Below are 44,536 nucleotides of genomic sequence, written 5' to 3' on the forward strand. Positions count from 1 at the left end.
ACCGCCGCGCCCGCCCCGGCCGCAGCGGCCAGCCGCCAGGCCGGGGACAGGGAGGGCGAGGCGCGCCACAGCACGCCGGGGCCCTGTACGAGCAGCCCGCCGGCGGTGACCGCGGCGCAGAGAACCACGTAGACCGGCAGCATCGGCGTCCCCCGGTCGTCGAGGTAGCGGCTGTGCACGGCCCCCGCCAGATTCAGCGCGGCGAGCGCGCACAGGCCCAGCCCCATCAGCAGGTACAGCCGCAGGTCAGGGGTAAGGGTGAGGGGCATCGTGGTGGAAGCCTCCGTAGGCGGCGAACCGGGGGTGGGCGGCCGGCGGCGCCGCGGGCAGCGGCAGCACCAGGGTGTCGGGCGAGAAGACCCGCACGACGGTGAAACCCAGCGCCCGGACGTCGGTGGTGGTCAGGTCGGCGAAGAACAGGTCCTTGCCGCTGCCCCGGTACGCGTCGACCAGCGCGGCGATCTGTTCCCTGCGCGGCCGGTCGTCGTCCGCCGGCAGGTCGCCCGCCGCGGCCTCGTCGCAGGCGGCGAAGCGGTCCTCGACCACTTTGGCGCCGTCCGCGGCCGCGTAGGTGCCGACGTTGGCCTCCAGGTCGTAGAACTCGTCGCCGCTTGGCCGGTGTTCGCCGGGCCCGTGGTCGATCCGCCGCTCCACGGCCAGCCAGCCGGCCAGCCACCGCACGCCGGCTGCCTCCAGCAGCGCCCGGTACATGGTGTTGACCAGTCTGGTGCCGCTGCCGAGGCCCACCGCGATCTGCGGCACCAGTCCCGGCGGGCGGCGCAGCAGGCAGGCCACCGTGAATCCGGGCAGATCGGGGTTGGTCAGCAGGTGGAACTCCGGGGCGAGGTCGCCGCGCGGGAACACCTCACGCACCAGGTTGTCGATGATGCTCGTGCGGCGGTCGCCGGTGATGCGCACGCTGGGGCGGGTGCCGTGCCAGTGGCCGATGGCCGAGTCGATCTGCACCGCCTCCGACAGCGCGGCGGCCAGGGCTGCGTCGGGGTCGGTGTGCGCGGCGGCGCCGGTGGTGACGGCCGGCGCGATCCACGGCTCGCGGTCGGGCGGCGCGTAACCGAGGAAGTACCACTGCGCCGGTATCCACCCGCTGAACCGGCCGAGCAGCGAAGGCAGTTGGACCCAGCCGAGTTCCGCTTCCGGGTCGAACCGGTCGAACCAGAAGTCGCCGCTGCCGTGCTGGGCGGCGCTGAACAGCGTCAGCTGCGCCTCGGTGGGGACGTTCTCGCCGGCTGCGGCCAGCTCCCGGTGAGTGGCGTAGCGCACCGGGAAGCGCCCCTCCAGGGGTGCGACGTTGCAGGCGTAGCGTTCGAGGGACTCGGCGAGCACACGGATCTGCGCCTCGAACGGCTCGGTGCCGAAGCCCCCGAGGTGGAAGCTGCCGGCCTTCGGCGCGGGCAGGTCCTGGAGCAGGTGCACCCCGGCCAGGTCGGCGCTTGCGATGAGCATGCGCGCGTCGCTCCTGCTGCGGGTGAGGTGGTCGAGCACCGGCACCACTCCGCACAGCCGGCCGTGCATGCGGCGCCTGAGGGCCTCGGCGCGCTGCATCTCGTCCTGCCGTACCGACAGGGCCATCGGCTCAGACATCCAGCCACGCCCTCGGGTCGTAGTAGAGCGGCGAGTCGTCGCGTTCGACCACGATGCCGCAGCCCGCGCAGCCGGGCAGCCGAAGCACCTCGTTGTAGGCGATCTCCATGGTCGGCAGGTGAATGCCCAGTGCCTTGTCGATGGTGAAAGCCGTCCCGGTGTGGAGGTAGTTGACGGCCTCCAGGGCCAGGTGCGAGCCGAGCAGCGCGGTGACGGGAGCGGCCGAAGGGCGGCTGCCGAGCCGGGCGGCGCCGCGGGCCAGCGCCTCCTTGTAACGCACGTAGGAGGACTTCTCGCGCAGGTTCATCACCACGCGGGTCTCGAAGCACTCGTAGCAGGCGGACCGGCCCGGCAGCACGGTGGGACCGGCGAAGACGTACGGCCCGTCGACGGCGCCGTGCAGCCAGGTGATGCCCAGCCGGGCGGCGAGCCGGTTGAAGACCTGGAAGCGCTGAGGGTCGATCACCGAGGCGGCCACCACCGCGAACGCTCCTCGCCAGGGCTCGAACTCCGCCTCCAGGGTGCGCAGTTGGAGCCCGTCGTGAAGCACGGCCGGATCGACGGTCGCCAGCCGCCTCACCAACGGGTCGTCGGAGCCGGGGCGCAGCACCGGCAGTCCGTGCCCGTTTCCCATGGCGGCGTGCACGGAATCGGTCAGTGCCGGATCGCCGAGCAGCAGCACCTGCGTGGCCTGCTCGGCCGGTTCCGCGCGGCCGAGCCCGGACACCTCGTCGAGGTAGGCGTCGAGCGCGCTCTCCGGGCCGTCCTGGAGCACCCCCAGGTCCGCGAGGTGGCCGGTCAGGGCCGCTACCTCCTCCGGTGCGACGCCGTGCCGATCGGCGAGTTCCCCGGGGGTGGTGGTGCCGTCCAGGGCCGATACGAGGGCGAACATCTTTCCGCCGCCGCTGTCGTCGGTGACCGTGTACGACTGCATATTCCAAATGCCCGTTCGGAACTCAACGATGTCCGGGCTGTGCCCGATCACCGTGACCGATTGACGCACTCGGGGATTTCTGCCCGTCACCGAGAAACCTCCGTCCCGGAAAGTGGAGTGAGCTCTGAATTGAATTCCGTGCAGCCCGGCCGCGGTGTCATGCGGGAAGTCCGACGAGGACCGTGTGCAGCAGGGCCTCGAGAACGCCGTCGATGCCGAGTGCGGCGTTCGCCTCGTCGTCGTAGAAACCCGAGAAGTCGGTGGCCGCGAGACGGGCGCCGGTCACCGCGAGATGAATGTTCTGGGACAGCGCGCCGCACTCGTGGAGCACGAAGCGCATGCCGCGCGGCCCGTACTTGCGCATGGCCCGCCACGGGCGCGCCACCAGCAGGACGACAGCGGCGGCCTGCCGGGGGTGCGGTCCGTCCGGGGAGTCCTGCAGCGCGTCGAGCAGTGCGGCCAGTCCCTCGGGGCCCGAGTGCGCTGCCAGCGCGTCACGTTCGGGGAGGTAGCGGTGCACTCCGGCCGGCACGCCTGCCACCCGGGAGGCGGCCACCCACACCTGGACGGGCCGCAGTCCGCCGGCGCTGGGCACCGCGTGGAAGGAGCCGGTCAGCGTCACGCCGTCGGCGGTCTCGACCTCGCCTTCGGCGGTGGGGCCCGCGGCGTGCCGCAGCAGCGCGGCCAGCCGGTCGGCGCCGAGCGGCGCGTCGGCGAAGACACGCTCGCTGCGCCTGCGGTTGATGACCTCGGTCAGCGGTTCGGTGACCGGCTCGGACGGCGGCAGCGCCGTCAGCATGCCGTCCGGCACCTGTTCGGCGCCGTTGTACGCCCAGCACATCGCCAGCGGGTCGGACGAGTAGGCGGAGATGGACAGTTGTGTCTGACGGTCCCACCGCTTGAGGCGGGAGGAGACCAGGAACTCCTCGGCGACCCGGGGCAGCCTGGGGTCGCCGGCGTTGTCGGCGCGGAAGGAGTGCGTACGCAGTCCCACGCCGTCCGCCTCGGGGGCGCGGGAGCGGCGCGCGGTTGCCAGCACAGCCGCGCGGGAGAGCTGGGGCGAGGCGGAGACCGGGTCGGTCACGGCTGCTCCTTCTTCGAAGGGCGGGCGAAGCCGGGTGCGGGCTGCGGCGTCGGGGCCGTGGGCCCGCACCCGGCGATCACTGGGCTACAGCTCAGCCGCGGCGGCGCACGACGGCGCCACAGCAGGAGGAACAGGCGCCCGGCACGACGACCTCACGGTCGTCGCGGTCCTCGGTGACGGTGGTGGTGGTGAGCTTCATGGTGAACCTCCTCGAATGGTGAACGCCTCGGTAATGGCGCTCGACGGGAAGAACCAGGAACCGCGAGATCGACCGGCCGGGAAATTAATTCCGGCGGGCCGGCAATCCCTGTCGTACTCGGCCGGAAAGGCCATCAGGCGATCCGGCCAAAGCCAGGCAACCACAGCAGGTACCGAAAGAACAACGCCCGTTGGTGCACCGAAAACTGCACCAATGAACAGTGTTAGCAGCGGTGGTGAAAGGATTGAATGTCGCTGCGATTACTCTCAAATTCGCCCGCCAGGACATCCCGGCCCGGCGCGCACTCAGGGGCTGTGGCCGGCCGGTGTGCCGCCGGAAGGAGGATTGATGACAAGCAGCGTGAACAGCCCGCCCGCGGACCTTCCCGACGCCCCCTTCGGGCCCGCGTGGGCGGCCGACCCGTACCCCGCCTACGCCCGACTGCGCGAGGAGGGGCCGGTGCGGCGCGTGCACATCCGCGAGGGTCTCGATCCCTGGGTGGTCAGCCGGTACGCGGAGGTCAAGTCGATGCTGGGCGATCCGCGGCTGAGCACCGACCCGGCCGTTGCGGCCGGTCCGGTCCGTGAGGCCATCGGCCGCGGCCGGCCCGAGGAGAAGGTGTCCCTCCTCGGCCGCCACCTGCTGAGCACAGACCCGCCGGAGCACACATCGATGCGCCGGCTGATGTCACGGGCGATGACCCCGCGCCACGCCGCCTCCCTCGATGAGCCGATGCGGCGGTGGGCGGCCGAACTGCTGGACGCGGCGGCGGGCCGGGAGCGTTTCGACCTGCTCGCCGACTACGCCGTACCCCTGGCGGTCGAGGTGGGGTGCAGGCTGCTGGGCGTGCCCCAGGAGCTGACAAAACCGTTCCACGCCTGCGCCCGCGCCTTCTCCCGCGCCGAGCTGGACGAAGGCGACGACTTCGCGGAGGCCGCCGACGAACTCGGTGGGCACCTGGTGCCCTGGGTCCTGGGCGCCCGCGAACGGGGCGGCGACGACGGCCTGGTGGCGCTGCTCGCGGCGGGCGAGGGCGAGGAGGAACTCGACCCGCACCAGCTTGTCGACGTCGTCTTCCACTTGTTCTTCTCCGGATACGAGTCCAGCGCCTACTTCGTGTGCAACACCGCCCTGCTGCTGCTCACCCACCCCGAGCAGCGTGAACAGGTGCGTGCCAGGCCCGAGTTGATGGAGGCGGTGATCGAGGAGGCGCTGCGCCTCGAGGGTTCGGTGAAGGTGCCGACCTGGCGCTTCGCCAACCAGGACTTCGACCTGGCGGGCGTTCAGGTACGCAGCGGCGACGCGGTGCTCGCGCTGCTGAACTCGGCCGGCCGCGACCCGGACATGGTGGACGACCCCGACAGCTTCCGTCTGGACCGGGGAGCCTGCCCCCATCTGGCGTTCAGCCACGGCATCCACCACTGCCTGGGCGCTGCCGTCGGCCGTCTGGAGGGCCGGGTCGCGCTGTCAGCCCTCTTCGAGCGCTTCCCGGCCGTGCGGCTGGCGGTCCCGGCGGAGGAACTGCAGTGGCGGGACAACCTGATGATGCGAGGCGTCACCGCGCTGCCGGTCGTGCCCGGCCCGGACACGAGCGGTGTGCGATGACCGCGCCCGTACTGCGCTCCACCTGGGTCAACCGGGGCCACGAGGCGTTCCCCGCGGCCATGGCCGACGAGGAGCATGCCGCGCTGACCGAACTGCTCGCGCTGTACAACCCGGTGGGCGGCCCGATCACGAAGGTGTTCACCGAACTCGCCGGGCCGGGGCCGCTGCACAGCAATGTGTCCACCGCCTCGTTCAGCAGCATCGACCGGCTGCTGCGGCGGCTGACGGGCGTGCCGTCGCTCGACCCCGGCACCCAGGACAGCATCAGCGCGGGCGGCAAGGGCTTCACGCTCTTCGACATGTTCGCCTCCAGCGCAGGCGAGACCGTGGAGCGGGTCATCGGATCGCTGCGCGGCACAGGCGGTGCGGAGCAGCGCTCGGGGACCTACGACGAACTGCGCAGGGCCGGTGTGCCGTGCATGCACCCGGACCGGATCCCCCTGTTCTCCGCCGCCCAGTACGCTCGCCCCGACTTCGTCTACGAGCCGTTCACCACCGGCACGCCGCTCAGCTGGACCCGCGGGTCGCATCTGGTCTCGGGCGAGGAGGTGTGGGTTCCCAGCCAGCTGGTGGAGCTGGTGCACCTGGCGGAACCGGGCGAGGCGTCCATCGGCTACGGCTCGTCCGGTGGCCTGAGCAGTCATGTCACGCGGGAGGCCGCGATCTACCACGGCGTGCGCGAGATCGTGGAGCGTGACGCGCTCAATCTCCGCTGGTACCTGCGGGTGCCGCCGGAGCGGGTCACGGTCACCACCGCGCCGCGCGGCCACCGGCTGCGTACGCTGCTGGCCGAACTGGCGGTACAGAACGAGCCGGTGGACCTGCTGTACCACTCGCTGGACATCACGGAGATCCCGGTCTTCACCGCGGTGCGGGTGGAGCCGTGGAGACACCGCTTCGGGTTCTGTGCCGGGGCAGGCGCCGACCTCGACGCGGAGACCGCGCTGAGCGAGGCGATCGGCGAGTTCGGACAGTCCGAGCGCATCCTGCGCTCCTCCTTCCTCGCCCCCGACCGTCCGGTCTCGCAGCTGTTCGCCCGCCAGTTCGATCTGGCCCCGGATGCCCCGCTGTCGGAGATGCTCACCTATGTCCAGTCCCTCGGCTACTACGGCAACCGCGAGCTGCGCGGACTGCTGACCGCACACCGTGGTGCCGGGGACGAGATCGCGCTCGCGGACATCAGCGGGGCGCCGCCGCGCCGTGAGGGCGGGCCGGCCGACGCCGCCAGGCTCGCCGCGCTGTGCGCCGTGCTCGACCGCCACGGCATCGACCCCGTCGTCTTCGACCGCACCCCCGAAGGACTGTCCCACCTGCGGCTGATGCGGGTCTTCGTACCCGAGTTGACGCAGCCGTTCCTGCAGTCCCGGCCCATGCTCGGTCACCCCCGGTTCGCGCGGGTGCGCGACTGGTTGGGGGAGCGCTCGCCGCTGACCGGCGAGCCACAGGCGGCTCCGCCGCTGCCGTACCCCTGACCGGTGCCACCACGCGGGTCCGTGGAATGGCCGTACGGACTCCGGCCGGCCCGTCCGGCCGGGGGCGCGTCCGCGCGCTGTCCCCTCACAAGGTTTGACCGACACGATTGGAGTCATGGTCACCATGGACCTGACCACCGAACACGTGCCCACGGAGAAGTGGAGCACCAACCCCGAGAGCCGGGCCATCCTGGCCGCTTCCTGCTGCAGCTCCTCAGTCCTGTGCTGCTGCTGCTGCGGTGTGGCGACCGGTATGAGTGCCGTACAGACCGACCAGGCGGAGCTTGTTCCTGCCGGCCGGTGAACCACCCGTGCGGGTCCCGTCCGGGGCCCGCACGGCTCCGCACCGGCGCATTCGCCGGACCACGCTCCGTCCCCGGCCCGGTATGCCGGGCCCGGACCCAGTCGGCCGACTCGCGGAAGGCACATATGACCCTCTATACGCTCAACCCCCATCTGCGTTTTGTCCGGCGCACCGACGACGAGGTGCTGATCAGCCGCGGCAGCCGCTCTGTCTACGCGGAACTGCTGCGTGACGACGCGGGCGGCGGCGTCCTCGCCGACCTGCTGGAGCGTCTGCGCACCTGCGCCGACGAGGACGAACTTGCCTCCTGGGCCCGGGAGTCGGCGCCCGGGGTGTCGCTGGACGTCCCCGCCGTACTCAGCCACCTCGCGCAGCGCGGCATCGTGGTCCCGGCCGGTTCCGACCCGGCCCACACCCATCTGCGCACCGTGTTCCCCGCCTCATCCGCCCCCGACGACGCACTGCGCGATTCGGTGGTCACCGTCATGGGGGACGGGACGCTCGCCGACACCCTGGCCGGCCAGTTGGCCACCTCCGGCGCCACCGAGGCCGGTGCCACGCTCCGCCGTGTACCGGCGCCTGCGCCCGACGACGTCCCCGAGGAGCTGTTCACCGGCGCCACCCTCGTGGTCGTCGCCCTCGACAGGCCCGACTCGACGCTGCTGCACGCCCTCAACGACACGGCGCTCCGTGGCAAGACCCCGTGGCTCCCGGTGTACTTCGACGGCGGCGAGGGTGTCATCGGCCCCACCCACGTCCCTGGCGAGAGCGCCTGCCATCTGGAGTTCGAGCTGCTGACCGACTCCTCCGTCGGCTTCACCGGTCACATGCTGGAGCTGCGGCACGCGCGTGACGCGCACGGCCCGGCCGCCACTCCCCCGCCGCACCAGGTGCAGATCGTCTCCGGCCTGGCCATCGAGGCGGTCGTGGCACACCTGGTCGGCAGCGACCGGATCACCTCCGGCCGCGCCGTGCGGTTCGACTTCGAACGCATGGAAATCGACTACCAGGACGTGATGAGACTGCCGCGCTGTCCTGCCTGCGGTCCGCAGCGGGCGCCCTACCGGAACCCGTTCCTGTGACGGGCCCGGCCCGCCGGCCCACCTCCTCGACGGGAGCGACCATGGAGACCGCCTTCCCCCCGACCGGCCGGGGCGGCGTACCGCTGGACGAGACCCCCGTGTCGGACCCGGCCAAGACGCTGGTACTGCGGCCGTCGCCGTCCGCCACGTACCAGGCCCGGCTGACCGCCCGCACCCCGGACCCCGCGGAGTTCTTCCACGTCAACTCGTCCCTGTCCCCGGCGGGTGCGCACAACGCGCCGCTGGACGACAGCGAGTTCCGCGAGATCCTGGCGTGGTTCCACGGCAGCGCGTTCGCACCGCACGACGACGAGTGGGACCCGCGCGAGGCCGAGGCGGAAGGTGCGGTGCTGCCGGCGGCGGCGGTACGCGACGCCTGGGGCGTGGACCTGCCGGGCTCGCTCGGAGACGACGGCGAAGAACTGCTGTACGGCACCGACCTGATGCTGCTGCTGCACGGGCGGCTCTACCGCTGGTTCCCCGGCAGGGACTGGCTGTTCACCGACTCCCGGCTCGCGGACGACACGGTGGCCGCGATCCACGGCTGCCTGCTGCCGGCCGCCCCGCAGGCCGACGCGCTGCTGTTCGTGGTCGGCGTCGCTCCGCGCTGGACCGCCCTGCAGGGCCCGCGCGGCTACCGCAGGCTGCTGCTGACCGCGGGGCGCCTCACCGACCGGCTGGTGCGCGCGATCGCCGACGCGACCGGCAGCGCCCCGCCCGTGCTGCTGGACTTCTACGACGACCGTATGCACGGGCTGCTCGGCCTCGACGGGCTGGAACGCGCCGTCCAGGCCGTCATCCCGCTGCCGTGGCAGGACCGGGCCGCACACGACGGAGGAAGCAGGCGATGAGTACCACCGACGAACTCGACACCCTGCTGGCCGGGCTCTCGGCCCGCGACCGCGACGCCCTCGCCGCGATGCTGCGCCCGGCTCTGCGCGTACGCGAACGCACCGGCGACCGCGCGGTGCTCGACCTCGTCACCGTGGCCCACCGGGCGCTCAACGACCCGGCGTCCATGGCGAGCAGGTCGGAGATGCAGGGCGCGCAGACCCCACAGGTGCTGCCGGACCGCGCCGGGCGGGCCGAGGTGTCCTTCCCCGGCGAACTGCCCAAGCTCACCCATCTGTTGCAGGATGTACTCGCGGCCCGCGCCTCCCGCCGTGACTTCGCGGGACGGCCGCTGGCCCTGGAGGACATCGCCGGGCTCCTCAGCCACTCCTACGGCATCCGGGGCACCACGGCCGCCTACAACAGCCCCTCGTTCCCCAGCCGTTACGCCCCGAGCGCCGGCGGGATCCAGTCCACCGACATCTATGTCGTCGTCCACGACGTGGAGGGCGTCGCACCCGGCGCGTATCTCTACGCACCGCAGGACGACGCGCTACGGCTGGTCAACCGCGGTGACATGCGCCGTCTGCTGGTCGACGCGTGTCCCGACACCGAGTGGATGTACAGCGCGGGGGCGGTGCTGGTGCTCGCGGGGGCGCTGACGCGGGGGCGGTGGAAGTACGGCAACCGAGCCTACTGTTTCGCCCACTTCGACGCTGGGTTCGTCGGCGAGAACCTGTACCTCTGCGCCACCTCGCTCGGTCTGCGGGTCTGCGCCGTGGCCGGCTTCGACTCGGACCGGGTGGCCGGGGTACTCGGCCTCGACGGCAAACAGGACATCCCGCTGCTGCTCATGCCGGTCGGCTCGCGCGCCTGACCGTCCGACCAGCCACGCGGCCCGTGTCTCCCCCGGACACCGGCCGCGTGGCTTCCGCGCGCCCGCTCAGGCCCCGTCCGGGGCGGCCTGCGTGTCCTGGTCCAGCCGGCCCCGCCTCACCAGCACCAGTGACAGCAGGCAGCCGAACAACAGCACCGCGGAGCCGCTGTACTCCGCCACATGCAGACCGCGCACGAACGACTCGTTGGCCGCGTGTGCCACCGCCGCCGGCAGGTCGCCGCCGCTGAGCCGCGTACCGCCGTTGAGCCGGTCCATGAGCCGGGCGCGCTCGTCAGCCGGCAGCCCGAGCGACGTCAGGCGGTGTCCGAGATCGCGGTGCATCGCCGCGGTCAGTGCCGAGCCCAGGGCAGCGACACCGATGACACCGCCCAGCTCCCGCAGTGTGTTGCTGGACGCGGACGCCATGCCCGCCCGGCGGGCCGGGACCCGGGCGAGCGCGGTCGCCGTGATGGGCGTGAGCACCAGACCCATGCCCAGACCGATCACCGGCAGCAGCCACCAGTAGGAGCGGAACGACGCGTCCGAGCCGAACTGCGCCATCGCCGCCATCGCGAAAGCCGAGACCAACAGCCCGGCAGTCATGGGGTACCCGGCGCCGATCCGCCCGGCGATCCAGCCCGCCACGGGTGTCACCGCCGCCACCACCACCATCGCCGGCATGACGACGAGGCCCGCGCCGGTGGCCGACCAGCCCAGCACCTCCTGCAGCCACAGGCTCAGGAAGTACAGCACCGAGAACATGCCCAGGTACAGGAAGAGACCGTTGAGCAGGGCGCCGGTGAACAGCCGGTCCCGGAACATCGCCAGGTCGAGCATCGGGCTCTTCACCTTGAGCTCGACCAGTACGAACAGCGGCAGCGCGACCACGGCCAGCACATAGCCGCCCAGCACGAAGTGGTCGCTCCAGCCGCGCAACGGGCCTTCGATCGTGGAGTAGACCGCCGCGCCGATCACCACCATGCCGAGCAACTGCCCGGCCGGGTCCAGGGTGCGGCCGTCGCGGTCCGACGACTCCGGGATGAGCAGGGCTCCGCCGACGAGCCCGATCAGCGCGATCGGCACATTGAGCCAGAAGACCCAGGTCCATCCGAAGTGGTCCACGATGGGACCGCCGACGATCGGCCCGACTCCGAGGCCGAGGCCGGAGACCCCGGCCCAGATACCGATGGCCATCGCCCGCTCGCGTTCGTCGGTGTAGATCTGCCGGATGATCGACAGCGTGCCGGGCATGAAGGCCGCGGCCCCCGCGCCCTGCAGCACCCGGCCCGCGATCAGGATGCCGACGTGCCCGGCCAGCGCGCACACGGCGGATCCCGCGCCGAACAGCAGCAGGCCGAACAGGAAGACCTTCCGGCGTCCGAAGAGGTCACCGACCGTGCCCGCGGTCAGCATCAGCGCGGCCAGGCTCAGGCTGTAGCCGTCGACGATCCACTGCAGATCGCTGATGTCGGCCCCCAGATGGTTCTGCATGCTGGGCAGCGCCACATTGACCACGGTATTGTCGAGCATCGCCATGAACAGGGACACGCACAACACGAGCAGCGCCGCCGTGCGGCGCCTGCGGCTCAACGCGGTGCCGGCGGCCGCCGGGGACGCGGCAGCGCTCACGTCGCGGGAGTCAGGATGAACGGTGGGCATGATCACTCCAATGCGTCGGGGAAGACCTGTGCGCGGCCGGCGCCCGGCCGGGCCCTGGTGAGGACGCCGTGGTGACGCGACAGACGTCGGGCGGCTCCACGCGCCGTGCGGTGCCGCTCTCGACGGCGGCGATCATCCGCTGTGCCCGCGAACTCATCGAGGACGACGGGCTGGAGTCGCTGTCGATGCGGCGGCTGGCCGAGCGCCTGGACACCCAGGCCGCCTCGCTGTACCGGCACGTGCACAACAAGGAGGAACTCGTCGACCTGGTGGCCGACTCGCTCTTCGGCGACTTCGAACCGTCTCTGGAATACGGCCCCGAGGACGACTGGCGCTCGTATCTGACCCGTGTGGCCACGACCTACCGCTCCTTCCTCCTGGGCCGCAGGGATGCCGAGCGTGTCCTGGCGGGCCGGTTCGCTGTCGGCAAGAACCTCGTACGGCTGATCGAGCCGGTCCTGCAGACGCTGCGGGACGTCGGCCTGAACCAGCGTGACTCCGCGTATGTGCTGTATCTGGTGATCGTCCATGTGCAGGGGTTCGTCCTGCACGAGAAGGCGCCGCTCTCCGCGTCCAACGCGGCGGGGCTCAGCCGGGAGCTGACGCTCACGTCCATCCGGAACATCCTGGAGCACTTCCCGGACGAGGACTTCCCACGGGTCCGCGAAGCGGCGCCCTTCCTGGCCGAACCGGGCCTGGACGCCCGGTTCCGCTACGGTCTCGAACTGCTGCTTGACGGTCTCGCGCTGCAGGTCGGCACGGGCTCCGCCACCAGCTGACGTACCCACGGGCCGGTCCGGCCAGCGCCGCGTCCCGGATGCCCGCGAGGCCGGCGCCGGTGGACGGCGGCGATGGTCAGCGGCGCCATCGCCGGTTCTCCTGCCTTTCACGCTGGGCCTGTTCACGGGCCTGCTGCCGTTCGCGCTGCGCCCGGTCGCGCTCCTCCTCCGCGACTCGGCGCCGTTCGTCGCGCAGGAATTCCTCCTGGCGACGGCGCCCGTCGCGCTCGTCCTGCTCCACCTCACGGCGGGCCCGCTCCTCCGGATCACCCTGCCACGGCCACCTCATGGCGTCCTCCCATGCCAGCGAGAAGGGGACTTTCGGTCCCTGTAGCGCCGAGGTTAGCATCTCTTGCGAACAGTGTTAGCACGTCTGACGCACCCACCGCGCGAATCTGCCCAGGAGGCAGCAATGACCCAGCTGACCGAGTCCTCACAGGCCCAACTCCCGCCTCATGTGCGGCTGATGACCATCGTGGCGGGTAAGTGGATGGCCCAGCCCATCGTCATACTCGCGGAGCTCGACGTCGCGGAGGCGCTCGCGGACGGCCCGCTGGACACCCCGGCCCTCGCCGCGCGGGTCGGCGCCGAAGCCGACGCCCTGGGCCGGATACTGCGCGCTGCCGCCTGCCTGGGCGTGGTGGCGCGCGACCCGGGCGGCGCGGGCTGGCGAATGACCGTGGTCGGGGAGAAACTCCGCGCGGGCGTGCCCAACAGCCTGCGCGACTTCACCCTCTTCATGGGTGATCCGGCGACCATGTCCTCCTTCGCCGCGCTCACCGGCACCATGCGCGGCGAAGGGCCCGCCTTCGACCTCGCACACGGGCGACCGCTGTTCGAACATCTCGCGCACGCCCCTGAGCTGGCCCGCCGCTACCAGGGCGCCTGGGGTCCGCTGACCGCGGAACTCGCCGAAGAGGCCGCCAGGGACTACGACTTCGCCCGCTTCCGGGTCCTGGCCGACATCGGCGGCGGCAACGGCGAACTCCTTTCCGGACTGCTCACCGCGCTCCCCGGCGCACGTGGTGTCCTCGTCGACCGCCCGGACGTGCTGGAGACCGCGCGCGCCCGGTTCGCCGACGGCCCCCTGGCGGACCGTGTCGATTTCAGCCCGATCGGCGAACTGCCGACCGATGCCGACGCGTACGTGCTCAAGAACGTCCTGCACTGCTTCACCGACGACGCGTGCGCCGACCTGCTCGCCGACGTCGCCGCCGCGATGAAGGGCCGGCCGCACACCAGGCTGATCCTCGTCGAGGCGGTCATCGCCGAGGACGACCGGTTCGACTGGGCGAAGTTCATCGACATCGAGGTCATGGCGAACAACGGCGGACGGGAGCGGACCGCCGCCGAGTGGCGCGCCCTCCTGACGCGGGCCGGCTTCTCCCTCACCTCGATCACGCCGACCACCCCGCCGCAGAGCATCATCGAGGCGCGGCTCGCCTGAGGCACCGCGGACCGGGCGGCCAGGACTGCGGGAGTCCCGGCGCGGCACTCAGCCGTGACCGGGTCTCCTCTCGGTCACGTCCCTGTTCATGTCAGGCGCCGTCACTCGCCGACCGTGCCCATCTCGGCCATGAAGTCCACCGGATTGCTGTCGAAGCCGCGGAGCATCTCGCGCAGCTCCCAGCCCGCGGATCCGTCCCGGGTGAACTCCGCGACTGTCGCGGCAGTGGCCCCCGCAAGCTGCGCGAAGTCGTCCTCGAGGAGTTCCCGGTACCGCTCGACGACGACCACACCGGGGTTGGCGATCTCGCCGAAGGTGAGAGGCCCGGCGTTCTGGTGAATCGCCACCCCCACCACCACCCGGCCGTAGTCGGACGGGATCCGGTCGAACTCCAGGACCATCACTTCATCGAAGCCGAGACCCTGGCCGGTCTCGCTGTGCCGGTCCATGGTGATGGTGCCGTCCGGGGAACGGCTCTCGGTGTGGACGACGTACGCCGGCCGCCCCCGGGGGTCGTCGGCGGAGTAGACCGCGCCGATGATGTCCAGATGGTGCGGTGCCTCCCCCAGCGGGCTCGGATCCCACCGGAGCCTTACCTCGACCTTGCCCAGTTCGCCGTTCACGCCGTCTTCCCCCTCGTCGCATCACCGCGGGAGAACCCCCGCGTGATCAAGTATGGCCGCTGACACTGCTCTTGATGCAAGGCCGGCGCAGGATGGCCGAGGCTCCGGGCCCAGCGGTGCAGCAGTACGGCCTGCCCCCGAAACACAGTTCGCGGTCCGGAAATGAGGTGACGGGGCCGACGTGCTCATCGACAAGGAACTTCAGGATCTGAGGGCTGAGGTATCGGCCCAGCCCCTGGCCAGGTAGAGCTCCCGGTCGATCAGGGTGCGCCCGAGCCGGGGAGGGGCAGGACAGGTGCACGTTGATCTGGGAGTTCTCGATCCGTCCCGCGGTGCCGGTGTGCTGCCGCCGCACGCCCGCGCTCCTGGTGCCCTTCTTCCGGTCGCCGGCCTCGTCCGCGATCGGTACCGCGTCGTCGGCGGCCAGTACGGTCAGGCGAGCACGCGAGCGCACGAGCGCACGAGCACGCGCGAACACGTCGTCCGCCGGCGGAGCAACGAGCCAACCGCCGTCACGTCGCGTGAAGAACCGGCAAAAGTCCTAGGCGTTACCCGCCGACGAGGGCTGGTAGAGGTCGTTCAGCTCGTCCGCGTGGTCTTCTTCCTCCTTGAGAATGTCCTCGATGAGCCGGCGGCTCGTGGGGTCGCTCTCGCCGATCCACCGGACGATCTCCGTGTAGGTCTCGATGACGATCCGCTCGGCGACGAAATTCTCCCGGATCATCTCCTGGAGGTCGGTCTCCGCAGGTGTCTCGTACTCCGTGTGGGAGCGGGCCACGAGGGTGCCAGGATCCAGGTCGGGGCTCCCGCCCAGCTGGTTGATCCGGTCCGACACGCGCTGGAAATGGTCGAGTTCCTCCGTGGCGTGCTCACGGAACATGTCGGTGACCTGCTCCCGGTGAATGCCCTGCGCCACGATCGCGTTCTGTGTGTAACGCAGATAGCAGACCATTTCGGTGGCGACGACCTGGTTGAGCACCTCGATGAGGCGTTCCAGGTCAGCGGTGTTCGCGGGGGTTACCGGCCCTTTGGTGATGTTTTTCCGAGCCTCTTCGCGGATTCTCGTCACGTCGATGGCGAACTGATTCTTCACGGGGATTCCCATCAGTCATCGAGCACTCAGGAATGGAGTCTTCAAGCGGCCCCGAAAGGATAATCAGCGAACTTCCCGGCTTCGGCCCGACTCGCCCGGCGATCTGCCCCCGCACATCGTTTGCAGGAGAACCACCGCGGCGCCGCGCGCCGGGGAAATACCGCAGCCTGCCTCTGCCTCTGCGGCCGTCCATCCGCTTTGGGACAATTCAGTCGTACGGAGTCCGAAGCGGCCGCCCCTACGCTCAGGAGGACGTCGTCATGAGCACCACGGCCACGCGCCGCGAAACAGCCCGCGCGCTGCTCGACACGCACGGACAGACCTACGCCGCCCAGGCCGGAATCCGGCTCCGGGACACTCCCCAGCCGCTCTACCAACTACTCGTCCTCGCCTGTCTCCTCAGCGCCCGAATCCGGGCCTCGGTCGCCGTCGACGCGGCCCGCGAACTGTTCGAGGCGGACATGCGCACCCCCCGCCGGATGCAGGACGCCACCTGGCAGCAGCGGGTGGACGCCCTGGGCGCCGGCCACTACCGGCGGTACGACGAGAGCACGTCCACCACCCTCGGCAAGGGTGCGGCATTCCTCCGGGAGCGCTACGGCGGCGACCTGCGGCGTCTGCGCGAAGAAGCCGACGGCGACCCGCAACGCATGGCGGAACTCCTCCAGGAACTGCCCGGGATAGGCCCGGCCGGGGCGGCCATCTTCCTGCGTGAGGTTCAGGGGATCTGGACGGAGCTGGAGCCCTACCTCGACGGAAAGGCGGTGCAGGGGGCAGAGCGTCTCGGGCTGCCCACGGCCCCCCGCCGGCTCGCGAAGCTGGTGTCCGCGCAGCAGCTGGCCGTCTTCGCCGCGGCCCTCGTACGAGCCGCGCTCGACACATCAGTCGTGGAGGACGTACGGGAGAGGACGGGCGCGGCTGCGCGCAAGCCCCACAGCCGCTGACACCTGCGGTTCAGGGGCCGACCAGGGCGTGATGGACCGCGCCGAGAAAGTCGTCGAGGTCCTTCGGTGTCCGGGAAGTCACCAGCGTGTAGCCGCCCTCGGGATCGCTCACCACTGGTTCGTCCACCCATGCCTTGGCCCCCGCGTTGCGGATGTCGGTCCGCACGGAGGGATAGGACGTGAGCGTCTTGCCCCGGAGGACATCCGCCTCGACCAGGGCCCAGGGGCCGTGGCAGATCGCGGCGATCGGGCGGCCCGAAGCCGCGAACGCCTTGACCGCGCCGATCGCCTTGTCGTTCAGCCGGAGGTTGTCGGCGTTGATGGTGCCGCCGGGGATCAGCAGCAGCTGGTGGGCGGCCGGATCCACCGTGTCGAAGGTGGCGGTGGGCTGTACGGTCTCGCCGGGATCCTTGTCACCCACCAGAGTCAGAATGGGCTCCGCCGTGGCGGCGGCGACAGTGACGTCGGCGCCGTCCTCGCGCAACCGCCTGAGAGGAACGAGCAATTCGTCCTGCTCGACACCGTAATTGGTGACGAGTGCGAGGACGCGGTGACCATTGAGCGGCTTGTCAGCCATGATGCGCCTTTCCTTCGTACAATCCGTCGGCCGAAGGGGCCGAGTCCATACGGAGGCCCGGCGCGGACAGCTCCGGGCCTTGTTTCTCATTCTGCCCGTATGCGGCTGAGTACCCCAGTGGACGATCCATTCGGGTTTCCCGCCATGGCTCGCCCGATGCGCCGCGGATTTGACAGTTCGAGCCGCGGTGGGACGGTTGATGGAGCGGGTGGTTCAGCAGGCCGCGTCCGTGACTCCGGCAGTTCCGGGGCGACGCGCCGGTCGACCGGTCAGCGGGGTCGTGGCTGCTGTGTGCCCATACCGAGCAGAAGAGAGGGCGGCGGTCCGCCATGCGGGCAGCAGTGTACGAAGGACCGCGGACGGTCACAGTGAAGGACGTACCGGACGCGAGGATCGAGCATCCCTGCGACATCATCGTGAAGATCACCAGTACCAACATCTGCGGCTCCGATCTCCACATGTACGAGGGGCGGACCTCGTTCGAGACCGGGCGCACGCTCGGGCACGAGAACCTGGGGCAGGTCGTCGAGGTGGGGTCCGGCGTCAGCAAGGTCAAGGTCGGCGAGTACGTCGTCCTCCCGTTCAACATCGCCTGTGGTTTCTGCAAACAGTGCGAGAAGGGGCTGACGAACTACTGCCTGACCATGCAGCCGGAACCCGCCAAGGCGGGGGCCGCGTACGGGTTCGCGGAGATGGGCCCGTACCAGGGCGGACAGGCCGAATTGCTGCGGGTCCCGTACGGCGACTTCAACGCCCTGCGGCTGGGCGAGGACGCGGCCGAGCGGCAGGTGGACTACGTGATGCTCTCCGACATCTTCCCCACCGGCTACCACGCCACCGAGATGGCGGATGTGAAGCCCGGCGACCAGACCATCGTCTACGGGGCCGGCCCGGTCGGTCTGATGGCCGCCTACTCGGCGCTCCTCAAGGGCGCCGGGCGTGTGTGGGTCGCCGACCACCAGCCCGACCGGCTGCGCATCGCGGAGGAGATCGGGGCGATCCCGATCGATACAGGCCGCGAGGACCCGGCCGAAGTGGTCAAGGAAGCCACACTCGGACTGGGCGCCGACAACGGCTGCGAGTGCGTCGGCTACCAGGCCCACGATCCCCACGGCAAGGAGGACGCGGCCCTTACCCTCAACGGCCTGATCGACGCCGTGCGGTTCACCGGATCGCTGGGCGTGGTGGGGGTGTTCCTTCCGGAGGATCCGGGCGGCGCCGAAGCCCAGGGAGAACTCGAAGGACAGGGCAAGGTCGCCTTCGACTACGGCCTGATGTGGTTCAAGGGCCAGCGGATGGGCACCGGTCAGGCACCCGTCAAGCGTTACAACCGCGCCCTGCGCGACCTCATCGCGGGAGGGAAGGCCGAGCCGAGCTTCCTGGTCTCCCACGAGCTCAGCCTCGACGAGGCGTCCATCGCGTACGAGAAGTTCGACGCGCGTGAGGACGGGTGGACCAAGGTCGTGCTCCATCCCGACGGCCCTTCCGCCTGACCCTCGGGCGCGCGGCCCCCGCTCCGCGGGTGATCCGCGTGCTCGAACCTGCGCGACCGGGTGACGGCGAGACCCGGAGGCCTGGGCGCGCCGGTCGCGCCCGCCGACGGGCCGGACCGCGCGGGGCCCACCGGCCCACTCATAAGCGGCCCACTGCCAGGAGACCCACTGATAAACTGGGGTCACGCTTCGAAAACCGTTGGGGCCCGTACCGAGGGGTACGGGCCCCGGCGCGTTCCGGGCGCCAGACCGAGGAAGGGTCCCCCATGAACGCGAAGCCGCCGGCCCCGAAGGGCGAACTCACCACGCCGCAGGGGGCCGCCAGCAGTCTGCCGCCCGTCGAGTCCTTCGACGCACTCGGGCTGCCGCCGGAGCTGACGGCGACGATGGCCGGCCTCGGCGTGACGGAGCCCTTCCCGATCCAGGCGGCCACCCTGCCCAACGCGCTGGCCGGGCGTGATGTCCTCGGCCGCGCCCGGACCGGCTCGGGCAAGACGCTTGCCTTCGGGCTTGCGCTGCTGGCGCGGACGGCGGATGCGCGAGCGGAGTCGAAGTGCCCGCTCGCACTGGTCCTGGTGCCGACCCGGGAGCTCGCACAGCAGGTGAGCGACGCGCTGGCGCCCTACGCCCAGGCGCTCAATGTGCGGCTGGCGACGGTGGTGGGCGGGCTGGCGATCAACCGGCAGGCTGCGCTGCTGCGGACCGGAGCCGAAGTGGTCGTCGCGACACCCGGGCGGCTCGCCGACCTCGTATCGCGTCGGTCCTGCGATCTGCGGCAGGTGCGGATCACGGTGCTGGACGAGGCGGACCAGATGTGTGACCTGGGGTTCCTGCCGCAGGTCTCGGAAATCCTGGACCAGGTCCGCCTGGACGGGCAGCGGCTGCTGTTCTCGGCCACCCTCGACCGCAATGTCGACCAGCTGGTGCGGAACTATCTGCACGAGCCGGTCGTGACCTCGCTCGACCGGGTGGCGGGCTCGGTCACCACGATGGAACACCATGTGCTGAACGTCCACCCCGCCGACAAGTACGCGACCGCGACCGAGATCGCCGCGCGGGACGGCCGGGTCCTGATGTTCCTGGACACCAAGGCGGGCGTCGACCAGTTCACCCGGCACCTGCGGGCCAGCGGCGTACGGGCCGGCGGCCTGCACAGCGGGAAGTCGCAGCCCCAGCGCACCCACACGCTCGCGCAGTTCAAGGACGGTGAGATCACCGTCCTGGTGGCCACCAATGTCGCGGCGCGCGGCATCCACATCGAGGCGCTCGACCTCGTCGTCAACGTCGACCCGCCTGCCGACGCCAAGGACTACCTGCACCGTGGTGGGCGTACGGCCCGCGCCGGGGAGTCCGGGAACGTGGTCACGCTGGTCACCCCGGACCAGCGGCGGGACGTGAACCGGATCATGACCGAGGCCCGGATCCGGCCGACAGTCACCCAGGTGCGCTCCGGCGAGGAGAGGCTGACCGCCATCACCGGGGCGAAGCGGCCGCCGATCGAGGGGAAGGGCGGCGGCAATGCCCCCTTCCGCGGCATGGGTACGCGTCCGGGCCGGGCCAAGGAGTCCCGCAGAACGGCCGACGCCCGCAGGACGGCGGAAGCACGCGCGGCCGCCCGGGTACGCAAGGGCCGCTGACCCGGACGGGCCTGGTGGCCTGGAGGGGACCTGGCGCCCCGCCGCCGCCTCGGCGGAGGGCCGCCGCCCGTTCACCGGTGCGGGTCTCGCTCCTGCGAAGCCCCCACCACCGGATCAGACGGTGAGGACGAGCTTGCCCCGGAGGTGGCCGCGGTCGAGCAGCCGGTGCGCGTCGGCGACGCGCTCGAAGGGGAACGTCTCCTGTACGTGGACCCGGAGCCTGCCCTGTTCGACAAGGCCGACGAGACCTCGCAGGGCGACCGGATCGGGGTCGACCGCGATACCGCTGAAGCGCATACCGGCCGCCGCGAACCGGGCGGCGAGCTCCGCGTCCCCCTCGGCGACCGCCGTCACCAAGTGACCACCGGGGCGGAGCACTTCGAGCGACCTCTCGACGGTGTCGCCGCCGATCGTGTCGAGCACGACGTCGACGTCACGAACCACATCGGTGAAGTCGACCGCCGTGTAGTCGATCACCTCGTCGGCGCCGCACTCCTCGACGAACGTCCGCTTGCTCCCGCCGGCGGTCGCGATCACATGCGCGCCGAGCGCTTTCGCGATCTGGACCGCGACATGGCCGACCCCACCGCCACCGCCGTGGACCAGGACCCGGTCGCCCTCACTCACGCCGCCGAGGTCGACGAGACCCTGCCACGCCGTCAGCCCGACGACCGGCAGCGCCGCCGCCTCGACATGCGAGAGCGACGCAGGCTTGCGTACCAGGTGCAGCGCCGGCGCCGCGACGACCTCGGCGTACGCGCTCGCCGCCCGCGGGAACAGCGGCATCCCGAACACCTCGTCGCCGGGCCTGAACCGATACGTCAGCGACCCCTCGGCGACCACGCCGCTGATGTCCCAGCCGAGGACGAACGGCGGCCGGCCCATCATCGGAGGGAACTCGCCGGCGCGCAGGAGCGCCTCCACCGGATTCAGCCCGATCGCCTTGACACGGACGAGTACCTCGGTCGGAAGGGGCTGGGGCTCGGGCGCGTCCACGATGGTGAGCACCTCGGGACCGCCGAGCGTCTGCTGGGTGATGACTCGCATGACTCTCCTGGCTCGGGAAGGGGGTTGGAACCCAGGCTAGGTTTCCGAAAGGAACCAGCAGGTACCTTGGCGCCATGAGCGGTTTCGGTCCCGGTGGCCCCTTCCTCGCCGACTGTCCGGCACGTCTGGCGGTCGAGCTCATCGCCGACAAGTGGACGGCGGTCGTGCTCTACGCCCTCAGCAGGGGCCCGGTACGCCATGGCGAACTGATCGGACTGATCGGCGGCATCTCCCGCAAGGTGCTCACCCAGACGCTCCGGCGGCTCGAGGCACACGGGCTGGTCCGCCGCCACGCCTACGCCGAGGCGCCGCCCCGCGTCGAGTACGAGCTGACACCGCTCGGGGCGACGCTGATCGATCCGATCCACATGCTGACCGAGTGGGCGAGGGCCAACGGCGACGCGGTGCTCGAAGCGCTCGACGCCGGTCCCCGATCGCGGCTGACGCCCCCCGGTGCGGTGGCCGTCAGCGTCAGCGTACGAGGCGGGGGAAGAGGGCTTCGGCGCTGCCGCGGTTGATCGCCTCGGCCTGGCCGGGGGTGAAGCCTGGGTAGGTCTCCAGGAAGTGGTTGTAGTAACTGCCCGCGTCCTGCGGGGCGAAGGGCCAGTCGCTGCCGTACAGGACGTGGCCCGGCTCGGCGAAGGCGAGCAGCGAGGGCAGGGCGCTGGGGCTGGCGGCCAGCGCGGTGTCGAAGTAGAAGCGCTTGAGGTCGTGGAGCACGTCCTCGGCCGTCCGGCTGGTGTCGACCACGGTCGAGGTCAGGCCGGAGAACCGGTAGGCGGCGTAGGGCAGGAAGCCGCCGCCGTGCGACAGGATCACCTTGACGTCCGGGTGCCGGCTCATGACGCCGTTGAGGACCATGTTCACCGCGGTGCGGGTGGTGTCGAAGATGTAGTCGGCCAGCGGGGCCGGGGTTCCGGGGAGCAGTGCCATCGGGGGCTGCGCCGGGTGGATGAACACGGTCGCCTGCCGCCGGTCCAGCTCGGCCCAGAGCGCATCGAAGTCCGGGTCGCCGAGGTAGCGGCCCCCGGCGTTGGACATGAGAACCACACCGTCGGCACCCAGGGTGTCCAGTGCGTAAGCGGTCTCGGCCAGGGCTCCGTCCACGTCCGGCAGGGGAATGGAGGCGAAGGAGCCGATCCGGGCCGGGTGGTCCTTGACCATTTCGGCGCCGTACTCGTTGACGGCGCGGGCCAGGGTGCGGGCGGCGGCCGGGTCGCCGTCGAGGCGGACACCGGGCGCAGTGACGGACAGGATGCCGGTGGCGATGCCCTGCTGGTCCATCATCGCGATCGCGTCGGCCGCGCTCCAGGCCGGGATCGCCCAGCCACCCGAGTCCATCCCGCGGGATTCCAGGGCGGTGGCCCAGACGGGCGGAACGATGTGCTGGTGGACGTCTATGCGTGCGGGGAAGCTCACTTCCTCTGCCCTCCTAAAAGCTAGCAAGCTAATCAATTCCTTCAGTAAGCTAACAGTCATGGACAGAGGAAGCAACGGAGCCCTGAACGCGAGCGCCGCGCCGGACGCCGGAGTGGAAGAGCTGGCGCACGCGGCGGACGTGCTCTTCTACGCGATGCGCCGCGCCCGCTCGGTGGCGGGCCAGGCGGGCCCGGACCTGACCCTCGCCCAGCTGGCCCTCATCGACCCGCTGGCCGCGTCGGACGAACTGCCCGTCGGGCAACTCGCCGCCGCGGCCGATGTCAGCGTCCCCACAGCGACCCGGATGCTGCAGCAGCTGGAGAGCAGGGGCAGCGTGATCCGCCGCCGCTCCCCCACCGACGAACGCCGCGTACTGGTCAGCCTGACCGAGGAGGGCGCCCGCCAGCTCACCGCCGTCCGCGCGAGTCTCCGCGAACGCCAGGCCCGCACCCTCGCCGGCTTCCCGCCGGCCGAACGGGCCCAGCTCACCCGCCAGCTGCACCGCCTGGCCGCGGCCATCAACGCTCTCGACGCTTGAGGCGGGTGGCCGCCGAGTGCGGTGTGGCTACCGCTTCCGCCGCCACAGCACCGCCGACCCCGCGAGGACCACGCACCCGCCGAGCACACAGCCGACCACGAGGACCGTTCCCGGGCCGGAGCCGGCCTCGTCGGACACCGGCCCGAACGGGTCGAAGGTGCCCGTGTTGTTCGCGGCGTCCGGATCGGCGTGGTCCGCCTCCGTGTCACCGATCCTGAGCGCGGCCTTCGCCAGTCCGCTCCCCGCGGCCCCGCCCTTGCCCTTGCGCACCTCGAAGTCGAGGGTGGACGAACCGCCGGGCGCTGCCGCGTTCAGCGGGCAGGTGTAGGTGGACTCGTGGTGCCGGCAGACCGGCTCGAACTCGTCCTCGTCGATCTCCTCCATCGGCTCCTTGCGTACGTCGGTGCCCTCCGGCAGCGTGAGGACGAGTGTGGCGCCCCCACCGCCGTTCGCCCCGTGTGGATCGCCCGCGCCGTCGTTGCGCAGTCCCACCGTCAGCCGGCGGCCGCCACCATCCGCAGCGGAGAGCTCCGAAAGGAGCGCGTAGTCAGGGTGGTTGGCGATGCGCACCTTCGTCCAGACGTCCTTCGCCTCGCTGTACTTCCCGCTCCCGCCGCGCGCCCCACCCACCCGCGGGACGAGTGTGGCGCCGGTGCCCCTGCGCGAGGTGCCCGACGGAGTGGGCTCCGCCGTGGAGCGGGAGGAACCGTCGAGGCCGCCGTTGTCGGCGCCGCTGCCCAGGAGCGCGACGGTGGCCCGGAAGGAGGAGTACATCAGGCTGCGCGAGGCTCCGAGGACGAGCCAGTCGTCGACGTGTGCCTCATCTCCGGGTTCCAGGCGTACTCCGGGGAAGCGGCACAGCACGATCGTCGCGCCACCGTGGGACAGGTAGTCGCACGACCGCGAGCGACGGACCGGGGCCAGGCCCTCGTCGACCGTCGCGGTGACGGTGAAACCGTCCGCGGGCAGCTCCCCGGTGTTGCGGACGCCGAGCGCGACAGCGTGCTCCTTGCCCGAGGCCACACGGAGGGTGTCCTGCTCGCGCAGGGCCAGGACGGGGCCACCGACCTCGACGCGGGTGGTCACCCGGCTCACGTCTCCCCTCGCGTCACGGAAGCTGACGTGCAGTTCGCCCGTGTCCCCCGGCTTGCTCGCGGGCGCCGCGCGCGGCAGTGCACCGGCCCAGTCGGTCCAGCTGTCGTACGCCTCGCCGACATGGCAGACGACCCTCAGGTCCGTCCCGGAGCAGCCGTTGCCGTACTCCTTGAGTCGCAGCACGTCGGAGGAGTCCGTGACGTCCATGGTGAGCGTCGACCCGTTCTCCTCACCGCGCGGCACTCCTCTGTCGTAACTGATGAGGATGTGCTTCTCGCGGTCGGGGCGCGGCTTCCCGCCGTAGGGGGCGACACGGAACGACGCGGGCGCCGTGAGCCCTGGCGCGTCGGAGCCTTCATCGGCGAGGGCGGCGGTCGGCGGGAGTACGCCCGAGCCGAGCAGCGCCAGGACGCCGGCGAGCAGCGCGAGGACGAGCCGGGAGCCCCTCGGACGGGACGCAAGGGCGCGAAAGTGCGGAACAACAGCTTCTGCGGCGGCCATCGTTCCAGTCGAACAGTCCACGCGCACGCCCAGGACACCCTGGGGTGACGGAACAACAACGGTTCCGCCCGGGCGACGGTACTACCGGGTGCCCGGGGAACGCTCGGCACCGCCGGGCGGGATCACCTGGCCTCGACGCCCCTCGCCGACAGGGGCGCCCAGGTGTAGCGGACGCGGACGCCCTGGTCGCGGAGCCAGGCGGCCTCGCGATGGCGGAGTTCACGCGCGGACTCCGGGGCGATGGCGCTGGGCCAGCGGACGAGTACCGCCGTGACATGGCCCGTCTGCGCCAGCTGTCTCACCCGCCGCCAGCCGCCTCGCCGGGCCGGGTCGGGCTCACCGTAGATGTCGGTGACGACCTCGGCGATCGTCAGTCCGTGCTCCCGGGCGAACGTCTGGCCTTCTGTCTGCGCGCGCTGGGTGGCTTCCCCGCGCGCACCGCGGGCCCGGTCGGCGCATACGTACAGCACGACGGGAGAAGCCGTTTCACCGTGGGGGGTCATGGGCGCCTTCTGGAGAGAGAGCGGGGAGGAGGGGTTCATCGCCGCGCGAAGGGGACGCAGCGAGCCCCTGCGGTCGCTGCCGGCGAAGCCGTCGTGATCGGTGTCGTCCAGTGCCCAGGACATCAGCAGGCTGCCGTCAGCTCTGCCCAGACGACCTTGCCTTCGGCCCGCGTCGAGCGTGCGCAGCCCCAGCTGTCCGCGATCTGCTGGACGAGGAGCAGCCCCCGCCCGTTCTCCTCGCCCGGGCCCGCGCGATGCTCGGGCGGGCCGACCGGAGCGCTGCACTCGTCGTGGAGCTCGATACGCAGGCGCCGCTCGTCGCCCGTCAGCGTGAGGCCGCACAGGACACGACCGCTGCCGGTGTGGAGTACGGCGTTCGTGATCAGCTCGGAGACCAGCAGCACCGCGTCGCAGCAGGTGTCCCCCGGCAGCTCCCACGCACGGAGCCGGTCACGCACGGTGTCGCGGGCTGATCTGGCGCTGGTACAGAGGGCGGGCAGACCGAACCAGTACTCCCGGCGCGGCACCGTCCGGGCTAACGGGAGGGCCGTGGCCGGGGCTGAGGGCGTGGAGAGAGTCACGGATGTCGCCTTCCAGCGCCTGCCGGGGGGACGGGCGCGGTGAGGGGATGCGGGTTGCAACTCGAGCAGTGAGAGGCGCGTGCCGAGGCAAACACCCGGCGGCTGGGCACCGACGACACCATCGGCATCACGCTCCCCCTCCGGGCCGAATCCTGCGCCAGAACTGTGACTTGACCGCTCACACAGCCACTATGCGCGTGATCGGACTCACCCTGCAACCGACTCCCTGATAATTTCAGCAGCACGGCTATCAGTATGGCTTCCACATCAAGTGGGTGTCAGAATGGGAGCGTTGACAGACCCTCAGGAGGTTGGGCGTGAGCGAAGCCCGTTCCGGCAGCACCAGCGCGCCGACGGTCCTGCGCATGATCCTCGGCCGCCGGCTGCAGGAAATGCGGATCGGCGCCGGTGCCTCGCTGGAGGACGCGGCAAAGGCGCTGCGCGTGAAGACCCTGACGATCCGCCGGCTGGAGAAGGCCGAGGTCGCGCTGAAGCCTCTCTACGTGGAGAAGCTCCTGGAGACCTTCGGCGCGGACCGCCAGGAGATCGACGAGTTCGTCGACCTGGCCGAGCAGGCCAACAAGCCCGGCTGGTGGCACTCCTATCGCGATGCGGTCCCCAGCTGGTTCACCGCCTACGTCAGCCTGGAAGCCGGCGCCAAGACCCTCCGTACGTACGAACCCCAGTACGTCACCGGCCTTCTGCAGACCCCCGACTACGCGCACGCCGTGCTGCGCGGCGGGCTGCCGAACGGCAGCGAGGAAGAGCTCACACGCCGCGTGGAGCTGCGGCTGCGCCGCCAGAGCCTGCTGGAGCGGGAGGACGCTCCCACGCTGTGGGTGGTCATGGAGGAAGCCGTCCTGCACCGGACGGTGGGCAGCCCCGAGGTGATGCGGGAGCAGCTGGAGCGGCTCCTGGACATCACCGAACTCCCGCACGTCAGCCTGGACATCGTGCCCTTCACGGCGGGTGCGCACATCGGAGCGTGCGCACCTTTCACGTATTTCCGCTTCGAGGAACCCGAGCTGCCGGACATCGTCTACAGCGAACTCCTGTCCGCCGCCGTCTATCTCGACCAGCGCGCGGATGTCGTCTCCCATCTCGAGGCACACTCCCGTATGTCGCTGCAGACGTCGTCCGATGACAGCAAGGCGCTCTTGAACCGCATGCGCAAGGAGTACTCATGACGGTCACCGACGGGAGCATCTACAACGGCATGCCGGCGCGCGAGCTCGGCGAACAGGGCTGGGAACGCCCGTGGAGCGGGCCGAACGGCGGCCAGTGCGTCGAGACGAAGCAACTCACGGACGGCCGTGTGGCCGTCCGGCAGTCGACCGACCCGGCCGGGCCGGCGCTGATCTACACGCCGGAGGAGATCGGCGCCTTCGTCCGCGGGGTCAAGGAGGGTCTGGCCGATCACCTGGCCGCCGGGTGAACCGACGGCGGGCAAGAGGGACAAGGACACCGACACCGGTCCCGTACCTGGCTTCCGGGCCGACAGACAGACAGATGAAGGGGAGAACATGACCACCAGGCAGGCCGGCCGGGATCTCGACACGAGCAGGGCGCACTCGGCCCGGATGTACGACTACTTCCTCGGTGGCAAGGACCACTTCGAAGTCGACAAGGAAGCGGCCCTGGTCGCGGCCGAGGCCCACCCCGGTCTCTACGTGACCGCCCGCGAGAACCGGGCGTTCATGCAGCGGGCCACCAAGGTGCTGGCGCAGGAGCACGGCATCCGCCAGTGGCTCGACATCGGCACGGGCATCCCCACCGAGCCCAACCTGCACCAGATCGCCCAGTCCGTGGTGCCCGAGGCCCGCGTCGTGTACGCCGACAACGACCCGCTCGTCCTCAAGTACGCCGAACGCCTGATGCGCAGTACGACACAGGGCCGCACGGCCTACGTCGAGGCCGACGCCACCGACCCCGACGCGCTGATGAGCGCCGTGGAGGACTCGGGCGTCCTGGACTTCGACCAGCCCATCGCCCTCTCCCTCAACGCTCTGATGCACTTCATCACCGACCCGCACGACCCGTACAGCATCGTCCGCCGGCTGCTGGACCCGCTCCCGGCGGGCAGCGCGCTCGCCATGAACCACTGCACGCCGGACTTCGACCCCGACACCTGGAACCATGTCGCGGAGGTCTACACCAACTCCGGGACGCCGGTGAAGTTCCGTTCGCACAGCGACGTCGGCCGCTTCTTCGACGGGCTCGACCTGATCGCCCCCGGCATCTGCTGCTGCCACCGCTGGCGGGCCGCCGAACCGGCCGCGGGCGAGCCGGAGATCGCGGACGCCCAGATCAGCCTGCTGGCGGGCGTGGGCATCAAACGCTAGCCGGAACGGCCGGACTCTCGGCCGGCCAGCCGGCTGGGGCCCCGGCTGGATGCTGACCGGGCTCCGAGGCCGAGCACCGGCAGCCCCTGGCGGTGAGGCCAGGGGCTGCCTCGCCGCCGGGCGTCCCCTCAGGAGCCTGCTCCCGGCCAGGACACGTCCACGCTGCCGGCGTTCCCGCCTCCTGCCGGACACGGCCCATAGGCTCCGGCGCATGAACATTCTCTTCATCACGAGTACGGCGGTCGTGGTCGCGGATCCGCCGCAGAGCCGCAGACTCTTCGTCGAGGCCCTCGGCCTCCCGCTGGAGGGTGAGGGCGACGGCTACTACTCCAGCGGGAACATCCCGGGCAGCAAGCACTTCGGTGTGTGGCCGCTTTCGCAGGCGGCCGAGGCGTGCTTCGGCACGCCGACGTGGCCCGCCGGCCGGGTGGTCCCCCAGGCGTCGATCGAGTTCGAGGTCGAGGACGCGGACGCTGTCGCAGCGGCGGGTGACGAGCTTGAGCGCGCGGGCTTCACATCGCTGCATCCAGCCCGTACGGAGCCGTGGGGACAGACAGTGACCCGGGTCCTCACGGACGACGGCTTGATCGTCGGCATCTCCTACGCTCCCGTACTGCACGACGAACCGCACGACGAACCGCACGACGAGGAGTCGGCCTGAGCGCCCGGTCGCGCCTCGTACCGTTCAGCTGCGGCTCAGCTCACGAACTCCCTTTCCCCGTAACGCACTTCGACCGTGTTCCAGTCGACACCGAGGTTCTTCGTGAACTTCTCGGCCAGCGACAGATCCGCCCGCGGGACGACGAGGACGAGCCGTCCGCCGAGGGTGACTGAACCGCCCCCCAGCTTGTCGCGGGCCTCGGGGTCCGCGACCAGCGCGTCATGCAGCCGGGTGGCACTGACACCGGAAGCCTGGATTTCGGCCGCGTCGGTCTCCGGCGAGGTACGCGGCAGGCAGCGGAAGGTCAGCACCGACTCCTGGTGGTACTGCTTGGCGATGACGCCCGCGATGTGGTGCAGCCCGTCCCGGCCGGCCCTGTTGATGTCGAACTCACGGGAGCGCTCGTAGGTGGCCTGCTTGAGGTCGCCGGACCAGAAGATCCCGTCGAGCAGCTCCGATGCGCCGGGCCGCGCGCCGTTGGCATGGATGATCCCGCGCACCTCGTGATCAAAACGCGTCAGGCGGGTCTTGAGACGGGGGTCGGCCGGATCCGTGATGACCGCGGTGTTGTTCGTGGCGAAGACCTCCCCCGCCGGGCAACCACGAGCTGCCGCGCTCGCCGGTGTGCCTCCCGCGCCCGCGACGCCGAGCGTCAGGGCGGAGACGGTGATCAGAACGCGCAACTGCCGCGCTGCGGTGGTTTTTCTCATACGGTGATCAACGATCTCCGGCAGAGTCCGTTGCGTCCGCCGCGACATCTGTGGGCCACCACCCGGCGCGGCGCGTCGCCTCCGGCAAACCGGAGGTGGCTCACCGCGGTCCATATGCTCGGTGGCATGACTATTCAGCGAATGGACAATGTCGGCATCGTCGTTGACGACCTGGAAGCGGCGGTCGCGTTCTTCACCGACCTCGGCATGGAGCTGGAAGGCAGAGGACAGGTCGAAGGCGTCTGGGCGGACCAAACCGTCGGGCTCGACGGCATCCGGAGCGACATCGCCATGATGCGGACCCCGGACGGCCACAGCAAGCTTGAGCTGTCCAAATACCACACCCCGGCCGCGTCCGCCGCCGAGCCGGCGAACCCGCCGCCCAACACACTGGGCCTGCACCGCGTCATGTTCGCCGTCGACGACATCGACGCCACCCTCGCCCGCCTGCGGCCCCACGGGGCCGAACTCCTCGGCGAGGTGGCGCAGTACGAGAGCTTCTACCGGCTCTGCTACCTCCGGGGCCCGGCGGGCATCATCGTCGCCCTGGCCGAACAGATCGGCTGACGCCGGTCACCGGGCCGCCGGTCGGCCGACTGCTGGAACGAAGAACGAAGAGCAACCGTCCGTACCGACGGCCACTGAGCCGGCCGGCGCAGAGCCTGACTTCCGGAGCCGCCGGCTCAGCCCGGCTTGACCGCCAGCGTCGCAAAATAGTTCGACATGTACTGAGCGGATGCGTCGGATTGGTGCGGTGCTTCCGCGAAGCCGGTGAGGACGAACCCGGCGGCGAGTTGCCCGCCGATCTGGCCGGTGAGGGTGTGGCTGTATTCAAGAGGGGCATCCGCACCGAACTTCGCGGCGCGTTCCTCGGCGGAGTACTGCGTGACGTCGCTGTAGGGCAGCTTGTGTACGACGACCAGCTCACCGCGCTCGTCGAGTGCCTCGTGGTCGAACAAGTACCCATCAGGGTTGAGGAAGCCCGCGAGCAGGGTTCCGCCCGGCCGCAGGGTGCGGAAGCACTCACGCCACACCGCTGCCAAGTCCGGTACGAACAGGTTGGAGACCGGATGGAACACGACGTCGAATGCTGCGTCGCCGAAGGCGCTGAGGTCGCGCATGTCGCCCAGGACGGTGCGCAGTTCGAGTCCGTCGCGCGCCGCCACCATCCGGTCCTGGCCGAGCTGGCGGGGAGAGTTGTCGAATACGGTGACCCTCGCCCCCGCGGCGGCGAGGATCGGGCCCTGCTGGCCGCCGCCGGAGGCCAGGCACAACACGTCCTTGCCGGTCAGGTCCGGCGGCAGCCAGGAGCGGTCGACCGGCTCACGCCCGATGAGAACGATCGACCAGTCGCCCCTGCGGGCGCGCTCGACGTCCTCGGCGCTCACCGGCCTCGTCCACTCGTTGCCCTCCTGGACACACTTGTCCCAGGCCGCCCGATTGTGGGCAACGGGGTCGACACCCATGTCCTGCACGGCCAACTCCCTGCTCCAGCCAGGCGGACACCTGCGGTACTGACAGTCCGGTGCCGCCAGCCAACACCGTTGCGGGGTGCGGGCTCAACCGGTTTTGCGGGCATCCGGGTGCGCACGAGTCCGAGCGTCAGCCGTCACCGGGCGTGCTGCCTCGGCCCCGGACGGCGTACACCGTCCGCCCGCCCGTCCGTCCTGCCGCCGGCCGTGCCGGGCGTAGAAGCGCTGCGCACGGGTGTGGGACGCCCAGCACTCCTGTACGCACTCGGTGGTTCCTGAGCGGGCCGGCGCGCCGCCTACGGTGTGGCGCCCACCGTCTCGCCCGTCCACGCCGCGCGCAGCGCCTTCTTGTCCACCTTGCCGACCTTGGTCGTCGGCAGCCGGTCGAGCAGGACCGTCTTCCGGGGCGTGTACAGGTCTCCCAGTTCTGCGGTCACCGCGGCGCCGACCTTGTCCGGGTCGATGTCGGCGCCGTCGGCCGTGGCCAGGAAGATCTGTACGGCCTCGCCGTACTCCGCGTCCGGGACGCCCAGTGCCGCCGCGTTGCGCACGCCGGGCAGGGTGAGCAGGAAGTCCTCCAGGACCCGGGAGTAGACGTTGTCGCTGGTGCTCCCGGTGACGATGATGTCCTTGGCGCGGTCGACGAGATAGAGGTACCCGTCGGCGTCGAGGTAGCCCAGGTCCCCGGTGCGCAGCCAGCCGTCGTGCAGCGCATCGGCGGTGCGCTCCGGGTCTTCGTAGTAGCCGAGCATCACGCTCTTGCCCCGGACACAGACCTCGCCGACCTGGCTGACGGGGAGCGCATCCGCGCTGTCCTCACCCCGGATCTCGATCTCGGTGTCGGAGATCGCGCGGCCGCAGCTGCGCCAGAGTTCGGGCCGCCGGGCTGCCGCCGACGCGAGGTCGTCCGCACCGAACGCGGCGATACCGAGCGCCTCCGACTGCCCGTAGCCCTGGCTGAGTACGGGCCCGAAGAACTCGACCGCCTGCTGCAGCCGGCTGGGCGAGGTGGCCGCGCCCCCGACGACGATCCGCCGCAGTGCGGGGAGGGCCCCCGGCTCGCACTCCGGGTGGTCGAGAAGCGCGTACAGCATCGGCGGTACGAACATGGTGGCGGTGATCCGCTCCTCGCGCAGCACGGTCAGCGCCGCGCCCGCTTCGAACTCGGGCAGCACGACGAGGGGCGAGCCTGTCATAAGGGCCTGAAGCGCGGTGAGATGGCCGCTGCCGTGGGTGAGCAGCGTGGCCGCGAGCACGCGGTCCGTACCCGGTTCCGCGGTGCGGAAGACCGCCGGCCGGGAGTCGTCCGGGGCGCCCTCCGCCAGGTCCATCAGTACGTCATAGAGCCGGTGGCTGTGCGCGGCGAGCTTGGGACGGCCCAGGGTGCCGCCGGTGTAGAGGACGGTGACGGCCTCGTCCGCTCCCGGTACCGGTACGCCGTCGGGGCGTTCCGCCGGGCACTCGGCCTCCAGCGCCAGCAGATCCGCGCACTGCTGATCGCAGGGCCCGAGGCTGAGGAGCACGGGGGCGTGGACGCTGTGGCGGGCCGCGGCTGCGGCCCGCTCCGCGAATACCGGGTCGGTGACCACGGCGCGCGCCCGGGACTGCTCGACCAGGGCGGCGAGTTCGCCGGGCCCCGGCTCGGGCGGCAGGAACACGACACGGCAGCCGATGAGGTGGACCGCGAGCTGCACCAGGACGGAGTCCACACGGTTGGCCAGAAAAAGCCCCACTCCGTCGCCGGGCGCGAGCCCCTGACGGCGCAGCGCGTGCCCCAGCCGGAACAGCCGCCGCCTGGCCTCCCCCCGGGTGAGCCGCTGCGTGCCCTGGACGAGTGCCTCGGCGTCCTCGTCCTGCTGCCAGCGCTCCAGGATGTGATCTATGTACGTCCGCTGTGCGCTTGTTTCCGATTCATTAACGATCATGAACATATGCAAACACGCCGCTCGGGCGACGGGGCCTCATGGGGGATGTCCTTCGGCCATCAGCCGGTTGAGTAACATGCCCCGCCTTGGGCGCCTCCTGGAGTACGGGGCCGGGGACCGGCGCCCCGCCACACGGCGCCGTCGGGCCGGGCCGGCCTTCTTCACACGCCGGATGTGAGACGGACAGCGGCCCACCGTCTCCCGGGAAAGCGCCTGATCAGGGCGGAAATCACAGGTTCCGCCGAGGGGCCCCCGGCGCCCTGGCTGTCAATTCGTAACACGCAGGAGTGTTCTCTTCTCGTTCACTTTGTTGGTATTCCTGGGCCGACACGGCGCCCAGCCGGGCGCGCTGTACGGTTCGCCGGAAGGACAACGCTGTCTTGACGACCGACTTGATACAGGACGGCAGAGCCGCCTCACCTGGCCCGGCGGCTGCCGGCGGGGCAAGGCCCAGGACCCGCGCGTGGCGCAGACGGCGCGAGTACCTGCTGTTCGCCGCTTTCGCTGCCCCCAACTTCCTCTTCCTGCTGGTTTTCGCCTACTGGCCGGTGATCTACAACGCCTATCTGAGCCTCACCGACTGGGACATGGTCTCCTCGTCCTGGCACCTGATCGGTCTGGACAACTACACGTCGCTGTTCGCCGATCCCGACTTCCGCGGCAGCCTGTGGACGACCGTGCTGTTCGTCGTCGGAATCGTCGCGGGCGGACTGGTACTCGGCCTCGGCACCGCCCTGTTGCTCAACCAGCGGTTGCGCGGGCGGGACGCCGTACGGACGCTGGCCTTCGCCCCGTACGTGCTCTCCGGAGCCGCTGTGGGCACCCTGTGGCTGTTCGTCTTCGACCCCAACTACGGGCTGATACGCCCCCTGCTGGCCCCCATCGGTCTGGCCGCGCCGGCGATGATGACCGACTCCAAGTGGGCGCTGTCCGGTCTCGTCCTGGTCTACCTCTGGAAGAACACCGGCTTCGTCGCCGTGGTCTACCTCGCCGGCCTGCAGGGCCTGCCCAGGGACGTGTTCGAGGCAGCGGCTCTGGACGGGGCCGGGGCGTGGACACGGCTGCGTCGCATCATCCTGCCGCTGCTCTCGCCCGTCACCTTCTTCCTGCTGGTGACCTGCACCATCAGCACCTTCCAGGCGTTCGACGTGATCGCCGTGATGACCAACGGCGGTCCGGGGACCTCGACTTCGATCCTCAGCTGGTTCATCTATGACCAGGGCTTCCGCACCTTCGACGCGGGCCGGGCCTCGGCCGGCGCGATGATCATGTTCGTCGTGCTGCTGCTGATCACTGGGTTCCAGGCGCGCTTCCTCCAGCGAAAGGTGCACTACCAGTGACAGTCACCGACTCCCCGCCGGACGCCCGCCCCGACACCCGGCAGGTCGCCACACACGGCCGCTCCGGCAGCCGCCGCGCCCGGCGCCTCGGCCTGTACGCGCTGCTCGTCCTGGTCGCCGTCATCGCGGGCGGCCCGCTGTACTGGCTGCTCTCATCGGCGCTGAAGACCAATCCGCAGATCTACAGCTACCCCCCGCACTGGATCCCCACGGAGCTGCACTGGTCCAACTTCGCCGACGCCTGGAACGCCGCGCCGTTCGGCCGCTTCTTCCTCAACACCCTGATCGTGTCCGTCGCCGGCACCGCGATCGAGCTGACCGCCGCCCTGCTGTGCGCCTACGCGTTCGTCTTCCTGCCGTTCCCCGGCAAGAAGATCCTCTTCCTGTTCCTGCTGGGCGCGATGATGGTGCCGGGCCACGTCACGCTGCTGCCGAACTTCCTGACCATCGCCCAGCTCGGCTGGGTCAACTCCTACGCGGGCCTGATAGCACCGGGCCTCGGCTCGGTCTTCGGCACCTTCCTGCTGCGCCAGCACATGCTGACCCTGCCTCAGGAGATCACGGACGCGGCGAGGATCGACGGGGCCGGGCATCTGCGCATCCTCTTCCGGGTGGTGCTGCCGATGTCGCGTCCGATGGTGATCACCGTCGCCCTGGTCGTCATGGTCGGCAAGTGGAACGACTTCATCTGGCCCCTGATCGTCACCAGCAGCGCGGACATGCGGACCCTCCCCATCGGGCTGCTCTTCCTCCAGAACACCGAGACCTTCGCCAACTGGGGGGCGATCCTCGCCGGTGCCGTCATGGTGATCGCGCCGGTGCTCGTCATGTTCTTCTTCGCCCAGCGCTACATCATCGCCGGGCTGACCCAGGGAGCCGGAAAATGACGCGGACGTCGCCGCGGGGATCCGCGGGCCCCGTGCTCGGCAGGCGCAAGGTGCTCGGGGCAGGAGCGGGACTCGGTCTGGCCGCGGCGCTGAGCGCCTGCGGCCAGACCACGGGGACCGTCGCACAGCCCGGCGGTTCGGTGCCCGGCGCGTTCCGGGGGCGCACCAGGGTGGTGCTCTGGTCGACGTTCGCGGATCCGGTGGGCCCGGCCCTGCAGAAACTCGTCGACGCCTTCAACCGCGAGCAGCGGGACGTCTACGTGGAGGTGCAGTTCCAGGGGAGTTACGACGACTGCGCCCAGAAGGCGGTCATCAGCCTCCTCGGCGCCCAGGCCCCCGACCTGTGCGTGCTGTCCGACGTCAAGTGGTACAAGTTCTACTTCGGTGACGCCCTGGAACCCTGGGACAGCTACTTCGCCCAGGGCGAGCTGGAGCGGACCTACAATCCGCGGCTGCTCAGCGAGGGCGTCCGCAAGGGACACACCTGGTGGCTGCCGCTGGCCCGCTCCACGCCGCTCTTCTACTACAACAAGACCCTCTTCAAGAAGGCCGGCGTCCCGGTACGCCCCCCGGAGAGCTACGACGAGCTCTACGACTGGTCGCACCACATCTCCCGGCTGAGCGTGGGCGGCAAACGGGTGGCCCTGGAGGCGTACCAGAAGGTCGACGGGGACTGGCAGTTCCAGTGCAGCGCCTGGCAGTGGGGCGGGGCGATCTCCAGGGGCATGGACGTCACCCTCGACGAGGGCGGCGCCGTGGCGGCGGGCGAGTGGCAGCGCAAGCTGATCTTCAAGGACAGGATCGCCTACATGGCGACCGAGCCCACCGCCGACATGGGCAACCAGCTGATCGCCACGCTCGTCACCTCAACCGGCGGCCTGAAGAAGATCAACGAGATGGCGAAGGCGAACGGCTGGGAGCTGGGCACCGGCTTCCTGCCGAAGAAGGAGAAGTTCGCGGTCAACACGGGCGGCGGCGGCCTGGGCATATTCAAGCGCGTACCACGGGAACGCAAGGAGGCCGCGGCCCGGTTCGTGCGCTTCCTGGCCCGCCCCGAGAACGCCGCGCAGTGGGCCGTCGAGACCGGCTATCTGCCCGTGGTGCCGGCGGCGGTCAAGGAACCCGTCCTCGCCACACTGATGAAGGACGAGCCGAACTTCGCGACGGCCGTCCGGCAGCTGGACCTCACACGCGCCTGCGACCAGGTGCGCATGACGATCCCGAATGCGAATGTACGTATCTACACCGCGCTGCAGCGCATATGGTCCGCGAACACCCCCGCACAGCACGCCTTCGCGGAGGTCGCCGACCAGCTGCGCAAGGGTGTTGACCGTTATGGCCCCATGATCGAGGAGCACTTGTGAACCACCCCGTGAGGCGCCCTGTGGTGTACGCGCACCGTGGAGCCCGGGCCGACGAGCCGGAGAACACCCTGCGGTCCTTCCGGCGGGCTCTCGCTCTCGGCGCCGACGGCATCGAACTCGACATCCGGCTCACCTCGGACGGCCGGCTTGTCGTCGTCCACGACAAGGCCGTGGACCGTACGACCGACGGCACCGGCCTCGTCGCCGACTTCACCCTGGCCGACCTCCAGGCACTGGACGCCGGGGACGGGGAGCGCATTCCCACCTTCGACGAGGCGATGGAGGTCTGCGGGGACGTCGTCCAGATCGAGATCAAGGCACTGGAAGCCGTGCAGGCCCTGGCCGAGCGGGAGCGCCACACCCCGCTGCCCGGGTCGGTGGTGCTGACCTCCTTCAGCAGGGCGGCGGTGGAAGAGGCCGCCCGGTGGCTGCCGCACGTCCCCCGCGGCCTGATCACCCACCACCCCGGCGACGAGATGATCAAGGAGGCGCTGGAGCTCAAGGCCACCTGGGTCTGCCCGGAGCTGAAGCCCGAGCTCACCCGGGAGCTCGTGGACCGCTGCCACGAGACCGGTATCCAGGTGGACGCCTGGCCCACCGCGGACCGCGCCCAGCTGCTCCGCTGGGTGGAGATCGGGGCGGACGCCGTGACCACGGACCACCCGGGCCGGATCGCCGAGTGGCTGGCCGCACCCGGCGACCGGTGAAGCCCTGGGTGCGGCCCCTCGCGTGAGGGGCCGCACCCGGGTTCAGGGCCGGGGCTCAGGGGGCCCGTCGTCAGCTCCCGGCGTCAGTGCGCCGCCATGGCAGGCGGAGCGGAACCGGCTCCCCAACGCGTGGGCCTGTCGGAGAGTTCGACGCTGATCGTGCCGGAGCGGAGCAGGTCCTTGTGCGACAGCCAGCTCCGGTGCAGCGCACCCTTGCCGGTGGCCACGGAGGACACGTACTGGAGCTTCGACGCGTCGGCGCCCCGGGCGTCGATGCTGATCGTACGTCCGTGTCCGGGCCGGATCTCGACCTTCTCGAACATGGGCGCGCTGATCACGTAGGTGGCGGACCCGGGCTGGGGCTCGAAGATGCCTGCCATCGCGAAGACCAGCAGCGACGAGGTGGCGCCGAGGTCGTCGTTGCCGGGCATTCCGTACACGTCGTCGGTGAAAAGCGTCCGCATCGCGCGCAGCACGGCGGAGGTCTTCCACGGTGCGCCCGTCCACGTGTACATCCACGGCGCGTGGAAGTCCGGCTCGTTGTTGGGGTTGAACGCGAAGTTGTTGTGGTAGTCGTAGGCGCCGGTCACCCACGAGTCCGAAGCGGCCTTCGCCGGGTCGGTGAGCACGGTCGGCATGTCGAAGAACTTGTCGAGCCGCTGCTCGGCCTGCGAAGGGCCGCCCATGAGCCCGAAGAGCGTCTGCGGGTCCTGCTGCGCGAGCCATTCGTACTGCCACGCGGTGCCCTCGTGGAACGCGCCGGCCTGCGCGGGATCGGGGTCACCCGCGACGGTGCCGTCCGCGTTCCTCGTCACCGGGAAGCCGGAGAAGCCCTGCGAGGTGACGGTGGGGTCCCACAGCTTGGTGAAGTTGTCGCAGCGCGAGGCGAGCGTCGCCGCCTGGGCCTTGTGGCCGAGACCGCCGGCCATCGTCGACAGGGCGCAGTCGGCGAGCGAGTACTCGAGCGTGGCCGAGCCGGACTGGCGGCTGTCGCCGTACTTGTACCCGGGCAGGTCCTGGTAGCCGACCCAGCCGTTCTTGACGTACGTGGGGTTGCCGTCCCGGCCGCGGAAGAGCGACTGGTCAGCGGGGACTTCGTTGGCGTTCTTCCACAGCGCGCCGAAGAGCTGGTCAGCGGTGCGTCTGTCGAGCAGGCCGCGGTTGTAGATGTCGACGATCCAGGGCGTGACGGGGTCGCCGCTCATCACGTTGGTCTCGCTGTTGCCGAGCGCCCAGCGCGGCAGCCAGCCACCGTCCTGGTAGATGTGCAGCACGGACTTGGCCATGTCGGTGGCCTTGTCCGGGTTCAGCAGGGCCACCAGCTGGTTCTGCGAGCGGTAGGTGTCCCAGAGCGAGAACATCTGGTAGTAGGTGGAGTCCGCGCGGTGCACCCGGTCGTCGAAGCCGCGGTAGCGGTTGTCCACATCGGAGCCGACCGACGGGTGCAGCAGCGAGTGGTAGAGCGCGCTGTAGTACGTGCGCCGGTCGGCGGTGCTGCCGCCGGCCACCCGCATCCGATTCAGCTCCTCCTGCCAGGTGTGGTGCGCGGCGCTGCGGGCCTTGTCGAACGACTTCGGCTGCTCGGCCCTGCGGTTGAGGCGCGCGCCGTCGATGGACGTGTACGACAGGCCCACCGATGTGCCGACCTGGTGACCCTTGGCCGGGTCGAAGGTGGCATAGGCGCCGGCGCGCTCGGTACCGCGCGACGCGTCGCGCCGGTTCGGGGTGATGGTGCCGTCGGTCCAGGTGCCGAAGCTTGCGAACTTCCGGTCGAACTTGGCGCTGAAGTAGATCCGGTAGCGCTCCTTGCCGGTCTCACCGCAGAAGTTGCCGCCCTGGAGCCAGCCTTCGACGGTGTCGTTGCCGACGACGTGGACGTCGCCGGCATAGGTGCTGCCGTTGCTCTGGCCGGTCTCGATGAGGATGTTCTCGGGGCCCGATCCGGCGGGGTACGTGTAGCGGTGCTGGCCGGTCCGCTGCGTGGCGGAGAGCTCGGCCCGGATGCCGTTGTCGAGCTTCACCCCGTAGTAGCCGGGTGCGCGGGTTTCGTTGTCGTGGCTGAACTTCGCACCGTACTGCGCCGGGTCGGACGATGTGACCGCGCCGGTGGTCGGCATGAAACGGAAGTTGCCCATGGTCTGGCAGCCGACGCCCGAGAGGTGCGTGTGGCTGAAGCCGAGGATCGTGTCCTGCTTGTAGTCATAGGAGGCGTACTGGTTGAGCTGCGTGTCCGGGCTCAGCTGCACCATGCCGAACGGGACGGTGGCACCCGGGAACGTGGTCCCGTCGCCGTTGTTGCCGATCGATGTGTCGACCAGCGTGGTGGGGTCACCGGCGAACTGCGGCCCCCGCTCCCTGGCATCCGCGATGCCGGGGGTGGCCGATGCCGCGGCCATGGTGGTGGCGAGCAGCACGGCGGTGAACGCGCGTTTCCATGCTCTCATCGCGATCCTTCCTGTGACAACGTTGTCAACTTTCTGTGATCTTTGCCCGCCGAGTGCTGCTCCGTCAATGCGCTTGCGCGGGGATGAACCCCGAACCGGCCCCAGTCCGGGGCAAATCACCCCTTGCCCTCTCCGCTCGTCCCCCGTTCGTCGTCCCCGATGAGCGTGCCGTTCCGCGTTGTCGTCCGCGACGAAGCGGCGGCCCGGCGTCTGCCCCTACCTTCCGGACATCACCAGTTCGAGAACCCGGAGGGGCAGCAGATGACAGCACGCACAGCACGGATCGGGATCGGCGCGGTGGGCCTGGTGGCAGCGGCGGCTCTGACCGCCGCTTCGTTCACCTCGCCCGCGTCGGCCGTCGCGGGCCCTGGGCATGCACAGACCCAGCAGGCCATGGACACCGCGGTCAAGGACGGCGTCCCCGGGGTCACCGGGCAGGCCACTGAGGCGAATTCGGTCTGGACGGGCACCTCGGGCGTGGGGAACCTCAAGACGGGTGCGCCGCGCTCGCCGGTCGACCGCTACCGGATCGGCAGCATGACCAAGACCTTCGTCGCGACGGTGATGCTCCAGCTGGAGGCGGAGGGCAGGGTCGACCTCGACAGTACGGTCGACACGCTGCTGCCGGGAGTGGTGCGGGGCAACGGCAACGACGGCCGCCGCGTCACCGTGCGGCAGCTGCTGAACCACACCAGCGGGATCCCCAGCTACACGACCGACCCGGAGTTCCTGGAGAACGGCTTCACCGTGAAGTTCCTGGAGCACCGCTACGACACCTACACGCCCGCGCAGTTGGTGGAGATCGCGCTGCGTCAGAAGCCGCTCTTCGACCCGGGCACGAGCTGGAGCTACTCGAACACCAACTACATCCTCGCCGGAATGATCATCGAGAAGGTCACCGGCCACTCGTACGAGGACGAGATCGAGCAGCGCATCATCAAACCCCTCGGCCTGTACGGCACTTCCGTCCCCCGCACCGCGTCGTCGATGCCGGTGCCGAGCTCCCGGGCGTACTCCAAGCTCTCCCTGACACCGCAGCCGTCCGACCCGACGTACGACGTCACCGAGCTCAACCCGTCGGCCGCCGCGTCGGCGGGCGCGATGATCTCCACCTCTGCCGATCTGGACCGCTTCTACTCGGCCCTGCTGGGCGGCAGACTGCTGCCCGCGGAGCAGCTCAAGGAGATGACGACCACCGTCCCGGTCAGCGGCTACGGAATGATCACCGCGTACGGCCTGGGGCTGATGAAGTTCTCACCGTCCTGCGGCGTCACGGTCTGGGGCCACGGCGGCAACATCCAGGGCTCGGCCTCCCAGGCCGTGACCTCGGCGGACGGCACCCATTCGCTGGCCTTCAACTTCAACGGCGACTGGGCGGGGAACAGCGAGGCGGTCATCGACGCGGAGTACTGCCCGGAGTGAACCCGGGCAGCAGGCGCAGTTGCAGCATCAGTGCGAAGCGGACGTCGGGGTCGGTGAGGTCGGCCCCGGCGACTTCGGTGGCACGGCGCAGGCGGTACCGGAAGGTGTTCTGGTGGACGTACATCGCTTCGGCGGCCGCCGGGACGTCTCCGAAGGCGCTGAGCCAGACGCGGAGGGTGTCGGCCAGCTGGGAGTCGTGCTGCTGGTCGTAGTCGACCAGCCTGGCCAGCGGGCCGGTCGGTGGGTCGCCCCGCTCGGCGGCGAGGTCGGCGAGGTCCAGCAGGAGCGCCTCGACATGGACGTCGGAGATACGGGCGAGCCTGCGCGGGCCTCCGTTGGCGCGCAGGACGCGCAGCGCCCGGTCGGCTCCTTCGCGGGAGCGGGCCAGTGCGCTGCTGTCACGGGCCATCGGACCGATGCCGATCAGCGGGGCCAGCCGGTCCCCGATGCGGGTGAGGAAGTCGGTGCCGGTGCGGGCCGCCCGCTCCTCCGCGTCCGTCCGGTCGAGCGCCACCGGGAGGATGCCGTAGGCCACGTCCCCGATGAGCGCCGTGGCGGCGCGGGCGTGGATGGCGGAGAGGTGCATGGCGAACGCATCGGCCAGACGCTGGCGTTCGGCCGTGTGCTGGGCGTGCAGATCGGTCGAGCCGGTCAGCTCGGGCGGGTCGGGCACCGCCAGGGCCAGGACCACGCCCGCGTAGTCGGTCAGTCCGAGTCTGCCCAGCGACTCGGCGGCGCCCGGTCCCCCTTCCAGCGCGGTGGAGACCAGATCGGCGCGGAGCCGGCGCTCGACATCGGCTCCGGCCCGCAGCCGCAGCATGTGCAGGGCGACCAGCTTGGCCCCTTCGCGCAGCGCCTGGCCGCGCTGCGGGGTGAGCGGGGTGGGGACGACGGCCCAGATGGATCCCAGGACTTCGTCCCCTGCGCGTACGGCGATCGCGGCGCGCGGGATGTGGAATCCGTCGGTCTCGGGCGGGTCGACGTGCACCGGCTGGTCGCTGCGGTAGAGGGAGCGGAAGATCCCGCGGTCCTCGAGGAAGCGGGTGAACCGCTCCGGGACCTGGCGGCCCAGTACGGTCTCCACCCGGGAGCGGTCGGCCTCGTCCTGGCGGCCGGAGAAGGCCAGGACGCGGGAGCTGCGGTCCTCGATGGTGACGGGGGCGTCGAGGAGCGCGGCCACCGCGTTGGCCAGGGCGAACAGATCGCCGGACGGGGTGCCGCCCAGCACCTGCGGGCCCGTCTCGCCGACATCGCCGTCCGCGAGCAGCGAGCGCAGCAGCGCGGCGAGCTGGGCCCAGGAGGCGCCGCGGGTCAGCGCGAGCAGTGCCACCCCCGACCGCTGCGCCGCCGCCGTGACCGCAGCGTCGGCCGGTACGGGCGCGCGGACCACCAGCGCCGCCGCGCCCGCGTCGCCGAGGGCGGTGAGCAGCCGGACGGTCTCGTCCGCCCCGTGGACGCCGACGCCGAGCACCAGCGCCTGCCGGGGCAGCACCGGTTCGTCCAGCGCGTCGTGGATGACGACACCGCCGATCTCGTCCGCCGTGTCCGGGTCGCCGCACACCAGGTCGAGCAGCGTCGTGCCGAGGTCTTCCAGGACCCGCCTGAGGCTGGCCCGCGGTTGTGTGTTCACCGTGCCCTGTACCCCCGGTCCACCCAGACAGTGCTTGCGGCCGCTCCTCGCCGGTGTGGACGGGATTGTGCGGTGCTCCCGCCGGTCGGCACAAGAGCCCCGCCGCCCAGTTCCCGTCACAGGGGCCCCGCCACGCAGGCACCGCCACACAGGAATCGTCCCGCAGGTCCCGCCCCAGGGCCCCGCGAGACAGGTCCCGTCACACCGGGTACGTCGTACAAGTCCCGTCACACGGGGATCCACTCCGTGCCGACGGTGAACTCCTCCAGGGCGCCCGGGAGCGGCTCGACACCGAGTCCTGGCCCGTCCGGCACCGGGAGGTGGCCGTCGGCCGGCACGAACGGCTCGGTGATGTCGTCCCGGTAGAAGCGGCCGGATCCGGAGACGTCACCGGGCAGTGTGAAGCCCGGCAGCGCGGCCAGCGCGATGTTCGCGGCGCGCCCCAGGCCGGTCTCCAGCATGCCGCCGCACCACACGGGTACACCGTGCGCCGCGCACACGTCGTGGATACGGCGGGCCTCCAGATAGCCGCCGACCCGGCCGGGCTTGATGTTCACGATGCTGCACGCGCCCAGGGTGATCGCCGCCGCCGCGGTGCGGGCTGAGGTGATCGACTCGTCCAGACAGACCGGTGTGGCCAAGGCGCCGGCCAGCTGCGCATGGCCGAGGAGATCCTCCTCGTCCAGCGGCTGCTCGATCAGCAGAAGCCCGAACGGGTCGAGCCTGGCCAGGTGCCGGGCATCGGCAAGGGTGTAGGCGGTGTTGGCGTCGACCTGGAGCAGCAGGCCGTCGCCGAAGCGCTCGCGTACCGCGCGGACCGGATCGATGTCCCAGCCGGGCTCGATCTTCAGCTTGATACGTCGATAGCCCTCTTCGAGGTAGCCGGCCACCGCGTCGAGCAGCTCCGGCACCGAGTCCATGATGCCCACGGACACCCCGCACGGCACCCGGTCGTGGACGGCGCCCAGTTCGCGTGCCAACGGCACACCGCGGGTGCGCAGTTCGGCGTCGAGTACGGCCATCTCCAGCGCGGCCTTCGCCATGCGGTGGCCCCTGAACGGCTCCAGGGCGGGGCCGACACCCACCGCGTCCAGCCGCCGGTGACGTCCCAGCGCGGGAACGAGATACCGGCGCAGCACATCGGCGCAGGCGGCTGTGTACTCCGATGAGTACAGCGGGTCGGCCATCGCCACGCACTCGCCCCAGCCGTCGGCGTCGGTACCCACCGCGCGGAGCAGCAGCGCCGTGCGCTCGGTCTGGGTGCCGAACGACGTACGGAAGGGGGCCACCAGCGGCAGCCGGACCTGGCGGACTTCGACTCCGGTGAGCTTCACCTTGTGTCCTTGTCTGTGAGGAGGTACCAGCCGGCGCGGTCGAATCCCGTCACCCGCCACCCGTCGGCGATGAGCCCGCCGAGGACTTCGCGTACGGCGGAGCGCCAGGCCGCCGCCGACGGCAGGCCCGTGGATCGCGGCGATCACCGGGAACGGCAGCTGCCGGATCGCCGCCAGCCCGCCGGTCGCGGCCTCCTGGAACCGCAGGAACTCCCGCACTCCCATGGCCTGGATGTCGCCGACCTCGGCGAGGTCGAACCCGGAGCAGAACGCCCGCTCCCCCGCTCCGCGGACGATCAGCGCGCGGGCGCCGGTGCCGCGCAGCGCGTACGCGGCGTCGTCGAACTCGTGGACCATCGTCTGCGTCTGTGA

General features: G+C 70.6%; 43 protein-coding genes and 2 pseudogenes. 23 read left to right on the top strand and 22 right to left on the bottom strand.

Annotated elements, in window-relative coordinates:
• The 4 genes from G3I19_RS09730 to G3I19_RS09745 form a co-directional block, all read right to left on the bottom strand.
• Positions 1 to 269 (bottom strand): hypothetical protein (locus tag G3I19_RS09730; protein ID WP_164262132.1); only part of this gene is annotated, 269 nt, incomplete at its 3' end.
• Positions 247 to 1,602 carry a YcaO-like family protein gene (locus G3I19_RS09735; RefSeq protein WP_164262134.1) on the bottom strand — a complete coding sequence of 452 codons (1,356 nt, stop codon included), beginning with the start codon at positions 1,600 to 1,602 and terminating at the stop codon, positions 247 to 249. The genes G3I19_RS09735 and G3I19_RS09730, both read right to left, overlap by 23 nt.
• Complete coding sequence (locus G3I19_RS09740; protein ID WP_164262137.1) at positions 1,595 to 2,536, bottom strand: TOMM precursor leader peptide-binding protein; 942 nt, start codon at positions 2,534 to 2,536, stop codon at positions 1,595 to 1,597. The genes G3I19_RS09735 and G3I19_RS09740 overlap by 8 nt, the downstream gene beginning before the upstream one ends.
• Before the next feature lie 157 nt (positions 2,537 to 2,693).
• Positions 2,694 to 3,620, bottom strand: a complete 927-nt coding sequence (locus tag G3I19_RS09745) for a SagB/ThcOx family dehydrogenase (protein ID WP_164262140.1) — start codon at positions 3,618 to 3,620, stop codon at positions 2,694 to 2,696.
• Positions 3,621 to 4,167: 547 nt separating this feature from the next.
• On the opposite strand from G3I19_RS09745, the gene G3I19_RS09750 reads away from it, so the two are divergent.
• The 6 genes from G3I19_RS09750 to G3I19_RS09775 all read left to right on the top strand — a co-directional run bounded on the left by G3I19_RS09750 (position 4,168) and on the right by G3I19_RS09775 (position 9,990).
• The gene (locus G3I19_RS09750) at positions 4,168 to 5,424 is read left to right on the top strand and encodes a cytochrome P450 (RefSeq protein WP_164262143.1); all 1,257 of its coding nucleotides are present in this window, start codon (positions 4,168 to 4,170) and stop codon (positions 5,422 to 5,424) included.
• Entirely contained in the window at positions 5,421 to 6,896 is a 1,476-nt protein-coding gene (locus tag G3I19_RS09755; protein WP_164262146.1) for a YcaO-like family protein, read from the top strand. The genes G3I19_RS09750 and G3I19_RS09755 overlap by 4 nt, the downstream gene beginning before the upstream one ends.
• Before the next feature lie 115 nt (positions 6,897 to 7,011).
• Positions 7,012 to 7,200 carry a hypothetical protein gene (locus G3I19_RS09760; RefSeq protein ID WP_164262149.1) on the top strand — a complete coding sequence of 63 codons (189 nt, stop codon included), beginning with the start codon at positions 7,012 to 7,014 and terminating at the stop codon, positions 7,198 to 7,200.
• 125 nt (positions 7,201 to 7,325) lie between these two features.
• Positions 7,326 to 8,282, top strand: coding sequence for a TOMM precursor leader peptide-binding protein (locus tag G3I19_RS09765; RefSeq protein ID WP_164262152.1), 957 nt, complete (start codon positions 7,326 to 7,328; stop codon positions 8,280 to 8,282).
• A gap of 41 nt (positions 8,283 to 8,323) precedes the next feature.
• Positions 8,324 to 9,133, top strand: coding sequence for a hypothetical protein (locus tag G3I19_RS09770; RefSeq protein ID WP_164262155.1), 810 nt, complete (start codon positions 8,324 to 8,326; stop codon positions 9,131 to 9,133).
• The gene (locus G3I19_RS09775; RefSeq protein ID WP_164262157.1) at positions 9,130 to 9,990 is read left to right on the top strand and encodes a SagB family peptide dehydrogenase; all 861 of its coding nucleotides are present in this window, start codon (positions 9,130 to 9,132) and stop codon (positions 9,988 to 9,990) included. Before G3I19_RS09770 ends, G3I19_RS09775 begins: the two co-directional genes overlap by 4 nt.
• Positions 9,991 to 10,056: 66 nt before the next feature.
• On the opposite strand, the gene G3I19_RS09780 is transcribed toward G3I19_RS09775, so the two are convergent.
• Positions 10,057 to 11,649 (bottom strand): MFS transporter, encoded by a 1,593-nt coding sequence (locus G3I19_RS09780; protein ID WP_164262159.1) that lies wholly within the window; start codon positions 11,647 to 11,649, stop codon positions 10,057 to 10,059.
• A gap of 71 nt (positions 11,650 to 11,720) precedes the next feature.
• Here G3I19_RS09780 and G3I19_RS09785 point away from each other — a divergent pair, with 71 nt between their 5' ends.
• Positions 11,721 to 12,428 carry a TetR/AcrR family transcriptional regulator C-terminal domain-containing protein gene (locus tag G3I19_RS09785; RefSeq protein ID WP_164262162.1) on the top strand — a complete coding sequence of 236 codons (708 nt, stop codon included), beginning with the start codon at positions 11,721 to 11,723 and terminating at the stop codon, positions 12,426 to 12,428.
• 76 nt (positions 12,429 to 12,504) lie between these two features.
• On the opposite strand, the gene G3I19_RS09790 is transcribed toward G3I19_RS09785, so the two are convergent.
• On the bottom strand, positions 12,505 to 12,717 hold the full coding sequence (locus G3I19_RS09790; RefSeq protein ID WP_164262164.1) for a hypothetical protein: 213 nt from the start codon (positions 12,715 to 12,717) through the stop codon (positions 12,505 to 12,507).
• Between the two features lie 123 nt (positions 12,718 to 12,840).
• Between G3I19_RS09790 and G3I19_RS09795 the strand changes: the two genes are divergently transcribed.
• Positions 12,841 to 13,875, top strand: coding sequence for a methyltransferase (locus G3I19_RS09795; RefSeq protein ID WP_164262166.1), 1,035 nt, complete (start codon positions 12,841 to 12,843; stop codon positions 13,873 to 13,875).
• 101 nt (positions 13,876 to 13,976) lie between these two features.
• Here G3I19_RS09795 and G3I19_RS09800 read toward each other — a convergent pair whose 3' ends face one another.
• From G3I19_RS09800 to G3I19_RS09810, 3 genes and pseudogenes are all read right to left on the bottom strand, one after another.
• On the bottom strand, positions 13,977 to 14,498 hold the full coding sequence (locus tag G3I19_RS09800) for a TerD family protein (RefSeq protein ID WP_164262168.1): 522 nt from the start codon (positions 14,496 to 14,498) through the stop codon (positions 13,977 to 13,979).
• Positions 14,499 to 14,738: 240 nt separating this feature from the next.
• Positions 14,739 to 14,913 (bottom strand): annotated as a pseudogene (locus G3I19_RS37365) (transposase); the annotation flags it as partial.
• A gap of 126 nt (positions 14,914 to 15,039) precedes the next feature.
• Positions 15,040 to 15,591: a ferritin-like fold-containing protein gene (locus G3I19_RS09810; protein WP_164262172.1), complete on the bottom strand. Its 552-nt coding sequence runs from the start codon at positions 15,589 to 15,591 to the stop codon at positions 15,040 to 15,042.
• 260 nt (positions 15,592 to 15,851) lie between these two features.
• On the opposite strand from G3I19_RS09810, the gene G3I19_RS09815 reads away from it, so the two are divergent.
• Positions 15,852 to 16,535, top strand: coding sequence for an endonuclease (locus G3I19_RS09815; RefSeq protein ID WP_164262174.1), 684 nt, complete (start codon positions 15,852 to 15,854; stop codon positions 16,533 to 16,535).
• Between the two features lie 10 nt (positions 16,536 to 16,545).
• On the opposite strand, the gene G3I19_RS09820 is transcribed toward G3I19_RS09815, so the two are convergent.
• On the bottom strand, positions 16,546 to 17,112 hold the full coding sequence (locus G3I19_RS09820) for a DJ-1/PfpI/YhbO family deglycase/protease (RefSeq protein ID WP_164262176.1): 567 nt from the start codon (positions 17,110 to 17,112) through the stop codon (positions 16,546 to 16,548).
• Positions 17,113 to 17,441: 329 nt separating this feature from the next.
• Here G3I19_RS09820 and G3I19_RS09825 point away from each other — a divergent pair, with 329 nt between their 5' ends.
• Positions 17,442 to 18,605, top strand: coding sequence for a glutathione-independent formaldehyde dehydrogenase (locus tag G3I19_RS09825; RefSeq protein ID WP_164262178.1), 1,164 nt, complete (start codon positions 17,442 to 17,444; stop codon positions 18,603 to 18,605).
• Positions 18,606 to 18,871: 266 nt separating this feature from the next.
• Positions 18,872 to 20,242: a DEAD/DEAH box helicase gene (locus tag G3I19_RS09830; protein ID WP_164262195.1), complete on the top strand. Its 1,371-nt coding sequence runs from the start codon at positions 18,872 to 18,874 to the stop codon at positions 20,240 to 20,242.
• A 114-nt stretch (positions 20,243 to 20,356) separates the two neighbouring features.
• Here the strand turns inward: G3I19_RS09830 and G3I19_RS09835 are convergent, their stop codons facing one another.
• A complete protein-coding gene (locus G3I19_RS09835; protein WP_164262197.1) occupies positions 20,357 to 21,289 on the bottom strand; it encodes an NADP-dependent oxidoreductase in 933 nt (310 codons plus the stop codon).
• A gap of 74 nt (positions 21,290 to 21,363) precedes the next feature.
• On the opposite strand from G3I19_RS09835, the gene G3I19_RS09840 reads away from it, so the two are divergent.
• Complete coding sequence (locus G3I19_RS09840; protein ID WP_239074111.1) at positions 21,364 to 21,807, top strand: helix-turn-helix domain-containing protein; 444 nt, start codon at positions 21,364 to 21,366, stop codon at positions 21,805 to 21,807.
• Here the strand turns inward: G3I19_RS09840 and G3I19_RS09845 are convergent.
• Positions 21,761 to 22,708 carry an amidohydrolase family protein gene (locus G3I19_RS09845; RefSeq protein ID WP_164262199.1) on the bottom strand — a complete coding sequence of 316 codons (948 nt, stop codon included), beginning with the start codon at positions 22,706 to 22,708 and terminating at the stop codon, positions 21,761 to 21,763. The two genes, G3I19_RS09840 and G3I19_RS09845, sit on opposite strands and share 47 nt — an antisense overlap.
• 58 nt (positions 22,709 to 22,766) lie before the next feature.
• On the opposite strand from G3I19_RS09845, the gene G3I19_RS09850 reads away from it, so the two are divergent.
• A complete protein-coding gene (locus tag G3I19_RS09850) occupies positions 22,767 to 23,246 on the top strand; it encodes a MarR family transcriptional regulator (protein WP_164262201.1) in 480 nt (159 codons plus the stop codon).
• A 27-nt stretch (positions 23,247 to 23,273) separates the two neighbouring features.
• Here the strand turns inward: G3I19_RS09850 and G3I19_RS09855 are convergent, their stop codons facing one another.
• The 3 genes from G3I19_RS09855 to G3I19_RS09865 all read right to left on the bottom strand — a co-directional run bounded on the left by G3I19_RS09855 (position 23,274) and on the right by G3I19_RS09865 (position 25,872).
• Positions 23,274 to 24,842, bottom strand: coding sequence for a hypothetical protein (locus G3I19_RS09855; protein ID WP_164262203.1), 1,569 nt, complete (start codon positions 24,840 to 24,842; stop codon positions 23,274 to 23,276).
• Positions 24,843 to 24,964: 122 nt separating this feature from the next.
• On the bottom strand, positions 24,965 to 25,468 hold the full coding sequence (locus G3I19_RS09860; protein ID WP_239074112.1) for a hypothetical protein: 504 nt from the start codon (positions 25,466 to 25,468) through the stop codon (positions 24,965 to 24,967).
• Positions 25,468 to 25,872, bottom strand: coding sequence for an ATP-binding protein (locus G3I19_RS09865; protein WP_343235043.1), 405 nt, complete (start codon positions 25,870 to 25,872; stop codon positions 25,468 to 25,470). Before G3I19_RS09865 ends, G3I19_RS09860 begins: the two co-directional genes overlap by 1 nt.
• A 371-nt stretch (positions 25,873 to 26,243) precedes the next feature.
• Here G3I19_RS09865 and G3I19_RS09870 point away from each other — a divergent pair, with 371 nt between their 5' ends.
• The 4 genes from G3I19_RS09870 to G3I19_RS09885 all read left to right on the top strand — a co-directional run bounded on the left by G3I19_RS09870 (position 26,244) and on the right by G3I19_RS09885 (position 28,929).
• A complete protein-coding gene (locus G3I19_RS09870) occupies positions 26,244 to 27,113 on the top strand; it encodes a helix-turn-helix transcriptional regulator (protein WP_164262205.1) in 870 nt (289 codons plus the stop codon).
• Complete coding sequence (locus tag G3I19_RS09875; RefSeq protein WP_164262207.1) at positions 27,110 to 27,361, top strand: DUF397 domain-containing protein; 252 nt, start codon at positions 27,110 to 27,112, stop codon at positions 27,359 to 27,361. The genes G3I19_RS09870 and G3I19_RS09875 overlap by 4 nt, the downstream gene beginning before the upstream one ends.
• Before the next feature lie 88 nt (positions 27,362 to 27,449).
• The gene (locus G3I19_RS09880) at positions 27,450 to 28,268 is read left to right on the top strand and encodes an SAM-dependent methyltransferase (protein ID WP_164262210.1); all 819 of its coding nucleotides are present in this window, start codon (positions 27,450 to 27,452) and stop codon (positions 28,266 to 28,268) included.
• Positions 28,269 to 28,479: 211 nt separating this feature from the next.
• On the top strand, positions 28,480 to 28,929 hold the full coding sequence (locus G3I19_RS09885) for a VOC family protein (protein ID WP_164262212.1): 450 nt from the start codon (positions 28,480 to 28,482) through the stop codon (positions 28,927 to 28,929).
• Between the two features lie 35 nt (positions 28,930 to 28,964).
• Here G3I19_RS09885 and G3I19_RS09890 read toward each other — a convergent pair whose 3' ends face one another.
• Positions 28,965 to 29,639 carry a hypothetical protein gene (locus G3I19_RS09890; RefSeq protein WP_164262214.1) on the bottom strand — a complete coding sequence of 225 codons (675 nt, stop codon included), beginning with the start codon at positions 29,637 to 29,639 and terminating at the stop codon, positions 28,965 to 28,967.
• A 126-nt stretch (positions 29,640 to 29,765) separates the two neighbouring features.
• Between G3I19_RS09890 and G3I19_RS09895 the strand changes: the two genes are divergently transcribed.
• Positions 29,766 to 30,206 (top strand): VOC family protein, encoded by a 441-nt coding sequence (locus tag G3I19_RS09895; RefSeq protein ID WP_164262216.1) that lies wholly within the window; start codon positions 29,766 to 29,768, stop codon positions 30,204 to 30,206.
• 116 nt (positions 30,207 to 30,322) lie between these two features.
• Here G3I19_RS09895 and G3I19_RS09900 read toward each other — a convergent pair whose 3' ends face one another.
• Complete coding sequence (locus G3I19_RS09900) at positions 30,323 to 31,114, bottom strand: class I SAM-dependent methyltransferase (protein WP_164262218.1); 792 nt, start codon at positions 31,112 to 31,114, stop codon at positions 30,323 to 30,325.
• Positions 31,115 to 31,407: 293 nt separating this feature from the next.
• Positions 31,408 to 33,036, bottom strand: coding sequence for an AMP-binding protein (locus G3I19_RS09905; RefSeq protein ID WP_239074113.1), 1,629 nt, complete (start codon positions 33,034 to 33,036; stop codon positions 31,408 to 31,410).
• Between the two features lie 380 nt (positions 33,037 to 33,416).
• Here G3I19_RS09905 and G3I19_RS09910 point away from each other — a divergent pair, with 380 nt between their 5' ends.
• From G3I19_RS09910 to G3I19_RS09925, 4 genes are read left to right on the top strand one after another with little or no spacing between them, the layout of a single operon-like run.
• On the top strand, positions 33,417 to 34,376 hold the full coding sequence (locus G3I19_RS09910; protein ID WP_239074114.1) for a sugar ABC transporter permease: 960 nt from the start codon (positions 33,417 to 33,419) through the stop codon (positions 34,374 to 34,376).
• Positions 34,373 to 35,263, top strand: a complete 891-nt coding sequence (locus G3I19_RS38245; RefSeq protein ID WP_164262223.1) for a carbohydrate ABC transporter permease — start codon at positions 34,373 to 34,375, stop codon at positions 35,261 to 35,263. The genes G3I19_RS09910 and G3I19_RS38245 overlap by 4 nt, the downstream gene beginning before the upstream one ends.
• Positions 35,260 to 36,627, top strand: a complete 1,368-nt coding sequence (locus G3I19_RS09920; RefSeq protein ID WP_164262225.1) for an ABC transporter substrate-binding protein — start codon at positions 35,260 to 35,262, stop codon at positions 36,625 to 36,627. Before G3I19_RS38245 ends, G3I19_RS09920 begins: the two co-directional genes overlap by 4 nt.
• Positions 36,624 to 37,334 (top strand): glycerophosphodiester phosphodiesterase family protein, encoded by a 711-nt coding sequence (locus tag G3I19_RS09925; RefSeq protein ID WP_164262227.1) that lies wholly within the window; start codon positions 36,624 to 36,626, stop codon positions 37,332 to 37,334. The genes G3I19_RS09920 and G3I19_RS09925 overlap by 4 nt, the downstream gene beginning before the upstream one ends.
• Positions 37,335 to 37,417: 83 nt before the next feature.
• Here G3I19_RS09925 and G3I19_RS09930 read toward each other — a convergent pair whose 3' ends face one another.
• Positions 37,418 to 39,778: a GH92 family glycosyl hydrolase gene (locus tag G3I19_RS09930; RefSeq protein WP_164262229.1), complete on the bottom strand. Its 2,361-nt coding sequence runs from the start codon at positions 39,776 to 39,778 to the stop codon at positions 37,418 to 37,420.
• A gap of 261 nt (positions 39,779 to 40,039) precedes the next feature.
• Between G3I19_RS09930 and G3I19_RS09935 the strand changes: the two genes are divergently transcribed.
• Entirely contained in the window at positions 40,040 to 41,200 is a 1,161-nt protein-coding gene (locus G3I19_RS09935) for a serine hydrolase domain-containing protein (RefSeq protein ID WP_164262231.1), read from the top strand.
• Here G3I19_RS09935 and G3I19_RS09940 read toward each other — a convergent pair.
• The 3 genes and pseudogenes from G3I19_RS09940 to G3I19_RS37370 all read right to left on the bottom strand — a co-directional run.
• On the bottom strand, positions 41,172 to 42,830 hold the full coding sequence (locus G3I19_RS09940) for a PucR family transcriptional regulator (RefSeq protein ID WP_164262233.1): 1,659 nt from the start codon (positions 42,828 to 42,830) through the stop codon (positions 41,172 to 41,174). The two genes, G3I19_RS09935 and G3I19_RS09940, sit on opposite strands and share 29 nt — an antisense overlap.
• A gap of 227 nt (positions 42,831 to 43,057) precedes the next feature.
• Positions 43,058 to 44,164, bottom strand: a complete 1,107-nt coding sequence (gene menC, locus G3I19_RS09945) for an o-succinylbenzoate synthase (RefSeq protein WP_343235044.1) — start codon at positions 44,162 to 44,164, stop codon at positions 43,058 to 43,060.
• A 153-nt stretch (positions 44,165 to 44,317) separates the two neighbouring features.
• Positions 44,318 to 44,521 (bottom strand): annotated as a pseudogene (locus G3I19_RS37370) (hypothetical protein); the annotation flags it as partial.
• Between the last annotated feature and the right edge of the window lie 15 nt (positions 44,522 to 44,536).

Source organism: Streptomyces sp. SID10853 (genome assembly GCF_010548145.1).
Taxonomy (GTDB): Bacteria; Actinomycetota; Actinomycetes; order Streptomycetales; family Streptomycetaceae; genus Streptomyces.

Bases quoted from the DNA above. Each gene is read 5' to 3' on its own strand.
- G3I19_RS09740 (WP_164262137.1), bottom strand. From the start codon at position 2,536: ATGCAGTCGTACACGGTCACCGACGACAGCGGCGGCGGAAAGATGTTC.
- G3I19_RS09860 (WP_239074112.1), bottom strand. From the start codon at position 25,468: ATGTCCTGGGCACTGGACGACACCGATCACGACGGCTTCGCCGGCAGC.
- G3I19_RS09890 (WP_164262214.1), bottom strand. From the start codon at position 29,639: ATGAGAAAAACCACCGCAGCGCGGCAGTTGCGCGTTCTGATCACCGTC.
- G3I19_RS09840 (WP_239074111.1), top strand. From the start codon at position 21,364: ATGAGCGGTTTCGGTCCCGGTGGCCCCTTCCTCGCCGACTGTCCGGCA.
- G3I19_RS09920 (WP_164262225.1), top strand. From the start codon at position 35,260: ATGACGCGGACGTCGCCGCGGGGATCCGCGGGCCCCGTGCTCGGCAGG.
- G3I19_RS09895 (WP_164262216.1), top strand. From the start codon at position 29,766: ATGACTATTCAGCGAATGGACAATGTCGGCATCGTCGTTGACGACCTG.
- G3I19_RS09755 (WP_164262146.1), top strand. From the start codon at position 5,421: ATGACCGCGCCCGTACTGCGCTCCACCTGGGTCAACCGGGGCCACGAG.
- G3I19_RS09815 (WP_164262174.1), top strand. From the start codon at position 15,852: ATGAGCACCACGGCCACGCGCCGCGAAACAGCCCGCGCGCTGCTCGAC.
- G3I19_RS09905 (WP_239074113.1), bottom strand. From the start codon at position 33,036: ATGATCGTTAATGAATCGGAAACAAGCGCACAGCGGACGTACATAGAT.
- G3I19_RS09760 (WP_164262149.1), top strand. From the start codon at position 7,012: ATGGTCACCATGGACCTGACCACCGAACACGTGCCCACGGAGAAGTGG.
- G3I19_RS09830 (WP_164262195.1), top strand. From the start codon at position 18,872: ATGAACGCGAAGCCGCCGGCCCCGAAGGGCGAACTCACCACGCCGCAG.
- G3I19_RS09790 (WP_164262164.1), bottom strand. From the start codon at position 12,717: ATGAGGTGGCCGTGGCAGGGTGATCCGGAGGAGCGGGCCCGCCGTGAG.
- G3I19_RS09770 (WP_164262155.1), top strand. From the start codon at position 8,324: ATGGAGACCGCCTTCCCCCCGACCGGCCGGGGCGGCGTACCGCTGGAC.
- G3I19_RS09930 (WP_164262229.1), bottom strand. From the start codon at position 39,778: ATGAGAGCATGGAAACGCGCGTTCACCGCCGTGCTGCTCGCCACCACC.
- G3I19_RS09935 (WP_164262231.1), top strand. From the start codon at position 40,040: ATGACAGCACGCACAGCACGGATCGGGATCGGCGCGGTGGGCCTGGTG.
- G3I19_RS09835 (WP_164262197.1), bottom strand. From the start codon at position 21,289: ATGCGAGTCATCACCCAGCAGACGCTCGGCGGTCCCGAGGTGCTCACC.
- G3I19_RS09825 (WP_164262178.1), top strand. From the start codon at position 17,442: ATGCGGGCAGCAGTGTACGAAGGACCGCGGACGGTCACAGTGAAGGAC.
- G3I19_RS09875 (WP_164262207.1), top strand. From the start codon at position 27,110: ATGACGGTCACCGACGGGAGCATCTACAACGGCATGCCGGCGCGCGAG.
- G3I19_RS09765 (WP_164262152.1), top strand. From the start codon at position 7,326: ATGACCCTCTATACGCTCAACCCCCATCTGCGTTTTGTCCGGCGCACC.
- G3I19_RS09775 (WP_164262157.1), top strand. From the start codon at position 9,130: ATGAGTACCACCGACGAACTCGACACCCTGCTGGCCGGGCTCTCGGCC.
- G3I19_RS09795 (WP_164262166.1), top strand. From the start codon at position 12,841: ATGACCCAGCTGACCGAGTCCTCACAGGCCCAACTCCCGCCTCATGTG.
- G3I19_RS09885 (WP_164262212.1), top strand. From the start codon at position 28,480: ATGAACATTCTCTTCATCACGAGTACGGCGGTCGTGGTCGCGGATCCG.
- G3I19_RS09850 (WP_164262201.1), top strand. From the start codon at position 22,767: ATGGACAGAGGAAGCAACGGAGCCCTGAACGCGAGCGCCGCGCCGGAC.
- G3I19_RS09750 (WP_164262143.1), top strand. From the start codon at position 4,168: ATGACAAGCAGCGTGAACAGCCCGCCCGCGGACCTTCCCGACGCCCCC.
- G3I19_RS09820 (WP_164262176.1), bottom strand. From the start codon at position 17,112: ATGGCTGACAAGCCGCTCAATGGTCACCGCGTCCTCGCACTCGTCACC.
- G3I19_RS09880 (WP_164262210.1), top strand. From the start codon at position 27,450: ATGACCACCAGGCAGGCCGGCCGGGATCTCGACACGAGCAGGGCGCAC.
- G3I19_RS09735 (WP_164262134.1), bottom strand. From the start codon at position 1,602: ATGTCTGAGCCGATGGCCCTGTCGGTACGGCAGGACGAGATGCAGCGC.
- G3I19_RS09855 (WP_164262203.1), bottom strand. From the start codon at position 24,842: ATGGCCGCCGCAGAAGCTGTTGTTCCGCACTTTCGCGCCCTTGCGTCC.
- G3I19_RS09780 (WP_164262159.1), bottom strand. From the start codon at position 11,649: ATGCCCACCGTTCATCCTGACTCCCGCGACGTGAGCGCTGCCGCGTCC.